Origin of the sequence: Nonomuraea gerenzanensis, from assembly GCF_020215645.1 — a bacterium.
Classification (GTDB): domain Bacteria; phylum Actinomycetota; class Actinomycetes; order Streptosporangiales; family Streptosporangiaceae; genus Nonomuraea; species Nonomuraea gerenzanensis.
Window position 1 is genome coordinate 6,617,696 of sequence record NZ_CP084058.1, and the last position, 57,671, is coordinate 6,675,366.

30 protein-coding genes (2 of these 30 running past the window's edge) are annotated in these 57,671 nt (G+C 72.6%); 14 read left to right on the forward strand and 16 right to left on the reverse strand.

Annotation, left to right across the window (positions count from 1 at the left end; translation table 11 throughout):
• Nucleotides 1-72: the final stretch of a methionyl-tRNA formyltransferase gene (locus LCN96_RS31065; RefSeq protein WP_225265972.1), read on the forward strand. The gene continues 876 nt to the left of window position 1, outside the view; 72 of the gene's 948 nt are visible here — the last part of the coding sequence; its start codon lies off the left edge, out of view; it ends in the stop codon at nucleotides 70-72.
• Here the strand turns inward: LCN96_RS31065 and LCN96_RS31070 are convergent.
• Nucleotides 69-1,172 (reverse strand): alpha/beta hydrolase-fold protein, encoded by a 1,104-nt coding sequence (locus LCN96_RS31070; RefSeq protein ID WP_225265973.1) that lies wholly within the window; start codon nucleotides 1,170-1,172, stop codon nucleotides 69-71. The two genes, LCN96_RS31065 and LCN96_RS31070, sit on opposite strands and share 4 nt — an antisense overlap.
• An 87-nt stretch (nucleotides 1,173-1,259) precedes the next feature.
• Between LCN96_RS31070 and LCN96_RS31075 the strand changes: the two genes are divergently transcribed.
• The 5 genes from LCN96_RS31075 (at nucleotide 1,260) to LCN96_RS31095 (ending at nucleotide 16,678) form a co-directional block, all read left to right on the forward strand.
• On the forward strand, nucleotides 1,260-1,493 hold the full coding sequence (locus LCN96_RS31075; protein ID WP_225265974.1) for a hypothetical protein: 234 nt from the start codon (nucleotides 1,260-1,262) through the stop codon (nucleotides 1,491-1,493).
• Nucleotides 1,494-1,640: 147 nt separating this feature from the next.
• On the forward strand, nucleotides 1,641-2,087 hold the full coding sequence (locus tag LCN96_RS31080; RefSeq protein ID WP_225265975.1) for a TroA family protein: 447 nt from the start codon (nucleotides 1,641-1,643) through the stop codon (nucleotides 2,085-2,087).
• Between the two features lie 46 nt (nucleotides 2,088-2,133).
• Entirely contained in the window at nucleotides 2,134-3,909 is a 1,776-nt protein-coding gene (locus tag LCN96_RS31085) for an ABC transporter ATP-binding protein (RefSeq protein ID WP_225265976.1), read from the forward strand.
• A gap of 42 nt (nucleotides 3,910-3,951) precedes the next feature.
• Nucleotides 3,952-14,991 (forward strand): non-ribosomal peptide synthetase, encoded by an 11,040-nt coding sequence (locus LCN96_RS31090; RefSeq protein ID WP_225265977.1) that lies wholly within the window; start codon nucleotides 3,952-3,954, stop codon nucleotides 14,989-14,991.
• Nucleotides 14,978-16,678: an ABC transporter ATP-binding protein gene (locus tag LCN96_RS31095; protein ID WP_225265979.1), complete on the forward strand. Its 1,701-nt coding sequence runs from the start codon at nucleotides 14,978-14,980 to the stop codon at nucleotides 16,676-16,678. Before LCN96_RS31090 ends, LCN96_RS31095 begins: the two co-directional genes overlap by 14 nt.
• A 59-nt stretch (nucleotides 16,679-16,737) precedes the next feature.
• On the opposite strand, the gene LCN96_RS31100 is transcribed toward LCN96_RS31095, so the two are convergent.
• From LCN96_RS31100 to LCN96_RS31155, 11 genes are all read right to left on the reverse strand, one after another.
• Complete coding sequence (locus LCN96_RS31100) at nucleotides 16,738-17,172, reverse strand: hypothetical protein (protein ID WP_225265980.1); 435 nt, start codon at nucleotides 17,170-17,172, stop codon at nucleotides 16,738-16,740.
• A gap of 98 nt (nucleotides 17,173-17,270) precedes the next feature.
• Complete coding sequence (locus LCN96_RS31105; RefSeq protein WP_225265981.1) at nucleotides 17,271-20,720, reverse strand: CHAT domain-containing protein; 3,450 nt, start codon at nucleotides 20,718-20,720, stop codon at nucleotides 17,271-17,273.
• Between the two features lie 15 nt (nucleotides 20,721-20,735).
• Entirely contained in the window at nucleotides 20,736-20,978 is a 243-nt protein-coding gene (locus LCN96_RS31110; RefSeq protein ID WP_225265982.1) for a helix-turn-helix domain-containing protein, read from the reverse strand.
• Between the two features lie 107 nt (nucleotides 20,979-21,085).
• A complete protein-coding gene (locus LCN96_RS31115) occupies nucleotides 21,086-21,310 on the reverse strand; it encodes a hypothetical protein (protein WP_225265983.1) in 225 nt (74 codons plus the stop codon).
• Between the two features lie 41 nt (nucleotides 21,311-21,351).
• The gene (locus LCN96_RS57175) at nucleotides 21,352-24,330 is read right to left on the reverse strand and encodes a helix-turn-helix transcriptional regulator (protein WP_311131959.1); all 2,979 of its coding nucleotides are present in this window, start codon (nucleotides 24,328-24,330) and stop codon (nucleotides 21,352-21,354) included.
• Nucleotides 24,331-24,392: 62 nt separating this feature from the next.
• Nucleotides 24,393-26,855, reverse strand: a complete 2,463-nt coding sequence (locus tag LCN96_RS31130; RefSeq protein WP_225265984.1) for a caspase family protein — start codon at nucleotides 26,853-26,855, stop codon at nucleotides 24,393-24,395.
• 35 nt (nucleotides 26,856-26,890) lie between these two features.
• Complete coding sequence (locus LCN96_RS31135; protein WP_225265985.1) at nucleotides 26,891-27,130, reverse strand: hypothetical protein; 240 nt, start codon at nucleotides 27,128-27,130, stop codon at nucleotides 26,891-26,893.
• 12 nt (nucleotides 27,131-27,142) lie between these two features.
• Entirely contained in the window at nucleotides 27,143-28,534 is a 1,392-nt protein-coding gene (locus tag LCN96_RS31140; RefSeq protein ID WP_225265986.1) for an Hsp70 family protein, read from the reverse strand.
• A gap of 27 nt (nucleotides 28,535-28,561) precedes the next feature.
• Entirely contained in the window at nucleotides 28,562-30,331 is a 1,770-nt protein-coding gene (locus LCN96_RS31145; RefSeq protein ID WP_225265987.1) for a dynamin family protein, read from the reverse strand.
• Nucleotides 30,328-30,762 carry a nucleotide exchange factor GrpE gene (locus LCN96_RS31150; RefSeq protein ID WP_225265988.1) on the reverse strand — a complete coding sequence of 145 codons (435 nt, stop codon included), beginning with the start codon at nucleotides 30,760-30,762 and terminating at the stop codon, nucleotides 30,328-30,330. Before LCN96_RS31150 ends, LCN96_RS31145 begins: the two co-directional genes overlap by 4 nt.
• Nucleotides 30,750-32,264: a dynamin family protein gene (locus tag LCN96_RS31155; RefSeq protein WP_225265989.1), complete on the reverse strand. Its 1,515-nt coding sequence runs from the start codon at nucleotides 32,262-32,264 to the stop codon at nucleotides 30,750-30,752. The genes LCN96_RS31150 and LCN96_RS31155 overlap by 13 nt, the downstream gene beginning before the upstream one ends.
• Before the next feature lie 129 nt (nucleotides 32,265-32,393).
• On the opposite strand from LCN96_RS31155, the gene LCN96_RS31160 reads away from it, so the two are divergent.
• From LCN96_RS31160 to LCN96_RS31190, 7 genes are all read left to right on the forward strand, one after another.
• On the forward strand, nucleotides 32,394-35,138 hold the full coding sequence (locus LCN96_RS31160; protein ID WP_225265990.1) for a BREX system ATP-binding domain-containing protein: 2,745 nt from the start codon (nucleotides 32,394-32,396) through the stop codon (nucleotides 35,136-35,138).
• A gap of 33 nt (nucleotides 35,139-35,171) precedes the next feature.
• A complete protein-coding gene (locus LCN96_RS31165) occupies nucleotides 35,172-37,712 on the forward strand; it encodes a caspase family protein (protein WP_225265991.1) in 2,541 nt (846 codons plus the stop codon).
• A gap of 100 nt (nucleotides 37,713-37,812) precedes the next feature.
• Nucleotides 37,813-42,489 carry a CHAT domain-containing tetratricopeptide repeat protein gene (locus LCN96_RS31170; protein WP_225265992.1) on the forward strand — a complete coding sequence of 1,559 codons (4,677 nt, stop codon included), beginning with the start codon at nucleotides 37,813-37,815 and terminating at the stop codon, nucleotides 42,487-42,489.
• Nucleotides 42,486-45,029, forward strand: coding sequence for a CHAT domain-containing protein (locus tag LCN96_RS31175; RefSeq protein WP_225265993.1), 2,544 nt, complete (start codon nucleotides 42,486-42,488; stop codon nucleotides 45,027-45,029). Before LCN96_RS31170 ends, LCN96_RS31175 begins: the two co-directional genes overlap by 4 nt.
• Complete coding sequence (locus LCN96_RS31180) at nucleotides 45,026-47,227, forward strand: hypothetical protein (protein WP_225265994.1); 2,202 nt, start codon at nucleotides 45,026-45,028, stop codon at nucleotides 47,225-47,227. Before LCN96_RS31175 ends, LCN96_RS31180 begins: the two co-directional genes overlap by 4 nt.
• A complete protein-coding gene (locus LCN96_RS31185; protein ID WP_225265995.1) occupies nucleotides 47,224-48,267 on the forward strand; it encodes a TRAFAC clade GTPase domain-containing protein in 1,044 nt (347 codons plus the stop codon). Before LCN96_RS31180 ends, LCN96_RS31185 begins: the two co-directional genes overlap by 4 nt.
• A gap of 16 nt (nucleotides 48,268-48,283) precedes the next feature.
• A complete protein-coding gene (locus LCN96_RS31190; RefSeq protein WP_225265996.1) occupies nucleotides 48,284-49,171 on the forward strand; it encodes a hypothetical protein in 888 nt (295 codons plus the stop codon).
• Between the two features lies 1 nt (nucleotide 49,172).
• Here the strand turns inward: LCN96_RS31190 and kstD are convergent, their stop codons facing one another.
• From kstD to LCN96_RS31205, 3 genes are all read right to left on the reverse strand, one after another.
• Entirely contained in the window at nucleotides 49,173-50,945 is a 1,773-nt protein-coding gene (kstD, locus tag LCN96_RS31195) for a 3-oxosteroid 1-dehydrogenase (protein ID WP_318528318.1), read from the reverse strand.
• Between the two features lie 161 nt (nucleotides 50,946-51,106).
• Nucleotides 51,107-52,540, reverse strand: coding sequence for an N-acetylmuramoyl-L-alanine amidase (locus LCN96_RS31200; protein ID WP_225265997.1), 1,434 nt, complete (start codon nucleotides 52,538-52,540; stop codon nucleotides 51,107-51,109).
• A gap of 41 nt (nucleotides 52,541-52,581) precedes the next feature.
• Nucleotides 52,582-53,571: a M23 family metallopeptidase gene (locus LCN96_RS31205; protein WP_225265998.1), complete on the reverse strand. Its 990-nt coding sequence runs from the start codon at nucleotides 53,569-53,571 to the stop codon at nucleotides 52,582-52,584.
• A gap of 191 nt (nucleotides 53,572-53,762) precedes the next feature.
• Between LCN96_RS31205 and LCN96_RS31210 the strand changes: the two genes are divergently transcribed.
• Nucleotides 53,763-56,945 (forward strand): AfsR/SARP family transcriptional regulator, encoded by a 3,183-nt coding sequence (locus LCN96_RS31210; protein ID WP_311131960.1) that lies wholly within the window; start codon nucleotides 53,763-53,765, stop codon nucleotides 56,943-56,945.
• A gap of 4 nt (nucleotides 56,946-56,949) precedes the next feature.
• On the opposite strand, the gene LCN96_RS31215 is transcribed toward LCN96_RS31210, so the two are convergent.
• A protein-coding gene (locus LCN96_RS31215) for a hypothetical protein (protein WP_225265999.1) crosses the window boundary here: on the reverse strand, nucleotides 56,950-57,671 show its 3' portion. The gene runs 223 nt beyond the window's last position; only the last 722 of its 945 coding nucleotides appear in the window; the start codon falls outside the window, past its right edge; it ends in the stop codon at nucleotides 56,950-56,952.

Consider the following 57,671-nt stretch of genomic DNA (forward strand, 5'->3'; position numbering starts at 1 on the left):
GAGGACGGCACAGAGCTGCCGGCCACCGAGGTGTTCAGGACCATGGGCGGCTACCTCACCCGCACCCCCTAGCGCCCGGCGGCGGGGACGTCGCCCGCGAGCACCCAGGCGACGTCCCTGAGCAGGGCGTGCCGCCAGGCCGCCCGATCGTGCCCCGAGGGCGAGCGCGAGACCCGCACCGTGGCGCCGGCCCGCTCCGTCAGGCTCTCGACCAGCTCGCAGTGCGGCAGCATGCCCTGCTCGTGCTCCCCCACGTCGAACGCGACGCGCAGCCCCGACAGGTCGGGCCGCTCGCGCAGGCGCGCGGCGATGGCGCCGCCGGCCGGGCCGCCCATGGGGTCGGCCAGGTCCGCGGCGCCCGGCGCCCACCAGAACGACCCCGACTGGCAGGCCAGCCCGGTCACCAGCCCGGGGAACTCCAGCGCCGCGTACATCGCGCTCAGCCCGCCGAGGCTCTGCCCGGCTACCACCATCCGCTCCGGGTCGGCGGGCACGCCGCTGCCCTCGACCAGCGGCAGCAGCTCGTCCCCGATCGCCTCCCACAGCTCCGGCCGGCAGGCGAACTCGGCCTCCCGGTCCCCGGCGGGCACGAAGACGAGCGTGACGGGAGGCAGCTCCCCCTTGGCGACGGCCGAGTCGAACGCGGTCATGGCCGGGTGCAGGTAGAGCCAGTCGTCCCCGTCGAGCAGCAGCACGACCGGCCCGCCGCCGCCCACCGGATGCACGCGCACGGTGCGCCGCCCGCCGAGCCGCGCGCTGGTCCAGCGCACGCGGGCCCGCGGCAGCGGCAGCACGTCGGCGGTGCCGACGGCGGGCCAGTGCGGCTGGGCCGGGGCGTCGGGGGCCGCGGCGATGGACCGGTCGCCGCCCGCTCCCGTCGGGTTGTGCGGGTCGGCGTGCGCCCCGTCCCCGGCGCGCACCTGGTAGGTCACCCGCAGCCGCGCGGGCATGGCCACCTCGGCGTACCAGCAGTCGGTCTCGCCCCAGCGGCGCAGCGGGACCGGCCGCGACCAGCTCTCGAAGTCGAGACTCGCGGGCGAGCCGCGCCACAGGAACAGCGCCGTCCAGCCGGCGTCGCCGCAGGGCGCCCACACGGGCGTCACCGCAGCGGCCCAGAACGCGTCGGTGCCCGGCTCGGCCGGAAAGCCGAACCTGGCGAAGGTGTCGTCCACGCGCAGCGCCTCCGTCCCTACCGTCGATCAGCGACTAAGGATAGCTTTACCTAAATTGTCGATCTAGGCAGCGGGATGAACATCTGCATGGACACGACTGCGGCAGGACGCCCCGCGTCCGCGCGGTTACGCCGTCGCCGGATGGCGGGGGCGGTCACGCTGGTGCCGCTCCTCGCGGTCATGGGGGCGGCGTCGCCGGCCGTGGAGGCGCGCACCGGGCAGCGGCCGCGCGCCCTGCCCGTCGGCGTGGTCACCGCCGCGTTCGGCGGCCCGTTCCTCGTCTACCTGCTGGTCCGGGCCAACCTCAGGAGGGACGCGTGAGGCGCGTACGCGAAAGCAAGGTTAGCCTTACCTAATATCGGCGTGTTACGGTGCTCGTGGTTCGGCGAGTGTGCAGCGGACAGCAGAGGACTGCGGATGCTTCTCCCAGCGACGACAGTGACGAAGAGCCTGCGACGGTCAGCGGTGGTGCCTTCCGCCGTGGCCCAGCTCGACGCGGCCCGCGCCGCGCACCCGGAGTTCGCCGGCCAGACCGCCGTCGTGGTGTCCTGGTACAAGAACGCGGTCGCGCCCTTCACCACCACCGACGTGCGCGGGCGGCTGGTGACGGGCATCGGCCTCAAGGGGCAGCCGGAGATCGACAAGATCGCGGGCGGTAGCTTCTACACCGTGTTGTCTCCAGAACGCATCGACCTCATCGACGTCGATCGCATCTCCGTCATCGCCGACCGGGCCGACCAGAGTGCGCTGAAGAACGTCGAGCTGTTCGCCAACCTGCCGGCGGTCAAGAACGGCAAGGTGTCGTACCTGCTCGACAGCGAGGGGCCGGCCATCGGCGCGGCCATCTCGCAGGGCACGCTGCTGTCGCTGCCGTACGCGATCGACGAGCTCGTCAAGTCGGTCGGCCAGGGGTGACGCCGGTGAACGCGCCCCACCGTCCCCGTCCTGTCACGGCGGGGATGTGAGCGGCTCCTCCTCCGCCATCCTGCGCACCGCGACCGGCCGCGAGGCCACCCGCTGGGTCGTCGCGGCCTGCCGTGAGGCGCCCTGGCTGACGGCCGCCGCCGCGCTGACCACGGTGGCCGGGGCGGCGCTGCAGGTGCTGCCCCTGCTGCTGCTCGGGCGGGTGGTCGACGGGGTGACGGCCGGTGAGCCGCAGTCGATCCTGGTCACGATCGGGGTGCTGCTGGTGGCCGCCGCGCTGCTCGGCGCCGCGGCCACCGGGGCGTCGGCGTACCTGATCGGGCGGCTGGGCGCCGAGTTGCTGGCGAAGCTGCGCGAGGGCGCCGTGCGGGCCGTGCTGGGCATGCCGAGCGCCCGGGTCGAGCAGGTCGGCCACGGCGACGTGCTGTCCAGGGTGGGTGACGACGTGGCCGTGGTGTCCAAGGGCATCCGGCAGGCCGTGCCGACGGTGCTCTCGTCGGGGGTGCTGGTCGCGGTCGCCACCGTGGGCATGTTCGGGCTGGACTGGCGGCTCGGGCTGGCGGGCGCCGGGGCGCTGCCCGCGTACGGGCTGGCGCTGCGCTGGTACCTGCCCCGCTCCGCGCCGCTCTACCGGACGCAGCGCGAGGCCCAGGCGGACCGCGCGCAGGCGCTGATCAGCGGGCTGAACGGGATCGACACCGTGCGGGCGTACCGGCTGGAGCCCCTCTTCCGCGAGCGGGTCGCCCGCGAGTCGTGGCGGGTGCGCGATCTCGGCATCGAGGTGTTCCGCTTCTTCGGCCGGTTCGTCGGCAGGGAGAACCGCGCCGAGTTCATCGGCCTGGTCCTGATCATCGTGACCGGGTACGTGCTGCTGGAGGCGGGCGCCGTCACCCTGGGCGAGGCGTCGGTGGCGCCGCTGCTGTTCCACCGGCTGTTCAACCCGCTGGGCTCCATCATGTTCACCTTCGACGAGGCGCAGAAGTCGGGGGCGAGCCTGACCCGGCTGGTCGGGGTGCTGGGCGAGGCCACGCAGGAGCGGCTGGTGGGCGGCGCGGCCGTCGAGCCGGCGGGCACCGGGCCGTACCCCGTGCGGGTGGCGGGGCTGACGTTCGCCTACCCCGGCTCCGAGCGGCCGGTGCTGCGGGAGGTGGACCTGGAGATCCCGGCGGGCGGCTCGCTCGCGCTGGTGGGGGCGACGGGCGCGGGCAAGTCCACGCTGGCGGCGCTGATCGCGGGCATCGGAACCCCGCAGGCCGGGTCGGTGCGCATCGGCTCCACCGACCTCGCCGACCTGGACGAGGCGGGGGCGCGGGTCCTGGCGAGCATCCTGACGCAGGAGACGCACGTGTTCTCCGGCTCGCTCGCCGACGATCTGCGGCTGGCCGCGCCGGAGGCGACGGACGCCGAGCTGTGGCAGGCACTGCGCACGGCCGGCGCGGGCCCGTGGGCCGAGGCGCTGCCCGACGGGCTGGACACCGTGGTGGGCGAGGGCGGCCAGCGCCTCGACGGCACCCGGGTCGCCCAGCTCGCGCTGGCCCGGCTGGTCCTGGGCCGGTCGCCGGTGGTGGTGCTGGACGAGTCCACCGCCGAGGCGGGCAGCCAGGGCGCCGCCGAGCTGGAGCGGGCCGTGCTGGCCGCGTGCCGGGGGCGTACCGCGCTGTTCGTGGCACACCGGCTGACCCAGGCGATGGCCGCCGACCGCATCGCCGTGCTGGACGCGGGCCGCGTGGTGGAGCAGGGAACACATGAGGAGCTCGTCGCCCTGGACGGCCGGTACGCCCGGCTGTGGCGGGCGTGGCGGGAAGCCGGCTAGGTGATCAGATGGAGGTTTCCGAAAGGGATGGCTGAGTCTGCGATGTTGGAACCAAGCGCTCGTCTCGTTTCGCTTTCTTCCGCACGGCTGGCCGGTCTGCGCCGGCGGATCGGCGACCATCCCGACGGGACCCTGGCCCGGGCGTGCGCCGTCGGGCTGGCGTACTGGGCGACGGGGCACGGCCCCGACGGCCTCGGCCTCGCCCCCGGCACGCCGTTCACCGACGTGCTCGGCTGGGACGGCGACCTGCCGGCCGGCTGGGCGGTCGCCGGGGACGGGCGGAGCATCGCCGTCCCCGAGGGCGTCGCGCCGGCGCAGGCGCAGCTCGCGCTGGACGACCTGGCCGACTTCCCCGACCGGCCGGTGGGCACCATCGGCCCGTCCAGCGTGGCGGAGCGGCTGCGGACCCTGGCCGGATGGAACGACACCGCGGCCGAACGGGTCCGGCCGACCATCGTGGAGCTGTTCCGCGAGCAGGTGCGGGCCAGGCCGGACGCCGTGGCCATCGTGGACGAGCGGCGGTCGCTGACCTATCGCGAGACCGCCGCGCTGGCGGGCCAGCTCGCCCGCCACCTGATCGACCGCGGGCTCAAAGCCGAGCAGGTCGTCGGCATCTCGCTGGAGCGCTCCGCCGACATGGTGATCGGGCTGCTGGGCGTGCTGATGGCCGGGTGCGCGTTCGTGCCGCTCGATCCGCGCTGGCCGGCCGCGCGGCGGGCGGTGGTCGTCGCCGACGCCCGGCTCGCGGTGCAGCTCAACCGCTCGGGCGAGCACGAGCCCGGCGAGCCGGAGGCCGTGGCCGTCGATCTCGGCGACTGGCGGTTCGGCTCGTATCCGGCCGAGGTGCCCGAGGTCGCCGTCCCGGGCGCCGCCCTGGCGTACGTGATCTTCACCTCGGGTTCGACCGGGCGGCCCAAGGGCGCGATGATCCGGCACGAGGCGATCAGCGAGCGGCTGCTGTGGCAGGTGCACGAGATCCTGCACTTCGGCCCCGGTGACGCATCGCTGTTCAAGGCGCCGCTGTCGTTCGACATCTCCATCAACGAGATCTTCCTGCCGCTGGTGTGCGGCGGCAGGCTGGTGGTCCTGCGGCCCGGCGGCGAGCGCGACCCGCACCACCTGCTGAGCGTGATCGCCGAGCAGCGGGTCACGTTCACGTACCTGGTCTCGTCCATGCTGGACGTGCTGCTGGAGATCGCGGGCGACTCCGGGCGGCTGGACAGCCTGCGGCACGTGTGGTGCGGCGGCGAGGTGCTGACGCCCGAGCTGTACGAGCGCTTCCGCACCCGGCTCGGCATCCCCCTCTACCACGGCTACGGCCCGGCGGAGACGACGATCGGCGTCTCGCACGTCATCTACCGGGGCGCGGCCGAGCGCCTGTCCACCTCGATCGGCAAGGCCAACCCCAACACTCAGCTGTACGTGCTGGACGATGAGCTGCGCCCCGTCCCGGTCGGGGTCGGCGGCGAGCTGTACGTGGGCGGCTTCCTCCTCGGCCGCGGCTACGTCAACGCGCCCGAGCTGACGGCCTCCCGGTTCGTGGCCAACCCGTTCGCCACCGACGGGTCACGGCTCTACCGGACCGGCGACCTGGCGCGCTTCACCCCGGACGGGTCGCTGGACTTCCTCGGCCGGGCCGACAACCAGATCAAGATCCGGGGCATGCGGCTGGAGCTGGAGGACGTCGAGGCCGGTCTCGCCGAGCACCCCGGCGTGCGGCACTCCTGCGTCGTGGCCAGGAAGAACGCCGCGGGCGGCACCTACCTGGTGGGCTACGTGATCCCGGCGGCCGGCAGCGAGGACCTGCGGCCGGAGGACGTCACGTCCTGGGCCGCCGGGAACATGGTGGACTACATGGTGCCCGCGCACGTCGTCGTGATGCGGGAGTTCCCGCTCACCGAGAACGGCAAGCTGGACCGGCGCGCGCTGCCCGAACCGGTCGCCGGGCCCGGCCCGATGGTCGCGCCCGCCACCGAGGCCGAGCGGGTGGTGTGCGCCGCGGTCGCGTCCGTGCTGGGCCTCGAAGAGGTCGGCGTGGACCGCAGCTTCTTCCAGCTCGGCGGCGACAGCCTGCTGGCGATCTCCCTGCTCGGTGCGCTGCGCGAGGCGGGCCTGCACGTCACGGCGACCGAGATCTTCACCAGCGCCACCGTGGGCGCGCTGGCGGCGGTGGCCAGGCGCGAGGACGCCCCCGCCGCCGACCACGAGGACATCGCGACCGGCCCTGTCACGGGCTCGCCCATCGTGCGCTGGCTGGGCGAGACCACGGACGCCGTCGGCGGCTTCGTGCAGTCCGTGGTGCTGAACAGCCCCGCCGGCCTGACCGCCGGCGCCCTCGGCGAGCTGCTCGCCGCCGTGGTGGAGCGGCACGACATGCTGCGGGCCAGGCTGGTGCGCGGCGAGCGCTGGGGCTTCGACGTCCCGGAGGCCGGCCGGGCGCAGGTCAGGTGGCAGGAGAGCGACCGGCCGCGCGACGCGTGCGTCGCGCTCGCCGCCGCGGCGCTGGATCCCGACGGGGGCGCGATGCTCGCCGCCGTCTGGCGGCGCGCGGCCGGGGAGCTGGTCGTGGCCGCCCACCACGTGGTGATCGACGGCGTGTCCTGGCGGATCCTGATGGAGGACCTGGCCACGGGGTGGCGGCAGCTCACGTCCGGCACGCCGATCGCCCTGCCGCCGGTGCGCACGTCGTTCCGGCGCTGGACGCAGTTGCTGGAGCGGACGGCGTTCGACGCGGACCTCGCCTACTACCGGCGCCCCCTGCCCGGGGCGGACGAGCCCGTGGGCAGGCGCGCGCTGTCCGAGGCCGACACGGTCGCGCGGGAGAAGGTGCGGGTCGTCGCGGCCGATCCCGGCGTCACCGCCGCGCTGCTCGGCGAGATCCCCGCCAGGTTCCACGCCGGCGTCAACGACGTGCTGCTGACCGCGCTGGCCGTCGCCCTCGCCCGGTGGCGCCGCGACCTGGGGCAGGACCAGACGTTCGCGCACATCGAGCTGGAGGGCCACGGCAGGGAGGCCCGGCACGTGGCGGACGCGGCCGGGTTCGAGCCGGACCTGTCGCGGACCGTGGGCTGGTTCACCACGCTGTTCCCGGTGGTCGTGGACCCGGGCGGCGCGGCCGACCTCACGGATCCCGGCTACCTGTCCGCCGCCCTCAAGGCGGTCAAGGAGGACCTCGCCAGGGTGCCGGGCAACGGCCTGTCCTACGGCGTGCTGCGGCACCTGCACGGCGCCGAGTTCGACGCGCCCGCGCCGCAGGTGCTCTTCAACTACCTGGGCCGCTTCGAGGCGGGCACGTCCGGGGAGTGGCGGCTCGCGGGCGCCACGGGGCAGCTCGGCGAGCGGCGCGACCCCGGGATGCGGCTGCCGCGCGCCCTGGAGTTCAACGCGATCGCCGAGCCCGGCCCCACCGGCGCGTACGAGCTGGTCACCACCATCTCGTGGCCGGAGGGCGTGTTCACCGACGGCGACGTGGCCACGATCGGCTCGTACTTCCTGGCCGCCCTCGCGGGCCTGGCCGCGCTCGACGGGGGCGGCCACTCCCCCAGCGACTTCCGGCCGCTGTCGCTGACGCAGGCCGACGTGGACGCCCTGGACGGCCCGGCGCTGCGCGACATCCTGCCGCTGACGCCGTTGCAGGAGGGCCTGTACTTCCACTCGGTCTTCGACGACGACTCGGCGGGCAGCTACGTCGAGCAGCAGGTGCTGACCCTGGAGGGCGAGGTGGACGCCGACCGGCTCGCCACCGCCGCCACCCGGCTGCTCACCGTCTACCCGAACCTGGCCGCCAGGTTCGTGGCGCTCGCCGACGGCCGGGTGGTCTCGGTGCTGGACGGCGGCCCCGGCAGTGGCGTGGTGGCGCCGTTCACCACGCTGGAACGGCCCGGCATGACCGACGAGGAGATCCGCGAGCTCGCGGAGCGGGACCGCCGCGCCGGGTTCGACCTGGCCACCGGCCCGCTGATGCGGTACACGCTCATCCGCGCGGGCGCCGGCCGCACCGTCCTGGTGCAGACCGTGCACCACATCGTCGCCGACGGCTGGTCGGTGCCGGCGATGCTGCGCGCGCTGCTGGCCGAGTACCACGCGCCGGGCAGCGTGCACCCGCTGGGCGGCTTCCCCGGCTACGTGCGCCGGCTCGCCGCGCTCGACGAGGAGGAGAGCGACCGGGTGTGGCGGGCGGAGCTCGCGGGCGTGCCCGGCCCCTCGCTGGTCGCCGAGGGGCACACCCCGTCCGGCCGGTACGCCGACACCGCCGTGGAGCCGGACGGCCTCGACCTCGACGCCGCCGCCCGGTCGGCGGGGGTGCCGCTGAGCGTCGCCGTGCACAGCGCGTGGGCGCTCACGCTGGGCGGCATCCTGCACCGCGACGACGTGGTGTTCGGATCCACGGTGTCCGGGCGGGACGCGGACGTGCCCGGGATCGAGGACATGGTGGGGCTGTTCATCAACACGATCCCCGTGCGCGCCCGCTGGGCCGGCGCGACCACCACGGCTCGCGAGCTGCTGGGCTCCGTGCGGGAGCACCAGAACGCGGTGCTGCCGCACCAGCACGTCTCGCTGGCCAGGATCGGGCGCCAGGCGGGGGGCGGGCCGTTGTTCGACACGCTGGTGGTGTTCGACGTGGCCACCGACGTGGACAGCCTGCGGCGGCCGGGTGACGAACTGGTCATCACCGGGGTCGTGAACGAGGGGGCGCCGCACTATCCGCTGACGCTGGTGGTGGAGCGCGGGGCGGGCGGGGGGAGCCGGTTCAACCTGATCTACGACGGTGAGCTGCTGCGGGAGGCGGGGGCGCGGGCGATCCTGGGCACGTTCACGCGGGCGCTGACCGGGCTGCTCACCCGGCCGGACGGGCTCGTCCGCGACCTGGCCTCCGGCACCACCCGGCGACCGGCCCCGAGCGCGCGCTCTACCGCGTCCGGCGAACCGCTCGGTCCCGCCGCGATCGACGCCGCGGCGACGCTCGGCGGGCTCTTCGACGCCGCCGCGCGCCGTGATCCGGCCGCCACCGCCGTCACCCAGTGCGCGCTGGACGGCGGCACCCGCTCCCTCACCTACGGCGAGCTGGCGGCGGCGAAGGACCGGCTGGCCGGGGCGCTGCGGGCGGCCGGGATCGGGCCGGGCGAGCGGGTCGCGGTCGCCCTGCCGCGCTCCGTCGAGCAGGTCGTCGCGCTGATCGCCGTCGTCACGGCGGGCGGCGCGTACGTCCCGCTGGACACGGCCTACCCGGACGAACGCCTGGAGTACGTCCTCACCGACGCCGCCCCAAGGGTCGTGCTCGTGGACCGCGACCAGCGGGACCGTCTTACGGCGCTGGCGGACAAGGCGGGCGTGCCGGCCCGCGTGCTCGTCGAAGGAGACGAGCCGCCCCCGGAAACCACCGCCGGACCAGGGCCGGAACCGCACGACCCGGCGTACGTCATCTACACCTCCGGCTCGACGGGCAGGCCCAAGGGCGTCGTCGTCCCGCACTCCAGCGTGGTGGCGCTGCTCGCGAACACCCAGCCCGACATGCACTTCGGCCCCGACGACGTGTGGGTGCAGTTCCACTCCGCCTCCTTCGACTTCGCCGTGTGGGAGCTGTGGGGCGCGCTCGCGCACGGCGGCGAGCTGCTGGTGCCGGAGTACGGGCTGACCCGCTCCCCCGTGGACTTCCACCGGCTGGTACGCGAGCGCGGCGTCACCGTGCTCAACCAGACACCCTCGGCCTTCTACCAGCTCATCGAGGCCGACCGGCACGCGGGCGAGCCGCTCACCGCGTTGCGCCGGATCATCTTCGGCGGCGAGGCGCTGGACCTGGCGCGGCTGCGCGGCTGGGTCGAGCGGTACGGCGCCGGCTCGCCCGAGCTGGTCAACATGTACGGCATCACGGAGACCACCGTCCACGTCACCCACCGGGTGCTGACCGGCGAGGACTTCGCGGCCGGCGGCGAGGCCAGCCCGATCGGCGGCCCCGTCCCCGGGCTGGTCACGTACCTGCTCGACGACCGGCTCAGGCCGGTGCCACCGGGCCGGGTGGGCGCCATCTACGTGGCCGGTGCGCAGGTGTCGCTGGGCTACCTGGGCCGGCCGGGGCTGACGGCGAGCCGGTTCGTGCCTGATCCGTTCGCGGCCGACGGCTCGCGCATGTACCACACGGGTGACCTGGCCTGGCGGACGCTCGGCGGCGAGCTGGTCTTCGCCGGGCGGGCCGACGATCAGGTGCAGCTCAAGGGGTTCCGGGTGGAGCCGGGCGAGGTGGAGAGCGCGCTCAGGGAGCTCGACGGGGTGGTGGACGCGGCCGTCACCGTGGCGGACAGCGGTGATCATCTGGTCGCGCACGTGGTGGGCGAGGCGGCCGGTGACGTCGCCGGGCTGCTGGCGGTGAAGCTGCCCGCGTACCTGGTGCCGGGGCGGGTGCTGACCGTGGACGCGCTGCCGCTGACGGTCAACGGCAAGCTGGACCGGGAGGCGCTGCGACGGCACGCGGCCCAGCACGAGGCCATGACACCAGCCGAGCCGGGCGCGCCCGCCCACGCCGGGCACGGCGCCCCGGCGCACGCCCCGCAGAGGGCCTCAGCGCTTGCTGCACAGGGCGCCACAGCGCACGCCCCGCAGGGCGCCCCGGCGCTCGACGCGCTGATCGGGATCTTCGCCGAGGCCCTGCCCGCCACCGACGTGGACGCCGACACCGACTTCTTCCGAGCCGGCGGCGACAGCATCATCGCCATCACCGTGGTGAACCGCGCCAGAGCCCTGGGCCTGCCGGTCTCCCCCCGCGAGGTCTTCCTGCACAAGACCCCCCGCGCCCTCGCCGAGCACCTGGACACGAGCACACCACAGCCCGCACCACCCGAGCCGCCCCGCCCGCAGGACGGCCCGCTGGCACCCACCCCGATCATCCTGCGCCAGCGCGAGCTGGGCGGCTCCCTCGCCCGCTTCGCCCAGGCCAGAGCACTCCAGGCCCCGGAGGGCACCGGACCGGCCGACGCGGAACGCGCCGCGAACGCCGTCGTCGCCGCCCACCCGGCACTGCGCCTGCGCCTGCGCGTCGAGCACGGGGTGTGGTCGCTGCGCACCGAGCCGTCCCGCCCCGTCACCGTCGTCCGTACGGACGCGACCGACCCGACGGCCGTGGCGAACGAGGCGGCGGGACGGCTCGACCCCGAGACCGGGGAGGTGATCGCGTTCTCGTGGCTGGAGGCGAGCGGCACCCTGGTGATCACCGCGCACCACCTGGCCGTGGACGCGGTGTCCTGGCTGATCCTGCTGGACGACCTGACCGCCGCCCTGCGCGGCGCGGCCCCGGCACCCACCACCACCTCCTACGCCGAGTACGCCGACGCGCTGGCGATCCGCTCCGCGCACGACGCCGAGGACCTCGGCCGCTGGCTGGAGACGCTCGCCGCGCCCCCGCTGCTGCCGGCGGTGGGCGGGCTGCGCCGGCTCACGGTGGAGATCGCGCCGGAGACGACCGCCCGGGTGACGCGGACGGCCCCCGCCGCGCTCGGCGTCGGTCTCACCGAGCTGCTGTGCGGCGCGTTGCGGGCCGCGCTGACGCACGTCCAGGGCTCGCCCGCCGACCTGGCGATCGAGCTGGAGCGGCACGGCCGGGTCCCGGCGCTGGAGCACCACGACTACACCCGCACGGTCGGCTGGTTCACCGCCATCGCGCCCGTGCGGCTCACCCCGCACACCGACCCGGTCGCGGCGGCCCGCGAGCTGGCCGGACGCCAGCCGGACGAGCGCGGGCACGCCGGCTACGGCCGGCTCAGGTACCTCAACCCGCAGACCGCGCCGCTGCTGACCGCACGCCCGCAGGTGCTGTTCAACTACCTCGGCGCGGGCAGCGAGTCGCGGGCGCTGCGGATCACCGGCGGCGACCAGGGCAGCCCGTACGCGGTCGAGGTCAACGCCTGGCTCGACACCGAGACCGGCACGCTGCGCGCTGACCTCATCCTCGCCGAGGGCGTCCCCGACGAGCTGGCCGGGCACTGGCGGCGCGCGCTGGAGCAGGTCGCGGACGCCTGCGCGACGGCCGAGCGCACGGCCCCGGTGACCCCGCTGCAACGGGGCCTGTACTTCCAGGCCCAGCTCACCGGCCCGGCCGGGCACTACGTCGCCCAGAGCTACTTCACCTTCGACCGGAGACTGGACGCCGGCGCCCTGGCCGAGGCGATGGCGTACGTGATCGCGCGGCACCCGGCCGTGGGGGCCGGTTTCGGCACTGACGCCGACGGCAACCCCGTCCAGGTGCTCGCGGCGGACCGGCGGGTCGTGGTGCGCACGGTCGAGCTGCCGGACGAGGTGGCGGCCGAGGAGCTGTGCGCCCGGGACCGCGACACGGGCTTCGACCCCGGCGAGCCGCCGCTGATCCGGCTGACCGTGGTGCGCCTGCCCGGCTTCGACGGCCTGCTGCTGAGCTACCACCTGCTGCTGTGGGACGGCTGGTCGCGCGAGATCGTGCTGCGGGAGCTGTTCGACGCCTACGCGGCCGTCGTCGCCGGGCAGCCGCTGGACCCGATGCCCGCCACGCCGAGCTTCGAGGAGCACGCCAGGGCGCTGGCCGCCAGGGACGTCTCGGCGGCGGAGCGCTTCTGGGCCGAGCACCTGGCGGGCCTGCCCGGCCCGACGCTGCTCGCCGGCCCGTCGCCGTCGCTGCCGGACGAGCTGCCGCCCGCGCTGGTGCACACGCTGACGCCCGCGCGGTCGCGGCTGCTGCGGGAGGCGGCCAGGACGCACGGCGTCACGCTGAACTCGGTGCTGACCGGCGCCTTCGGCCTGCTGCTCGGCGCGCACACGGGCCGCTGCGACGCCGTGTTCGGCGTGACCGTCTCCGGGCGGGAGGGCGCGGGCCTGTCCGGCATCGTCGGCGTGCTGCTCAACACCGTCCCGATGTGGACCAGGGCCCGGCCGGGCGACACGGTGCGGGAGTACCTGTCGGCCGTGCAGGCGGCCAGGGTCGCCGCGATGGAGCACGAGCACCTGGGGCTCGGCGAGATCCAGCGCGGCAGCGGGCACGACACCCTGTTCGACAACCTGTTCGTGCTGCAGAACTTCCTGGACCCGGACGCCTTCGCCGAGCGCGACGCCCGGCACGGCATCGTCGCGGAGCGGGCCGACGACTCCACGCACTACCCGTTCACCTGGGTCGTCACGCCCGGCGAGCAGCTCACGGTCAAGCTGGAGTACCGCGACCGCGACACCGCTCGCGCCCGCCGGCTGCTGGACGACTACCTGCGCGTGCTCGACGACCTGGCCCGGTGGACGGGGCCCGTGGGGGCGCTGCCCGGCCTGGGCCCCCTGCCCGTGCCGGGCGAGCGCACGGACATCGGCACGGACACCGTGGTGGACCGGTTCGACCGGGCGGCCGACCGCGACCCGGACCGGGTGGCGCTCGTCGCCCACGGCCGGAGCCTGACGTTCGCGCAGTTGCGGGATCGCAGCCGGGCGGTGGCCGGGGTGCTCGCCGGTCGCGGCCTCGGCCCGGACAGGACCGTGGGGCTGGCGATCCCGCGTTCGCTCGACTCGATCGTCGCGCTGTTCGCCGTGCTGCGGGTGGGCGCGGCGTACGTGCCGCTGGAGCTGGACCACCCGGACGAGCGGATCGCCGCGATCGTCGCGGACGCCCGCCCTGACGTGATCCTCACCGTCGGCTCCGTCTCCCCCCGGCTCAGCGGCGAGCTGATCGAGCTGGACCGGCCGCTCCCCGAGGCCGAGCCGTTCGTCACGTTCGCGCCCGGCGACCCCGACCGCCTGCGGCACCCCGCGTACACGATCTACACCTCCGGCTCGACCGGCAAGCCCAAGGGCGTGGTCACCGAGTACGCCGGGCTGACGAACATGCTGATCAACCACCAGCGGCGGATCTTCGAGCCGGTGCTGGCGGAGCACGGCCACCGGGTCTTCCGGATCGCGCACACCGTGTCGTTCGCGTTCGACATGTCGTGGGAGGAGCTGCTGTGGCTCGCGGACGGGCACGAGGTGCACATCTGTGACGAGGAGCTGCGGCGCGACGCGCCGCGCCTGGTCGAGTACTGCCTCGACCACCGGATCGACGTCATCAACGTGACCCCCACCTACGCGCAGCAACTGGTGGCGGAGGGCCTGCTCGACGACCCGGCGCGGCGGCCCCCGCTGGTGCTGCTGGGCGGCGAGGCGGTCACGCCGGCGCTGTGGCAGCGGCTCGCCGGGACCGAGGGGACCGTCGGCTACAACCTGTACGGGCCCACCGAGTACACGATCAACACCCTCGGCGTCGGCACGTTCGAGTGCCAGGACCCGGTGGTGGGCGTGCCCATCGACAACACCGACGTGTACGTGCTGGACTCCTGGCTGCGGCCGGTGCCGGACGGCGTGCCCGGCGAGCTGTACGTCTCGGGGATCGGCATCGCCCGCGGCTATCTCGGGCAGCCGGGCCAGAGCGCGCACCGGTTCGTCGCGTGCCCGTTCGGCGAGCCGGGCGAGCGCATGTACCGGACGGGCGACCTCGTGCTGCGGCGCCCCGACGGTAACCTGATGTACCTGGGCCGCACCGACCAGCAGGTCAAGATCCGGGGGCACCGGGTCGAGCTCGGCGAGGTCGAGGCGGCGTTCGCGGCGCATCCGGCGGTGCGTTTCGTCGCGGCCGTCGCCCAGTCCGATCCGCAGGTCGACGGCGCGTACCGGCTGGCGGCCTACCTCGTGCTGGGCGAGGCGGATCTGGCGACGGTGGCGGCCGAGGTCGGCGCCGGGCTGCCCGACTACCTGCGGCCCACCCACTACGCGCAGGTGGACGCCATCCCGCTGACCGTCAACGGGAAGGCCGACACCAAGGCGCTGCCGGAGGCCAAGCCGCTCGGCGCGCTGACCACGTCGGCCGAGCGCGGCCCGGCGACCGAGACCGAGAGGACGGTGTGCGAGCTGTTCGCCGAGGCACTGGACCTGGATGACGACGAGGTGAGCGCGGTGAGCGACTTCGTGTCCCTCGGGGGGCACTCCATGCTGGCGGTGCGGCTGGTGGGGCTGCTCCGCCGCGAGTACGGCCCGGTGATCACCATCCGCGACCTGTTCGCGCTGCTCACCCCCGAAGCGATCGCCCGGCACCTCGATGAGCGCCGCTGACCGGCGGGAGCCCCGCACGGGCTCCGAGATCCTCCGGACGGCGCTGCGGCGCAACGCGGGCGCCATGGCGGGCGGCACCGTGCTCATGGGCCTGTACCAGGCGGGCGAGACGGCCTTCCCCATCGCGCTCGGCCTGATCGTCGAGCACGCGCTGCAGGAGCGCAGCCTCGGCTCGCTCGGCTGGTCGATCGTCGCCCTGGCGGTGATCATCACGACCGTTTCGCTGTCGTGGCGGTTCGGGATGCGCATCCTGCAGAAGGCCAACACGACGGAGGCGCACCGCTGGCGGGTGCGGGTCGCCGACTGCGGGCTGCAGCCGGTGGCCAGGGACACCGGCCTGAAGTCCGGCGAGGTGCTGACCGTCGCCACGGAGGACGCCGACCAGACCGCCGACATCATCGAGGTGGTGCCGCTGCTGATCAGCTCGCTGGTCGCGGTGCTGATCACGGCGGTCGCGCTGGGCGTGGCCGACCTCTGGCTGGGGGTGCTGGTGATCGTGGGCACCATCGCGATCCTGACCATCCTCAGCGTGCTGTCCAAGCGGATCGGCGAGGCCACCCGCGAGCAGCAGGCGCGGGTGGCGCGGGCGGGCGCGAAGGTGGCCGACCTGATCAGCGGCCTGCGCCCGCTGCACGGGTTCGGCGGCAACCAGGCGGCGTTCCTGTCGTACAGGAAGGTGAGCGCGCAGGCGCGGGACCAGGCGGTCGGCGTCGCCAGGATCAACGGCGCGTACGCCGGGGCCGCGCTGGCGCTCAACGCGATCCTCGCCGCCGCGGTGACCCTGGCGGCCGGCTGGCTGGCGCTGAGCGGCCGGATCAGCATCGGGCAGCTCGTCATGGCCGTGGGGCTGGCGCAGTTCATCATCGAGCCGCTCAAGCTGTTCTCCGAGATGCCGAAGTACGTGATGATCGCGCGGGCGTCGGCGGACCGGATGGCGCTGGTGCTGGCCGCTCCCCCGGTGATGGATCCGGGCACGGAGCGCCCGTCGCCGGGCGGCGGCCTGGAGGTGGACAGCGTAAGTCACGGGTCCCTGCGGGAGCTGAAGTTCCACGTGGCGGCGGGCGAGTTCGTGGCCGTGGCCGCCTACCAGGCGCGCGAGGCGGCCGACCTGGCCGCGATCCTGGCCGTGCACGTCCCGCCCGGCGCCTACGAGGGCGTGGTGCGGGTCGGCGGGCGGGAGCTGCAGGACCTGTCGGTCGAGGCGCTGCGCGAGCACCTGCTGGTCAACCCGTACCACGCGGAGATCTTCGCGGGCACCCTGCGCACGAACCTCGACCCGTCGGGGACGGGCCGCCCCGTCGAGGCGGCCGTCGAGGCGTCCATGCTGACCGACGTCGTCGCCCTCCACCCGGAGGGCCTCGACCACGAGGTCCGCGACCGCGGCGCGAACCTGTCGGGCGGCCAGCGCCAGCGTCTCTCCCTGGCCCGCGCCCTGGCCGCCGACCCCGGCATCCTGGTCCTGCACGACCCGACGACGGCGGTGGACGCGGTCACCGAGCAGCTCATCGCGCGCAACGTGGCGGAGCTGCGGCGGGGGCGCACGATGATCGTGATCACCAGCAGCCCCGCGCTGCTCGACGCGGCCGACCGCGTGCTCGTCCTGGACGGTGGGGTCGTCACCGCCGAGGACACCCATCGCCACCTGTTGCACACCGACGAGACCTATCGTCAGGCGGTGGCCAGATGACGATCGCGGCCTGAGGCAGACTCCGGGGCGGACGAAGCGCCGCCCCGGGTCTCGCCGGTTCAGACCAGCAGGAAGGACGGGGTTCTGGCGAGCTCGACCACTTGGAAGCCGGAGCTGACGAAGTCCACGTTGTAGTGGAATCGTCCCGTCACCCCGCTCGGCACGGTGATCGAGTACCGCAGCACCCCGGGGCTGGAGCCGGAGCGCACGAAGTCGTTCCCGCTCGGCGTCCAGGCCGGCGCCTTGAACTCCTCCTTGAAGGGATTCCCCGTCGGCACGAGGCTGGCCACCGGAAGGCCGGTGTTCTCGTTGATGGCGACGATGTTCAGCGTGTAATCGCCGCCGCTCTGACCGAGTACGTTCCCCGCCTCCAGCTGCAGGACGAGATCGAAGGTCGGCGACCTGGGCGGACCCGCGTTGGGCGTGTCGTCGGCGACGGTGCCGTTGGGCGCCGTGGTGTAGGCAGCCGCTATTCTCGCGTCGCTGGAATTCATGTGACCTCCCGAACAGGAATGGCGAAAGCATTTCCCCCGCCATTTCCATGATGGCCGCGATTTCCAGGTCCCGGAATTCGTGAAATTACGTATCCGATTCACACGCCATAATGCACGAACGAGCCCCAGAAATAAGGTGATCCGATCTCTGGCCCGGGCGCGGGCCCTTCGGGTCGCAGGTCCCGCGCCCCGGAGGCCCCGCCTGTGCCGACGTCGCGCCGCAGGGTCTCGTACGCGACATCCCGTGCGTCCTCGTCGAGCGTGCGCACCCAGCGCCGGACCGAGGTGAGAGCTCGCGTGACGCCGTCGCCCGCTGCCAGGCGCCGATACATCCCCGTCATGAGCAGGGCGGCGGCCTGATCGTCGGCCGGCCACAGCGATACCACCACGTGCCGCGCGCCGGCCGTCACCGCGGCACGGACCAGCCCCACGATGTCCCCGCCCGCGGTGGCGGTGCCCTTGCCCGTATGGCACGCCGACAGCACCACGAGGTCGGCGCCGAGGTCGAGCCCCATCAGGTCCCCCACGGTGAGCCGGCCGTCGCCGGCGAGCGCGAGGTAGCTGCGGTGCGGCGCCAGTTCGTCGACGAGGCCGTGCGTGGCGAGGTGCAGGATGCGGCACCCCGGCGCCCGTGTCCTGACGGCCTGCTCGGTGGCGTCGTCGCCTGTCAGGACCTCCGCGTCGCCGAGCAGACCGGCGATCGCCGCCACTTCGGTGGCGCTGCCTCCCAGTGGGTGGAGGCCGCGCTGCGGGCTGTACGCCGGGTTGCCCACCAGCAGCGCCGGCCCGTTGAGGTCCGGTACGCGTGCGGCCCCCGGGCGGGCGAGCAGCGCCGCCGACGGCAGGTGGGAGACGTGGTTGCGCTCTCCCAGGACCTTGTCGCGCCAGGGCAGGGCGTGGAAGGGAAGCAGAGCCAGCGATCGGTGCGGCACGACGATCACGTGACTGTCGTCCGGGATCATGGACTCGACCGGTCCGAGCAGCAGCCCCGTGAGCCGTTCGCCGAGTCGCCGGTCGTACCAGCCGGTGGCGCACGATTGGTGGAACGCCCTGACGTCGGCGGCCAGGTCACGCTCGCGGATCCGTACGCGGTAGTGGCGCAGGCCGTCCGGGTCGGCGGCCCAGACCACCAGGTCCTGTCCGAACGCCTCGTAGTAGAGCAGGACACGATCGCCGGTCAGTCCGGCGCGTACCTCGTCCCAGTTCGCGCCGGGCCGTCTCTCCCGCCACCCGGTGAGCACCTGCGGCGCGAGCTCGGCGACCGCCGACTCCGCCGCTTCGAGCTCGTCCTCGACGGCCAGGATCCGGCGCTGGACCTCCTCCGGCGCGGGTGGATCCGCCGATGCCCCCGCCACCTGCCTGGCCAAGCCCTCGTAGGCCGCCGCCCAGGCGGAGCCTGCCCTCAGCCAGTGGCCGACGGCGTCCCGAGGCGCGCCGTCGGGCAGCTCGTCAAGCGCACGCAGGAGATCGACGACGAGCCCGCGGCAGCGGTCGGCGAGCTGGAAGGCGTCGCGGACGGCACGGTCGGCCTCCGCCGGGGAGCCGGCCTGGCCGGCCAGCCCGAGGTGGGCCATGACGGCGAAGTGGTACATGGCAGCGACGTTGACGTCGTCCGTCATCGAGGTACGCAGTACCTCCCTGACGAGCCCGGCCGACCTGTTCTCGAAGTCCTCGATGGCACGGGCACCGTGCGTGACTGCCTCGTCGAAACGACCGAGCGCGGCGGCCAGCTCCGCGCGGCGCGCGGGGCCGAGCCAGGGCCGCCTGGCCGGTGGTGGCCAGCCCTGCTGGTCGAGGACCTGCAACGCGAGTTGCGCCGTCTCCGGGTCCTCGAGGATGAGGAAGAGCGACACGGCGAAGTCCAGGTGCAGCCTCCCGGCTTTCAGCAGCGTCATGGTGATCTCATGCGCCTCGTCCCGCCGGCCCAGCTCCGCCAGCAGGACGATGCGCAGGAGGACGTCGTCGTCGCGCAACGCGTCCAGCGCCTCCTGGAGGTGCATCCGGGATTCCCTGCGGCGTCCGGCCTGTTCGTCTCGCCGTCCCTCGTAGCGCAGGATCAGCGGGCGCGCCTGCCGAGCGGCCTCGCGTGTGGCGGCGAGGGCCTGCTCGACCCCGGCGGGGCGCTCCCGGATGCGATCCGCGGCGTCCACGACCGCGTTCAGGTACGCGGCCGCGACTCTCTTGAGATCCGGATCGGCGCTGCTCTCCGCCACGTTGTCCAGTTCGTTCACCACGTCGGCGGCCCGCGTCCACGCCAGGGCGTCGACGGAGCCGGTGCCCAGCCCCGCCACGTGCTGCGCGGCCTCACCCGCGAGCAGCACAATCGAGGCGAAGCGGAAGTTGGCCTCGCTGACCAGGTCGATCAGGTCGCGGCCGGCCAGCGCCCGTTCCTGGGGGGCGTCGGCGAGGGTGGCGAGCCGCCTGGCCAGCCGCATCGCCCGCATGGCGGGCAGGGACGGCCCGCTCTCCCGTAGCTGGCGGGCCCTGGCCAGCAGCAGCCGAACGATGCCCTGCGCGAACCCGTCGCCGCCCTCGGCCCGGCTCCACGCCGCCAGGGCGTCCATCTCGTCGAGGGGCACGTCCTCACCGGCGTCGAGCCGGTCGAGAAGCAGGTGCGTCTCTATAAGGCGGCGCATGGACCGCCGCCCTGAGCCGGCCGCCGCCTCGGCGGCCTGCCGCAGCAGGGGCACCGGGTCGCCGGCGGCGTCCTCGCGCATCAGGCAGGCCAGCCGCAGCGTGACCGCCGCGCGTCCGGCGGTGGCTCCCGCGCTCGCGTACAGCTCTCCGGCCCGCAGGTAGTGCCCGCGGGCCGACGTGAGGTCGGCGGCGGGCAGCGCCACCTCGACGGGGAGCCGGGTCAGCGACAGGGACAGGATGTCCGGATGTGCGGCCGGGGCCAGGGCCCAGTCCCCTTCGGTGAGCGCGAGGTGCGCGTTCATCAGCGGATCGTCGCCCGCCAGCCGATGGGCCTCGGCGAGAGGGGCCGCCACTCCCTGCATGCTGCCCGCACGCCTGGCCACGTCGGCCTGCGCCAGCAGCAGATAGCAGAGCGCGTCCCGCGAGGTCAGCCGTTCACCGAGCTCCTGGAACTCCTTGTACACGGCGGACATGCCCTCGTCGACGCCCGCGAGCGCGCTCTCGGCCACCGCCCTCGACCACGCAACGAGCGGGATCATGCGTGCCGCGACCTGGACGACGAGGTCGGCTCCCGGGTCCGCCGGCGCCGAAACGGACCCGGCATCGAGCAGCGTGTCCTGAGGCGCCCCTCCGCCCGGATAGAGGTGGATGTCGGCCGTCCGGGCGGCCACCCGCAGCGCCGCCGCCACCTCCAGCACCTCGACGGACCCCCGCAGGCCGTCGAGGGCGCGCAGGGCGCGCTTGGGCTCTCCGGCGGTGATCGCCGCGGCCGCGGCGACCAGCGGGCGCTCGGCTTCCGGGATCGTGGCCAGGGCGGTTGATCGGCCCTCCTCTCCCAGGAGGGGTGTGAGGTCGTCACCGTGACGTTCCGTCAGGAGCAGCGATACGAGCAGATCGGTCGAGTGCAACATGTGGCCTCCCGCGGCTCAGTCATGGCGCGCGGTGATCGGGAATGAGAGCAAGCCGAGCGCGTACCCCCTCAGCACGGCCGTGAGCCGGTCGGAGGTGCTGAGCTTGCGGTAGAGGTTCTCCTGGTGCTTGCCGACGGTGCGCGGCGAGACGCCGAGCCGCCGGGCCATCTCCTTGGCCGTCAGCCCTTCGGCGAGTAGCCGGAGCACACTGTGCTCGCGTGGAGTCAGCCGCGGCCGGGTCTGTGGTGTGGTCGTCACCTGGTCACCGTCTCGTCCCGGGGCGTGCGCGTCATGGGGAGAAAGGAGCGAACGTGCCGTACGGCAACCCTTAGGCCCGGCCCGTCCGCCCCTTAGCCGCCCGGGTCTCAGCCGGAGTGGAACCCGATGATCGCCCCGTTGAGGTCCATGGTGACGAAGTCGAGCCGCTCGCCGTTCAGGATGATGGTGAGCGGGTTCCCGTGGTAGACGACCCCGATGGACAGCGGCTTCTTCAGGTCCATCGCCTTGAGTATGTCCTCGGTGAGCGCGTTGGGATCGGCGCCTTCCTGCAGTTCGAACGACTTCCCGTACAGGTGGATCTTGCTTGCCATGGTGCTTTCCTCTCTGGTGATCCGATGAGTTGAAAGGAGGATCAGGGATCGACGAGGCCGTGCCGGCGCGCCGTGACCGCGGCCACACCGCGGGTGGCGGCGCCGAGCTTGGTCATGATGTGCGACACGTGCACGCTCGCCGTCTTCTCGGTGATGAACAGGGCGCGTGCGATCTGCCGATTGCTCTGTCCCTGCGCCAGGTGCCTGAGCACCTCGCGCTCGCGCCGGGTCAGCCCGAACGGGTCGGGCACCTGTTGCGGCGGCGGCCGGTGGCCTGCGTCCACGCTCACCCGGGCCGCCACGGCCATGGCCATGACCTCGGCGCGCAGCGGCTCCGCGCCGATCCGTCCAGCGATGCGGGCGGCCTCGCCCAGGGGCTCCGCGGCGGCCAGGCGGTCGCCGAGCTCGATCGCCGCCTCGCCCTGCCGCCATCGCGCGTACGCGGCCGGGTACGGACGCCGTAGCGACAGCCAGGACTCCGCGACCGCCTCCCATGCATCCACGTCGTGACGGCCGGCCAGCCGGGCACTCTCCGCCCGGCACAGCGCCAAGGTCGCCGACATCTCGGGCAGCGGGGTCTCCTCCGCGCCGAGCGCCGCGGCCTCGGCCTGGGACAGGAGCCGGGCGCCCACCTCCACGACCTGGTCGATCTCCGCCTGGTCAGGCCTGGGTAGGGAGCGCAACCGCCGCGCCTCGTCAGCTGTCACCCGCAGTCCCATGGCGCACAGTCGCAGCGCGAAGCCACCGTGATCGCCGTGTGCCGTAGCGGCGAGCCCGTTGTCCACGCAACCTAGTGCCCGCGCGTGCTGCCCACGCCAAAGCGCCAGCTCGGCCCACAGCACGTGCAGCGGTCCCGCGAACTGCGGCTCGTCGAGCCGAGCGGCGACCGAGCCCGCCTCGTTCAGCCGCTCCTCGGCCGCGGCGAAGGCACCCCGTCCAATCTCGATCTCGGAGCGGACGATCTGCAGGTAGAAGTCAAAGCCGGGCGGCAGGTCCCGCGCGCTCGCCGCGCCGGCCACCTCCTCAGCCTCGTTCCACCTGCCCAGCAGCACCAGCACCGAGGCCGCGTTGGCCACCAGCGCGCCGCCTCCGGTCAGCTCGAGCCCCAGGTCGCGGCCCCGGTCCACGCCCCGCCGTGCCACGTCGAGCGCCTCTTCGAGCTCGCCGGTGACCTCCAGGACGTAGGCCAGGTTCGCGTACGCCCGGAAGACGTCCTCCAGCGCGCCCAGCTCATCGGCGATGTCCGTGGCGGTGCGCAGCGCGGCGGTGCCGGCCTCCGGCGCTCCCGTCAGGGTGAGGGCGACACCCATGGTGTTCAGTGCCCGCCCCTCCTCCGCCCGGGCTCCCACGAGGCGGGCGATCCGCAGGGCCTCCTCGCTCTGGCCGATGGCGGCGCGATAGTGTCCTGCCTGCATGAGCGCGGTCGCGTACCCGGCCCGGGTCCAGGCCACCTCGGCCGAGGGCGGCTCGCCGGACAGGACCCTGGTGGCCTCCTCGTACGCCCGTAGCGACTCCTCGCCCCGGCCCAGCTCCCACAGGTAGCGACCCTTGCGTTCGAGCAGGGTTCCGGCCCGCGCGGCCTCGCCGTCGTGACCGAGCTTGGCCAGGATCTCGTCGAGCAGTCCCACCGCCTCGGAGATCCGGCCCGACCAGCGGTAGGCGTCGGCGGCCCGGACGAGCAGGTCCTCGCGGGCCAGCCCGGCTCGGTCCTCGGCGTCCGGCACGCGGGTCCACAGCCGTAGCGCACGGTCGTACTGCCGGGCCGCCTCGGCGTAGGCGAAGACGGACACCGCCGCCGCGGCGCCGCGTACGGACTCCGCCAGCGCCTGGGGGACGTTGTGCGCCTGCTCCCAGTGGTGTGCCAGCTCGGCCGCCAGGTTGAGGCTGTCGGTCTGTGACAGGGCCGGGTCCTCGGTAAGCGCTTCGGCGATCGCGCCGTGCAACCAGCTGCGGTCGCCGGGCAGCAGCTCGGCGTAGACGGCCTCTCGCGCCAACTCGTGACGGTAGCCGTAGGTCTGCCGGGACGGCTCGACGACGAGGATCTGCCGTCCCACGCATTCCTGCAACGTCCGCCTCAGCTCGCGCTCTCGCAGGTCGCAGACCCTTGCCAGCAACGGGTGCGTGACCTGCCGGCCCGCTGTCGCCACTACCCGCAGCACCTCCTGCGCGGGCTCGCTGAGCGCCTCGATCCTGGCCAGCACGACGTCGCGGACCGCGATCGGGACGCCCTGCTCGCCGAGGTCCCGCGCGGCGATCAGCTCCTCGGTGAAGAACGGGTTGCCGTCCGAACGGTCGAACACCCGATCGGCGAGGTCGCCTGGAGGGTCGCCCCCCAGAATGGCCGCCACCAGTTCCCGGTGCCGATCGCGGTCGAGCCGCGCCAGCTCGCAGCGGCGGCAGCGACCGCTGAGCTCGATGTCGGCCAGCGTGCCTCTGAGCATGTGGCCGGGCAGCAGGTCGTCGGTCCGGTAGGTGAGAACCACCAGCACTCGCTCTTCCTGGAGCGTGCGGATGAGGAACACCAGGAGGTCCAGCGTGGAGCGGTCGGCCCACTGCAGGTTCTCCACGGCGAACAACACGGGCCCCGTCTCGCCGAGCTCGTCGAGCAGGTGCAGGACCGCCTCGAACAGGCGGCGCTGGGTCCCTTCGCGGGACGGCTCCTGCTGATCCTCCTCCATCAGGACGGGGAGAAGCAGCCCGAGCTCTCGCCAGTTGCGCCCGGCCAGCCTGCGCACGGCGGGCGCCCCGAGCTCACGCACCAGTCTGCGCAGCGCCTCGGTCAGCGGCGCGTAGGCCATGTCGCCGGCGCTGAGGTTCAGGCAACCGCCGGCCAGGACCCGGGCTCCGTGACCGGAGACCCAGGCGGTGAAGTCGCGCAGCAGCCTGGTCTTGCCCGACCCGGCCTCGCCGCCGACCACGAAGGCGACCGGAGCACCGCCGCTCGCCGCGCCGAAGGCGTCCCGCAGCATGGCGAGTTGGTCCTCGCGGCCTACCATCCGGTCGGCTGACAAGAGTGTCACGGCTCGCTCCGTTCACGTGGGTACGAAGGCTCGGCGGGGCCGGGCGGCGTGCCGTGCTCTCGTCAGTGCGGGAGAACCTCGAAGGCGAGAGAGACGCCAGGCATGCTCACCGTCTCCATGCCGGTGACGGTGCCGAAGGCCTCGCCGGAGAGCAGGCATGTGCGGTAGAGCGCGACGACGTTCGCCTCCTGCTCGGCGAGGAGCCCGTGCGCCAGGTCGACGAACTTCGCGGTGGCGGTCATGGCGGCGATCGCCGGGTCCACGGCGGCCGGTGGCGTGATCACCTGGCCGGCCAGCAGATCGGCCAGCGGCCGCTGGCCCGCCTTGGCGGGAGACAGCCAGATCGCCAGGTCGAGATGGTCGCGCACCGGGCCGTCGAAGAGCATCTGCGGAACGTCGTCCGCCCCGGCCGGGCCGGTGAAGGCGTGGTAGGCGACGTGACCGCCGTTTCCGCCGGGTGCGCCGGTCACCACGAGCGCGTGCACGCGCAGGGGCGCATCGCCCGCGATCGGTTCGGACACCGACAGCTCCGTCAGGCGGAGCGTCACCCCGGCCGGTGGCGGTGTCGCCGGCTGAGCAGGCAGCACACGCAGGGATCGGTCGGGCAGATCCGCGAACCGGAATCGCGTGACCTCCTCCTCGGGTGGCGGAGCCGGATGCACCATGATCGGGAACTGGCGGACCGCGTAGCGGATGCTGTACTGCTGTTCCGACTCCGACTCCTTGAGCTCGCGCCCACCGCCGAGCGCGACCTGGGCCACCACGTGCCACAGCGGCGACTCGTCGCCTCTGATCGCCTTCTGTACTCCCTCCTGCTGCAGGACGCTCAGGTCCTCGGCCCGGTGAGTGACGATCACGATGATCGTCTCCAGCCTCGGCGTCGTGCCGGCGAACCCCTCCGGCCACTCCAGCTCCAGGCCGGCGAGCTCCCGGGTCGCGGGGCTGCGGCCCACCCACCATTCCTCGTCTCTGTCGAGTGCGAGGCCTTCGGGGTTGGTGTTGGTGCTGAGACTGATCCTCCGGCTGACGCCGACGTCGAACATGAAGAAGAACAGCCTGCTGGGGCTGGTGTTGCGCATCCGCACGTACACATGTTCCTGGCAGAAGAGCATGCTGCCCGGAGCGATGATCGGCACGGGCCGCCCGTCGACGACCCGCCCGAACTCCACCTCGAACGACGCGCCGAGCGTGGACGTGCCCGTGCCTGAGGTCAGCTCCTCAAGCGTCAGTGCCCGCGCGTACCTGTTGAGATCGCGGACCGTGCGCACGACGCCGGTCATCGCCGTGGCGTCCCGCGGCAGGGTCAGCGCTCCCTGGGGATCGCGCAACTCCACGGTCCCCCCGCTGACGTGCGCGCTGACGGGGACGTCTGCCTCGGCAGGTTCCGCCACCCGCACGTGGCTCGCCTCGGCGACGGCGGCGCGCACGGTTTCGGCCTCCGGGCCGGTTCCCACGACGGCCACCGGCCTCCTGCGCATCGACAGCTCCACCGGATGGGCCCGCGCGTTGCGCGGCAACTCGGTGGCACCGCCCAGAAAGACCAGCTCAACCACGGCATCGGTGGAGGAGACCTGGGTGACCGTCGCCCTGGCGAGGCTGGTCTCCAGCGACTTGAAGGGAGCCCCTGCGGGCTGTACAGCGTAGACGTCGCCCCGCGCCACCCCCGCGATCCGGCCGGCGGGCAGCCTCACCTGCCCGTCGAGATCCACCTCGACGGGCAGGACTCCGGTGAGGTCGGGGACGTCCGTGGTGAAGGGCAACCGATCGTAGGGTCCCTCGGCCCCCGGCCACTGGTTCGGGAACAGGCGCCGTACGCGGTAACGGACCCGGCGGATGATCTCCGCCCAGGTGAGCCCGGCATCGCCGACCTCCTCCAGAGTGTCGCTGAGCGCCTCGGTGAACGCACCGACCACGATGCCGTCGCGGTTCTCGTACTCGTAGGCCGACTCCTCAGGGCCGCAGGCCACCAGCCGGACCGCCCACGGGTTCCCTGCTGCGTCGCGCCTGCTGCGGACCTGGTCGAGGACTCCCCGCCTGATCAGGTGCGCCTCGACGTCGGCCCATTGCGCGCGGGGCAGGGCACGGGACACGACGCCCGCGTCCCTGGACATCCGCGAGGAGTAGCAGGAATCCCAGATAGTCGTGACGTTCCGCGTCTTCCCGGTGAGCTCCCACTGCAGGAGCGAGAGCTCGGTCGCGGTGATCCCGCGCAAGTCGTCCGGGGTGGACTCAGGAAAGTCCGTGGGCACCCATAACCGGTGGTCGAGGGCCGGCGAGTCGCCCGGCCCCGCTTGGGCCCGGACACCGTGACCGGACGCGTAGACCACCACGCAGTGGTCGGAGGTGGCGTCCCCGATCAACTCGCGGTAGGCCGCCACGACCGCGTCCCTGGTCGCCGTCTTCTCCTGATGCCGGCGGATCTCGAACCCCCTGGACTCGAGCAGGCTCTGCATGATGTCGAGGTCATGGTGCGGGCCTCTGAGATTGAGGATCTCCGACGCGATCAGCAACGCGACTTTCTCCACGGCCACCATCTCCTCCGTCGTGGAATCCCGAAGATTCAGAACTTCATGTTCTCGATGACCTGCATCGCCGCACGGTGCTGCGCCGCGGACGCGTCGCTGAGGCTCTTGGCGAGCTCCCCGCTGTCGACAGGCTCGGGAGCCGATTCCTGACCGGTATCCTCCGTGGACTCCGGAAGGGCATCCATGGGGACTTCCTCGACAGTTATGTAACCCACGAGCGTCATCTCGTCGGTTTCGACGGACACCTCGTAGAGCTCAGGGAATTCCTCGGACATGGTCGTCTCCTTTCAGTACTGGTAGGGGTCGCTGAGCATCGCGCCGAGATAGAACAGGGCCACGAGAACGCCCAGCCCGACCGATACCCAGGTCCACGTCTTGGCCTTCTTCAGCGAGTCCTGGGCGCCCGCGATGTCTCCCGCGCTCTGCTTGCCTCTCACCTGCGCGGCGTGGACGATCGCCACGACGCCTGTCGGCACACAGCAGAGAATCGTCGAGATGATGGCCGGGACGAGGAAGTTCGGCATGGGCGGCAGCACCACCGGTCCGGGGCCGGAGTGAACGGTCCCGTTCACCGGGGGCGGGGGTGGGAGTGGGGGCGGCGTGTCGGCGCGGGCCGGCGTCAGGGCGCGGATGGCGCCGAGCGCCACGACGCTCTTCGGGTCTCCCCTCGTGGCGGGCATCTGCCGCAGCTGCTCGTGCACCAGGCCCGCGGCCAGAGGGATGCGGCTGGAACCTCCGGTGAGGTAAATCGCCGCCAGGTCCTCCGGGGCGCGGCCCGCCGAACGCACCGTGCGCAGGAGCTCCGCCACGCTGCCCGCCAGATCCACGCGGATGAGGTCCTCGAACTCGTCCCGCGTGACCAGCAGGTCGCGGTCGTACGCGCTGACATACAAGGTCGCGTCGACCCGGTCGGACAATTGTTCCTTGGCCGTGCGCACCTGGGTCAGGAAGTCCGCGTGCGCGCGGGCCCAGCGCCGGTCCGGCGGCGCGGACAGCGCCTCCCAACGGGGGCCGTCGACCTCTGCCAGTTGCCGGCCGAGCAGGTTCAGCAGCCGCTCGTCGAACACCTCGCCGCCGAGATGCGGGTCGCCGCCGGGCGCCGCCGCGACGACGAACCCCTGCCGCTCGCGGCGGAGCACGGCCGTGTCGAAGGTGCCGCCGCCGAGGTCGTAGACGGCGACGTGGTCACCGTGGCTCAGATGCACCTCGGTGTAGGCCATGGCCGCGGCCACCGGCTCGGGCACCATGTACGCGGCGGGCAGGCCCGCGGCGACGGCGGCGGCCTTGAGGCACTCCAGCGGAGCCTCGGTCCACCGCGCGGGATGCGTCAGCGCCAGCCGCTCGGGATAGGTGCCGTTGTGGCGCCTGCACGCTTCCACGACCACGCGTTCGAGCACTGCCGCCACCGCGTCCGTCACGGGCACCAGCTCGCCGCCCAGCGGAAGGTGCTCGGTGACACCGATGTACCGCTTCGGCGTCCGCTCCACCCGTTCCGGGTAGCGTCCAGCCTCGTTCACGGCGGCGCGACCGGCCAGCAGCCGACCCTCGGGATGCAGCATGACCAGGGACGGCATGCGGTTGTACCCGTCGACCTCCAGCACCTCCGGCGGCCCGTCGTCGGTTGACACGGCGGCCACCGTGTACGTGGTTCCGAAGTCGACGGAGAGTTGCCATGACATGACTTGCTCCAATCAGCGGTTATCGCTTCAGCCGAGCGCGGCCTTCAGCTGCCCGGCACGTGCGGCGAGCTGGCGGGTGCATTCGCGCAGCTCCTCCGTGGCGGCCGCGTCCGGTCTCGCGGAGGCCGACTCCAGGTCGGCCTGGAGTCGGCGCCTGCGGCTGTCCAGACGGGTGGCGATCTCGCCTTCGAGGCGGCGGCGCAGATCGATCACGTGCTTGCTGAGCTGAGCTGTCATCTCCCGCCTGATCAGCTCAAGCCTCTCCTTGGCGAACAGGCGGGCCTCGCGCTGCGTGCGCACGCGTGTCAGCTCGTTGTACCGGTGCCGCAACATCGCCGAACTCACCACGAGCGCGGCTGCGGGCCCGAGCGGCCCCAGCACGGACGACAGCAGCGTGCTGCTCGCCATGAACACGCCCAGGGCGGGCCAGCCGGCGGACAGAAGGTCGCCGAAGCCGTCCTCGCCCGGTGGCTGTGGCTCATCGGCCGCCACCAGCGGTAGCGCGCGCAGCCGCCCCGGCATCGGCAGGTCGTCGATGTCGATCCGGGCGTCCTCGCGCAGCAGAATCTCGGCCACGACCTCCTCGGCGCTGGTCCTGACGAAGGCGTTGAGATCGGCCCACCGTCCGTCCACGGCGTCACCGAGCTCCCGCGGCATGGTCTCCAGCAGCTCCGGCGCTGCCTGCACGATGATCCGCTCACAGCGGCCCGACAGCTCCTGCAGGTGCCGGGCGATCTCACTCTGCAGATCCACACCGATCTTCTGGAAGCCCGCCGCCAGGTCCTGGCGCCAGCGGGCGGACAGCCTGGTGAGCTCTTCGTAACGTCGCCGCTCCGCCCCGAGACCACCCGACGGGTCACCGGCGGCCGCGGCCAGCCGGGCCGACAGCGTGTGGTCGATCCGATCCAGCACGGTCAGGACCAGCCGGGTCAGGTTGACCGCCCGTAGCCGCTCGGCCCGGCCGATGACGTCGTCGGCCAGCAGGCGTTCGAGCCGGTCGAAGCCGCTCTCGTGGTGGAGCTGCTCGGCGATGTCCACCTCACCCTCGGCCCTGGCCAGGTCAGCCTCGGCCTTGAGGCGGCTCGACACCGGTATGACGGGGGCGGCGGCGAAGCGGGGCGCGTGCAGGCGCAGCAGCTCCCGGTTGGCCTCGGCCACGCTCGCCCACCCGGGATGGACGTCCGTCTTGGTGAGCACGACGGAGACGTACTCGACCCGTTCCGTCGCGCGGGCGAGGAACCGCAGCTCGGCCGCCGTCAGAGGCGCGGACGCGTCCACGACCAGGAGCAACGCGTCCGCCATGGCCAGCGCGGCAAGGGTGATCTCCGTGTGGCCCGCCTCCAGACCGGCGACCCCCGGGGTGTCCACCAGGTCCAGGCCGCGGCCGAGCAGGGCGGCGTCCAGTCCGACCGTGACGGAGCGTACGCCCTTGGCGTTGCCCGGGTTCCCTTCGGCCGAGGCGTAGGCGGGAATCCCGGCCACCCCGATGTCCAGCGGCTCGGACCCGTCCACCAGGTGAGCCAGGGCGCCGTCCTCAGGGGCGTGACGGACCGTGATGTGCACCGCGGTGGCGATGTCCGCCTCCACCGGCAGCAGGCCGGGCCGCCCGACCAGCGCGTTGATCAGTGAGCTCTTGCCTCGCTTGGTCTCGCCCACGACCACCACCGTGGCGGCCGGCGGGCCGTCGACGTCCCGCTCGGCGCACAGCCGCTTGGCGGCCTCCGGCAACCCGGCCTGCTCGGACAGGGCCGCGACAGACGTCGTCAGTTCCCTGAGGCGAGCGATCGGATCGTTCATGACCGGTTCTCCTCGTTCGTACGTGTGTGGTCGAAGACGGTGACTTCGGCCTCGCGGAGCACTTCAGGCCCGCTCTCGTAGCCGGGCCGCACCACCGCGGCGACCAGGCCGTGACGGCCGGGATCGTCGGTGGGCTCCCGGTCGACCGCCCGATGGCGGAGCGTGGAGAACGGCTCGCCGCAGGCCGCGATCACCTGGACGCCGGCGTCGGCCAGCGCCCGGTGCACCTGGGCGCGCAGGGCCTCGCTGGTGAGCTGGTCGGCCAGCTCGATGCAGGCCAGGACGAGCCGGTCGTCCCTGGAGCGGGACACGGTGTGCGGCACGCAGTCCGCGGCCCAGCGATGCTGCCTGAGCAGCCCGCCCAGGCAGAGCCCGGCCGCGAATGCCGTCACGGCGAGCAGGAGCCACAGCCCGGTGATCAGGAACGACACGGGATCGCCTCCCCGGCATGGCCGCACGCGCCGGCCTGGGCGTACAGATGCAGGTAGGAGAGCTTCACGGTCCTGGCCACCCGCGCGGTGGCCCTGCTGGTCCCCGGCCGGTTCTCGGCGGCCTGCCAGCGACTCGCTCCCGCGAGGGCCGCCTCGCGCACCGATGGCGCGCCACCGCCGGCGGTGAGACCCAGCCGGGTGGCGGGATCGGTTCCGGTCATCACGCGCAGCGCTTCCTCTTCCAGCTCCGCCGGCAGGCGTGCCGTGCCGGTCGCGATGAGCCGCATCGCGTCCATCTCCTCGAGCTGGTGCATGTCCGGGGTGAGGCGGATGCGCTCCAGCTCTCCTCGCAGTCCGGCGAGGTCCCCGTAGGCCAGTGACTCCAGCGTCCTGATGGCGGTGACCGCCTTCATGGGGTCGGCTCTGCGGGTCAGCGACCGTCCGATGAACGTGTCCACCTCCCGGACCCCGGAGAGCTCGTAGAGCACGCGGACGAGCTGGGCCGCCGATCCGGCACCTGAGTCGATCTGTCCGAGTGCTTGCCGGAGCCCGTACAGACCGAGGAGGGACAGCAGGTGCCGGCGCCGCGCCGCGGGAACGGGTGCGGTGCCCTCGCGGACGAAAAGATCCGCGCTGAGCAGCAGCCGCCGGCGCGTTCCCGCGCTGAGCGCGGCCAGGGCGCGCAGGTCGCTCGCGTCGCGCTCGGTGAGCAGTCCCGCCCCGGCGGCCTCGCCGAGCAGCCCCACGACCGGCAGCACGTCGGCCACGAGCATGCGGAAGCGGTGACCGTACTTGGTGGCGATCCTCCTGGCATCCGGCCACGGGTCAGGAACGTGTCCTGCCAGCGTGTCCACCCGGCTCAGCACGCCGAGCGCGTTGAGCGCGGACATCCCGGCGAGCGCGTCCCGGAAGTCCTCGAGCCGCAGCATGTCGTCGCTGCGCGGCTGCTGGAACAGGTAGATGAGCGCATCCGCCTGGCTGATCGCTCTGGTGGAGGCGCCGTCCAGGGCGAGCAGCCGGTGGGTGCGCGCGCTCAGCCGGGCGTCGGACGACTCCAGCCCGGGCGTGTCGACAATTGTCACGCTCCTCAGCCGCTCGTGCGAGAGGTATACCGTCATGTGGGAGATGCGCGAGTGCTCAAGGCCGATCTCCTCGTTGGCGGGCAACCGCCCTCCGTGCAGCGGCAGCACGATCGACGGCCCCTCATAGGGCTGGACATCGACGTGCTCGTGATGGTGGTAGCGGTACCAGGTCACGACCTTGGTACAGGTCCCGACCGCGGTAGGCGCCACCCGCCGCCCGAGCAACGCGTTCACCAGCGTCGACTTGCCGGCCTTCTCCCGCCCGCCGATCGCCACGCGCAGCGGCTCGCACAAGCGGTCGCGGACGCCGGTCACCGTCGCCCGTTGATCGGGCTGCGTGAGCGAGCCGAGCAACCGGTCGCACAGCCCCAGCAGCCGCCGGGCGAGCGGCCCAAGGTCGTCATCTCGAAGAAGGTTCACGGGACCAGCGTCTGATGACACCGCCCGAAATCGATACCGGGAAATCCCTATTCCTGCGAAATACCGGGTAGTACGCATTGATACGTACAAAAGCTAGATTTAGATCATGAATGCGCTCATGCTTGAGCCGTGTTGTACGGGCGGGAATCCGAGACGGGCGCCATACTGGACGCCCTAGATCGCGCACAGCGCGGCCATGGCGCAGCACTGTTGATCCACGGCGAGCCAGGGATCGGCAAAACAGCGTTGCTGCGGTATGCCCGCGATCACGCGCAGGACATGCGCATACTCCTCGCCGACTGCTCCCCTACCGAGGCGACCGTTCCGTTGGGAGCCCTGTCCCTATTGATCCGGCTCCTGAAGAACGATGTTGGAGATTTGCCGGACTTTCAACGAAATGCCTTGATTGAGGCTTTGTCGTTACGGCTGACGACGGACAAGAACCACTATCCGATTTATGCCGCTTTCCTGGCATTGTTGTCGGCCGCAAGCCGGCCTCTGCTCGTGTGCGTGGACAACTCCCAATGGCTCGACAGCTGCTCGGCCGAGGCGCTGATGTTCGCGGCCCGGCGTCTGCGGACGGAAGGCGTCGCGATGCTGGTGGCCGGGCGGCCGCAGGAGGTACCCCGCAACGATCAGGAGAGCGGCCTGCCCGTCCTGCGGTTGCGTCCGCTCGGCAGGGACGCCTCCCTGCGGTTGATCGCCGCCGCGGCGCGGGACCGCGAGACGCACGCCGCCGTGGCCGTCGAGATCGCCCGCCAGGCAGCCGGTCATCCTGACGCCCTCGCCGAGATCGTCCACGGTCTCGACGACAGCCAGCTCGCCGGGCGCGGCCCGCTACCGGACCCGCTGCCGTCGGCCGCCGCGGCGGGCCGGCTCTTCGGCCCGCGCATCACCTCGCTCGACGCGGCGGCCCGCCGGGCGATGCTCGTCACAGCGGTCCACGGTGAGGGTGAGCTCGGCCCCGCGCTCGCGGCGCTGCGGCTGGCCCGCGTCCCCGACTCGGCGCTCGAAACGCTGGAGAACGCGGATCTGGTCTCCCTTCGCGGGCACGGGATCACCTTCAGCCATCCCCTGGTGCGGTCCGCCGCCATGGACCTCGCCCGGCCCTGCGAGCTCCGCGAAGCACACCGCCTGGTCGCCGAAACCCTGCTGGAACCGCGCTTGGCCGAACGCAGGGCCTGGCACCTGGCCGAAGCCTGCCTGGCGGCCGACGAGCAGGTGTCCAGCATGCTGGAGGAGACCGCGGAGTTCGCCCGGCGGCGGGGCGGGCACGCGGCCGCCGCCCAGCGGCTGGACCGCGCCGCGGAGCTGAGCCCGGACGCGGGACACCGGTCCAGGCGCTGGCATCTGGCCGCCGACCACGCCAGGCGCGCAGGCCGCCCGGGGTACGCCGCGCTGCTCCTGGACAAGGCCCGAGCGAACGGTCCCCAGGAGACGACCACCTACGCCGACCGCACGCGGGGCCGCTTCCACCTGTTCACCGGTGGCGATCCGGACCAGGCCGCCGCCCTCCTGCGCGCCGCTGCGGACTCTCTCGCCGTGCACAAGTCCCCGGCCGCGGCCCCGGCCTACGCCGATGCGGCCATGGCCGCCTTCCTGGCGGGAGACCCCGTAAGCGCCAGCGATCACGCCTTCGCCGCCATGGCGCCGGAGCTGGCCGCCCCGGCGGGGATCAGCATGATCAGCGGTCTGATCGTCGGGATGGCATGCCTGCAGACCGGTCATGTGGTGGACGGCCTGCGCATGCTCCGCGAGGCCGTCGCCGCCGTCCACGAACGCGGCGTCTCCACCGACGACCTGGAATACGCCGTGTTCCTGGCCCTCGCCCACGTATGGGTGGGCAATCTGCCCGCTGCCCGGACTCTCACCACCACGCTGGTCGACGAGCTGCGCGTCCGAGCGGCATTCGGGACGTTACCCCTGGCCCTGTACGGTTCCGCGTACGCCCACCTCGCGTCCGGCCGCTTCACCATGGCCCGCGACCAGGCATGTGAGGCGGTCGAGCTGGCCGGCGACACAGGCAACCCTCTGTGGTCGTACTTCGCGCTGAGCTGCCTGTCCCTGGTGGAGGCCCACCAAGGTGACGAACGAGGCTGCCGCGAGCACGCCGCGGCTGCCTCGGCACTGCGGGACTCCTCCGACCTGCGGTTCCCGCGTGACTCGCACAACGCCCTCGGGTTGCAGGAGCTCAGTCTCGGCAGGCCGAAGGCGGCTCTGACGCATCTGGAGGCCGCCCATCGCAACCCCCGGCCGGGCAGCCCGGTCGTCTTCCACGGCCCGTCCGGCGCCGATCTGGTCGAGGCCTACGTGCGCGCGCTCGGCGCCGTTCCCGGCGAGCTGGCCGAGCAGGTGATCCACCAGTCGGGACACCTGGACCCCGGTGGCGACGCGGCACTGGCCTGGCGGTGCAGGGGCCTCATGGCCGACGACGAGATGTTCACCGAGTTCTTCGAGCACGCGCTCGCTCTGCACAGTGACGCCGGCTCGCGCTACGACAAGGCGCGAACGGAGTTCTGTTTCGGGGAACGGCTTCGCCGCACCGGTCGGCGCCGTGATGCGCGCCGGCATCTGCGACAGGCCTACGAGGCGTTCCTGGCACTCGGCTCCCCGCTGTGGGCGCAGCGCAGCGCCGGTGAGCTACGGGCGACAGGCGAGCAGGTGCGGCCCGTCCCGGACGGTGGCCAAGAAGCACTGACGCCTCAGGAGCACCGGGTCGCGGCGGTCGTCGCCACGGGTGCCACCAACAACGAGGCCGCCGAGACGTTGTTCCTCAGCCCCAAGACCATCGAGGCTCACCTCTGCCGGATCTACCGCAAGCTGGGCATCCGCTCGCGCGCGCAGCTTGCCGTCCGGTTTCGGCCCGGCTCATAGAGAACCGTGGCTCACCCAAGACTGGAGGAAGGCATGAGACGTCTAGCGCTGTTGGCCGGAGCCCAGACCGAGGGCCTCACGGGCGTGGGGACCGACGTGGCGGCGATGGCGGATCTGCTCGGCCGCCGGGGGTTCGAGATCCGCCGGTGCGAGGGCGACACGGCCACGCGGGAGGGGATCATCGGGGCGTACGAGCGGCTGATCCGCGACGTACGCGAGCAGGACGCCGTCGTCTTCTACTTCAGCGGCCACGGCATGTACGCCGCCACGGCCGAGGCCGGCCTGCCCGACGTCCAGTTCATCGTCCCCTGGGGCTACGGCACCGCCGGCAACGGGTTCGACGGCATCACCGACGTCGAGCTGTCTGTGTTGCAGGCCCGGCTGACCTCCGTCACGCCCAACGTCACCGCCATCATCGACTCCTGCCACGCCGCCCGCATGTCCAGGGATCCGCGGCTGCGGCCCAAGGCGCTGGCCCATCCGGTACCTGCCGAGGTCGTCGCCGAGCACCTGCACCGGCTGAGCGCCGAGGGGTGGGACCTCGGACAGCGGCACGCCGACGCCAATCCCCTCGCCGTGCGCCTGGCCGCGTGCCGGCGCTGGCAGACGGCCTTCGAGTACACCAACGCGCAAGGCGTCACCACGGGCGTCTTCACCGAATCCCTGTGCCTCGCCCTGCAGGAGGCAGAGGAGGCCGAGGCAGCCGGCACGAGGGCGAGCTGGCAGCGGATCATGAAACGGGCCGAGGAGCGCGTGCTCGCCCTGGCTCCCGGCCAGCGCGCGCACGTCGAGGGCAACCCGTGGCGGCTGCCCTTCGAGCTCGGGGAGGAGACGCACGAAGACCTGCTCGACGCCGAGCGACTGCCGGACGGCCGGATCCGGCTCCTCGGGGGGCACCTCCTCGGCGTCGAGCCCGGTGACGGCTATGCCCTCATCACCGACCAGGACTCCGTGCTCACCGACGTGACCGTGAGCACCGTGACCGGCGCCACCTCCGTCGCCGCCGTGACCTCCGGCTCGCCACCCGCCGGCCTTCCGCAGCGCATGCGAGCCCGTCTGGTCCGCCGTGAGCTGCCACGGCACGCCGTCAGGGTGCACGGGTCAGGTCCCGCGGCGGACGACATGCGTGCGGCGCTCGACGCCGCACCGCACGTCCGCCTCGCCACGGCCGAGGCCCCCGCGGTCCTGTGCACGGTCGAGGTCTCGCAGGAGCCGGGCCGGATCCGGCTGCGGGACGAGGTCGGTGATCTGGTCGGCCCCAAGGCCGCCTCCCCTGAGGGCATCGCCGCCACAGTCGGCAACGTGGCCAAGCTGGCGCGCAGCGCGACTCTGCGCACCCTGCCCAGCGGTGCGGGCGATTGCGAGCTGCTCGTCCCGTACACGGTGGAATGGGGACGGGTGAGCGAGGGCGCACCGGAGCGGCTGCCCGACGGCGGCGCCGTCTGCTACACCGGCGAGCCGATCTACGTCCGACTCCGCAACGACGGTGACAGGCCCCTGTACTTCTGGCTCTTCGACCTGGGCATCACCGGGGGTGTCACGCACATCACGAATGCCGATCCGTACGGGCTGCCGCTCGCCGGCGGCAGCGAGTACACCGTCGGGCACTCGCCCGACACGGGACTGACCGGTCTGCGGCTGTCCTGGGCAGAGGACGTGCCGGCGGACGCACCCCGCCCGGAGTCGTTGCTCGTCGTCGTGGCCGACCGGGAGCAGGACCTCGCCGCCTTGCAGCAGACGGCCGCCCGTGGCGCGAAGGGCCAGGCCGCCGTCCGCGCGAGCCTGACGCCCACCTCATCGGTGCTCGAGAGCATGCTGCATCGGACCATGGCCGGCATGAGTAGGGAACTGCCCGCCGAGCAGCACGCCCGTCCGGTTCGTTACGCGGTCGAGCACCTCGATTTCCTCCTCCACCCGGCCCCGGCGGTATCCCGTGAGACCGCCTCGTTTCTCATCGATCAACGGCCCGACCGCTCACTGCGCATCCCGCACAAGGGGCGGGCACGCGGCGGCCCCGTCCCGGTCGCGCTACGGCTCGGGGAGCTCGTCGTCCATCGCAACCGGGCGCTGCGCGGCGGGGACGTGCGGATCGACGCGTTGGTGCTCACCGGGGCCGATGGAGAGCTGCCCGCGTACCGCGCCGAGACCGTCCGGTTCTCCGGCGTACGCGACGGTGACCGCCTCCCGCTGGACGACCTCCTCCTTTACCACGGGCCTGCCGTCGACTACCTCGACCTGGCGCTCTGGGTGTCCCGCGACCGGCAGGACAGCCTCCACCTCAGCGACATGCTGAGCGAACGCCTGGGATCGATGGACTTCAAGCAGGCGGCCGTCGACGTGGCGGGGCTGGCGATGGCCGCACCGCAGGTCCTGGCAGCGGTCACCGCGCTCGGCGCCACCGCCACCATCGTCAACATCGCCTATCAGCTGCTGTCGGCAGCGGTCGGCGACAGCATCGGCCTCTATCGCACGTCGCTGCTGCAGGCGGAGGGTTTCTGCCTGGGCCACCACCCGTCCACCGGCCTCATGCGGGCCCAGGATTTCTCCTTCAGGTACGAGGTGCTCAAGGTGTGATCGTTACGTAGCGGCCGGATTTCTGCCTGGCAATACGCAAGAAAACGCATTTTCCCGCAGAAAATGCCGTCGCATTATGGCGACAAAAGGGGGGAAACACATGAACGTTTCCGACGAAGAGCGTTTCGCCGAATGTCTCACGGCGTTCGCGGCCCGGGACTACCGACGCTGCGCCACAGCCGCCAAACGCGACGACCCCCATTGGGAGCCGCCGGGCCACCTCGTCTTCCGGCAGCTGCTGCCGATCTGCGTCTACCGCCTGGGCCAAGGAGCCGACCTCGATCCACAGCGGCTCCCGATCCTGTACTCCCTTCCCGACCACTGGGAGAGGGCGCTGCTGCGGCTCACGTTCGGCATGGCCGATCTGGAGACGGTCTGGCGGTCCGCGACGGACGACGAGCGGCGTTGCCAGGCGCTCTACTACGCCGGCGCCAGGCTTCTCACGGTCGGCGACTTCGCCACGGCCAGGGAACGCCTGCTCGACTGCCTGAGCCAGGGCGTGGACTGCGCGGAGGCCCGACTCGCCGAGATCGACCTGGCCGCACTCGACCTCGACGATCAGCCGGAACTGGCCGGGCAACGGGCTGACATCTACCTCGATCGCGCGCAGACGTCGATCCTCGAGGGCCGGTTCGACGCGGCGGTCGACGAGGCCGGGCAGGCGTCCCAGCACGCGGGCGAGGACGCCGTCCGCCGCACACGCGCGCTGCGCCTGCGACTGCATGCGCTCGCCGAGGCCGACCGGCTCGCCGAAGCGATGGAGCTGATGCCCACAGCGCTCGAGACCGGATCCGCTCACTTGCGGGAGGACGATCCTGAGCTGGCGCGACTCCTGATCATCGGCGCCCACCTCCACAACAGGATCGGCGACCTCGACGAGGCGAACCGGCTCTACCGGACGGCGGCCGACAGCCTGGACCGGGCGCCAGGACATCGGGCGGAGCAGGCCGCCGCCCTGCACGGACTGGCCCGGATCGCATCGCGGCGACGACGTCTCGAAGAGGCAGAGCTCCTGTTCCAGCAGGTTTTCGACAGAGTCGAGGACCTGGATGACGACGCCGGGCTCGGCGCCACCGCGCTCGTCGATCTGGCGAACGTCCGCGGCGCACGAGGCGATCACGAGGCTGAGGAGCGTCTGCACCTGCGCGCCCTGGACCGGCAGCGCGAGCGATTCGGGGCGGATCATCACCTGTTCGCCCAGGTGCTGAGTGACCTCGGCCGCCTGCGCCTGGCACAGGGCCGCTTCGCCGAGGCGGAGCGGCTCCTCACCCGCGCCGCCGACATCCAGTCACGCGTGCTGGGCCGTCTCCACCCGGACACACTCGCCACGTTCGCCGCGCTGCTCGAGATGTACGAGGCGACTGGTCAGCACAAGGCCGTCGAAGACCTGCCGCACCGCATTCTGACCGGCGCGGAGCCGTCATGGGGAGACGACATTCCCGCTCCGCACCCGCTTCCCGAGCTGACACCGATGTTCCAGGTCCTCGAGTCGCTCCTGCCGGAGACGGCGAGGCGCCCGGAAGCCGTCGGCGGTGCGCCCGGCCAGTGGTCGCCCGACGATCAACGACTGTTCGGCACCGTCGCCGCCGACTTCGCCGAGGGTGACCACGGCGCGTGCGTGCTGGACGCGATCCAGCTCAACGCCCGTCAGGCGACACACGAGGCCCTGCAACTGTTCCTGATGTGCCAGACGCTGGGCACCGCCTCCGGCGACATGGAGGCGCTGATCTCCCAGCCCGTCTTCACGGAGCTGCCCACGCAGATCGCCGACCCGTGGTACTCGGCGCTCGTCGCCTTGACACTCGGCCAGAGCGGTCCTGACGAGGTCGCGCGGCTGGCCGATGACGACGAGAAGGCCTGTCAACTGCTCTTCTACACCGCGCAGCGGCGGATGAGCCAGGGGCACGTCCAGGAGGCGCTGCACGGTCTGCTCGACTGTGCAGGCACCGGCGTGCCGTGCTTCGAGACGTGGATGGCGGATCGGCTGCTGCGGGCCGCGCCGCGCGCGTCCGACCGCGCCCTGGCCGCCCAGGTGCGAGAGCTCAACCGGACGACGGTACGCCTGCTCGGCCGGGCGGACTTCGCGGCGGCGCTGGGCTCGGCGCAGGCCGCCTGGCGGCTGGCGGACGGCTTGGAGGTGAACTCGCCCGAGCGGACCTCGAGCCACTACCACCTGGCCGTGGCCGTCTACAGGACAGGCGACCGTGACCGCGCGGGGGCGCTGCTGCGCGACCTGGTGACGCAGGCGAGACAGGCACCAGGCCGTGACCACGTCGCCGTGGCCAGGGCGCTCGGCGTGCTGGGCGTGATCCACATCGACCTCGCCCGGTATCCGCAGGCGATCTCCGCTCTGCGTGACGCGCTCGAGGAGATCCAGCTCGCCGAACGGCCGGACGACGCTGTGCGCGCGCAGATACTAGCCGATCTCGCCGAGGTCCATCGGGAGATGAGGGACCTTCCCACCGCGATCCGGCTCGGCCAGGAGGCGGTGGAGACCCAGCGGGCGGCTCTGGGAGGACGGCATCCCGACCATGCCCGCACGCTGGGCAATCTCGGCCTCATGTACGAGGAGACCGGCGACTCTCAGCGCGCCGAGGCGTTGCTCACCGAGTCGGGCGAGATCCTCAGGAACGAGTTGCCGTCCCACCATCCCGACATCACGGCCAACGCCCGGGCTCTCGCCGCGGTGTACGCGCGCCAAGGCCGGCTCGACGAGGCGGAGCGGGTGCTGCAGCAGGTGTCGCACGGTGATGAGAGCGCCACCCACGAGGACGCGCTGTGCCTCGCCGGCTTGGGCAACGTGGCCGCCCTTCGCGGCGATCTCGGCGAGGCACGCCGCGCCTTCGAGCAGAGCCGATCGATCCTCGAACGGGCCGCCGGCCCTCTGCATCCGGACTCTGTCACCGTCACGCTCTGCCTGGCGATCCTGACCGCGTGGGCAGACGACCCGCGTGGCGCCCTCGACCTGGTTCAGCAGTCCGAGGAGGGAACCTCTCGCCTGCTGCTCGACGTGTTCACGATCGCCGCCGAGCGGCAGCGGCTGCAGCTGCTGGAGAACGTGCACGCGCGCCTGTCCGTCCTGCTGTCCCTGGTCGGTGCCGCGGGAATGCCGGACCAGGCGGTCGCGGACGCCTTCGACCTGGTCCTGCGCCGCAAGGGCATCGACGGCGAGGTGCAACGCGCCTGGCGCGCGAGCATGGACGACGAAGACCACCCGGACCTGCGGCCGAAGATGGAGCAGCTACGCTCGTTGCAGGCGAAGGTCGCCGGCGCGACGCTGAGCGGGCCCGGCCCCGAGGGCCGCAAGGCTCACAGCGAGGTTCTCGCCGGCTGGCGCCAGGACAAGGAGCGGCTGGAGGCAGAGCTGGCCGGCGCCGTTCCTCACCTGCGCCTGGGACAGCGGCTGGCGAGCGTGAGCGGGCAGCAGGTCGTGGCGCTGCTTGCGGAGGGCTCAGCGCTGGTGGAGTTCGTCCGCTTCCAGGTGCTCCCCGACACCGCGCCCGAGACGGGCGCATCCCGGCGCCCGGCCCGGCACCGCTACTGGGCGTTCGTGCTGCGGCCGCAGGCGGGTCTCAGGCTGGTCGACCTCGGCGACGCCGACGAGATCGACCGCCTCGTGGCGACCTACCGGCAGGCGATCATCACGGCCGCCGGCACCGGAGAGGTTCCGGCTGTCCCTCCGTCCGACCAAGCGCGTGACGTCCCGCCCCTGGTGGCGGCACCGGCGCCGCAGAGCGAGCTCGACGCGGGTCTGAGGCTGCGATCCGCAGTCTTCGATCCGTTGCGCACGGCACTCGGAGACGACCGGACCCTGTTCCTCTGCCCGGACGGCGATCTGTCCCGTCTCCCCTGGGAGGTGCTCCCCCTCGGCCCGGACCGGCGCCTCACCGACGAGTACGCGATCAGCTACCTCGGCACGGCACGCGACCTGGTCCGGCTCTCGGCACCGGCGGCACAGGAGCCCACGGCGCCGCTGGTCGTCGCGGACCCGGACTTCTGGTGGCAGACCACCGCCGCCCCGGCCCAGGAACAGGCGGCGGACCGGGGATCACGGGCCGCTCACGACCTACGGTGGCTGAACGTGCAGTTCGCGGCGCTGCCGGGCGCGGCAGCGGAAGGCGAGGAGGTCGCGAAGCTGCTGGGCGTCAAGGCCGTCACAGGCAGGGACGCCACCGAAGGGACCGTCAGATCGTGCCGGCGCCCGGCGATCCTGCACCTGGCCACGCACGGCTTCTCCCTGCCCGGCCCCGAAGGTCAGAACCGGCCGGAGCCGGTGCTGACGGACGAGCTCGCCGAGCTGCTGACAGGGCTCGGCCGGCTGTCGAACGCGAGCGCGAGCCCGTTCCTGCGCTCCGGGCTCGCACTGGCCGGGGCCAACACCTGGCTTGCCGGCGGCGTGCTGCCGGCCGAGGCGGACGACGGCATCCTCACGGCTGAGGAAGTCTCGGGGATGGATCTGGACGGAACCAGGCTGGTCGTCCTGTCCGCCTGCAAGACCGCCCTGGGCGCGCAACATCCCGTCGAAGGAGTGCTGGGCCTGCGCCGCGCGTTCACCCTCGCCGGTGCGCGCACAGTGGTGACGAGCCTGTGGCAGGTGCCCGACACGGAGACCCGGTACTTGATGGAGATCTTCTACAAGCAGCTGATGGCGGGGCGCAGCCCGGCGGACGCGCTGCGTGCGGCTCAGTCGAAGCTGCGCGGCAGCCATCCGGAGCCCTTCTTCTGGGGCGCGTTCGTCTGCCACGGCGATCCGGGCACCCCGGGAGGACCATCGTGACGTCCGCCGGGAACTACGACGTGCTGAGAGCCCTCGCCGATGACGCGCCGGCCGGGGCGGACACCGCCGAAGCCGTGCAGGCGACGGCAGAAGCCCTGGCCTGGTGCCGGGAACGCCTGCCTGCCGGTGATCCCGGGCTCGTGCCGGCCCTGGTGCGTCATGCCCGGGCCGTGTCGATGGCGGGGCAGATCGGATCCGCGACCGAGTTCGCGTACGAGCTGCTCTTCGACGAGGCGCTCGCCATCCTCCGCGCGGGTCGGGGAGGGCAGGACGAGCTGGTGGCCGCGGTCCTGTGGACGTACGCCCAATGCCTGCGCCGCCTCCGTCCCGCCAAGTGCGTGACGACCCTCGAGGAGTGGCTGGGGCTCCTGCGGAAGCTGCGCGGGCCGTCCCATCCCGACGTGGCGGCGGCCGAGTGCCGGCTCGCGGGAGAGCTGCGGCAGCAGCGAAGACACCAGGAGGCCTTGACTCACTACCAGGAGTCGCTGCGCATCTGGTCGCTGCATCCGCCTGACACATGGGGGCTGATGGCCGCGGAGGGGGTGGGATACCTGGCGGAGCTGACCGGTGATCTCGGCACGGCCGCCGACGCCTACGCCCAGGCCGTGCTGACCGCCCAGGCGCTGGGGGACGATTCGGTCGGCACCTACCTGGTGGCCTGCGCCCGAGTGGCGGCCGGACGCGGCGAAGACGCCCTGCCGCAGTTCGAGAAGGCGCTGGCGGAGCAGCGAGCGGCGCTGGGAGACGCCCATCCCGACGTGGCGGCCACCTGGATGTCCATCAGCCTGGCCACGAGCGGCGAGCGCGCTCTGCACGCCACGCGCGAAGCCTTGCGCGCCGCCGGTGCATGGCTCGAGTCGGGCGGGGCCACGACGGTGGGCGACCAGCGCCGCCGCGACTTGATCACGGTCTTCGCCCGGTACGCCGAACATCACCTGTCATGGTGGACGGCGAGCCGGTCAACCCCGGCGGAGGCCCCGATGGCAGAGGCCCTGGAGGTGGCGGCCTGGCGGCGCCGGCTACCCCAGCTGCTGTGGTCCCCCTGGCGGTTACCTGGCCGGCGTCATCCCGGCGAGGCCGAGCTCAACGCCGTGATGGCGCGGATCGCTCACCGCCTGCAGGATCGGTACCAGGCCGCGGGCAGGCGGCCGGGCGCGGCGGCAGCCGAGCCGGCCTGGATGGAGCACGTCACCGAACTGCCGGTCCTGGAGAGCAGGCAGGCCGAGCTGGAGACGCGCCTGTGGCAGGAGTGCCGGCCCGGCGTGCTGGCCCGGCCGCTGGCGTCCACCGCCATGGCCGCCGCTCGCCGGGCGCTGGCCGCCGACGAGCGCCTGGTGGACATCATGGGCGTCGAAGGACGGTACGCGGCGTTCGTGGTGGGACCGCTCGACGAGCAGAGCGCCGTCGTCGACCTGGGACCAGCGGCACGGATCGAGCAGGAGGCGCTGCGCGCGAGAGTCACGCTCGAAGGACCGGACCGGGCGGCGGCCTTCCGCGATCTGACGCCCGTGCGGGCCGCCTCCGCCGGTGATCTCCGGCCCCTGGCTCAGCTGCTGGTGGCGCCTCTGCTGCCCGCTCTGGCGGGCTGCCGGCGCGTCCGGATGGTTCTGGACGGGCCGTTGCTGCACGTGCCTTTCGGCGTCCTGCCGGTGGACGCCGCTGGAAGCCCGCTGCTGACCATGTTCGCCCTCGACTACCTGGTCACAGCCGACGATCTGGCGGCGGACACCGGTCCCGGTGCGGAGCCGGGGCCGGAGCTGGTCATGGCCGCCCCCGACTTCGACCTCGGCAGTGTGGAGCCCGGGCAGACGGGTTTCCTCTTCGGGTCGCTCGACGGCACCGCCGGAGAGGCCGAGGGCATCGCCGGGCTGCTCGGGCCGCGAGCCGTCGTCCTGCGCGGCGACCAGGCGTTGAAGGGGCGGCTGCGCGAGACGCGATCTCCCCGGCTGCTGCACCTGGCGACGCACGGCTACGTGCTGTCCGGCATGAGCGAGGCGGCGGTGCGGGAGACGGATCGCCGCCTGCGTGGCACCACGAGTGAGCTGGCAGGGCGCTTCGCGAACCTGCGCCGCCACCCCAGCCTGCGCAGCGGCCTCGCGCTCGCCGGCGCGAACAGGTGGCTGGCGCACGGCGTTCCCGGCCCCGGGGCGGAGACGGGAATCTTCACCGTGGCGGATGTCAGCGCTCTGGACCTGTCAGGCACCGCGCTGGTGGTGCTGTCGGCGTGCGACACCGGTGTCGGGGATCTCGACGCGGTGGACGGTCACGTCAGTCTCAGGGCAGCATTCCTGCGATCCGGGGCCGGAGCGGTGGTGGCGAGCCTGTGGAAGGTGCCGGACCTGCCCACCCGCGACCTCATGATCCGTTTCTACGAGTTGCTGGGCCGGGGGCATCCACCGGCTGACGCCTTGCGCACCGCCCAGCTGGAACGTCACGCGGCCGTAGAGCCGGTACTGAACTGGGGCGCGTTCGTGTGCTACCTCGGCGCCCGACGACAAGAGGGCCAGGGGATCCGAGCTCAGAACTGGGGGAGATCATGACAAGGGCTGCGAAGATCGCCGCCATTCAGGCGCAACGCGCGACGAGTGCGGCAACGGCGGAGGGCATGGAGCGGCGGCTGGCTGCCCTGGCCGAAGGGCTCTCCCGCCTGGAGGCCATCAGAGCCGACCTGGTCACGCGGGTCGAGGACGACGCGAGGGACCAGTTGAGCGCACTCGCGGAGCCGCTGAAGGATCTCATGCTGGGTGTGCGCAGGGAACGGGCCGAACTCGAGCGCGTCCTGGCCAGGCTCCGCCGGACCACCTTGAACATCGGTGTCGTGGGCCGGGCCGGCCAGGGCAAGAGCAGGCTTCTGCAGAGCCTCACCGGTCTGACGACCAGGGAGATCCCCGACGGTAGCGGCGGGTTCTGCACGGGCGTGCCAAGTGTCGTCAGGCACGCGCCTGGGACCACCACGTACGCGGACGTGTTCTTCCACACCGAGCAGTCCTTCCTGCACGAGGTTGTGACGCCCTACTTCGAGCGCCTCCGCCTCGGCCGCTCCCCGACGTCGCTGGAGGACTTCGCCGGCCCGCTGCCACCGCTGGAACGGGAGGGACAGGAGGACATCGCGCGCAAGGAGAGCGCCTACGCCCATCTGTCGTCCTTCCGTACCACGCTGACCGAATACCGGCGATGGCTGGGCACGACATCCCCGCATCGCATCACCGCGGACCAGATCCGCGAGTTCGTCGCCCAGGACGATCCAGACGGGAACCGTCGTTACCACGCCTTCCGCGCGGTGCGCCGCGTCCACATCACCACCTCCTTCCCCCACGACGACCTCGGTGGCATCGGCACCATCGACCTGCCGGGACTCGGCGACACCAACCTCGGCGACTCCCGCCTGCTGTTGAGCGCGCTCAGCGACGACGTGGACGTGGTGCTGTTCGTACGGCGGCCCGCCCCCGAGCGGGACGCCATCCAGGACACCGACATCGATCTGTACGACCTGGCACAGAGCGCGCTGCCGGACATTCCCATGGAGAAACGCTCGTTCCTGCTGCTCAACCATCGGCGCAGCCTCGATCAGGACAACCTGAACAACGCCAGGTTGTTCCGCGACCAGATCCCCGGCTCGGCGATCAAAGTGGCCGGCACCGACATCGTGGACTGCTCCGACGCCGAGGCCGTCGCTACGGCGTTCGAGCCCGTGGTCGACTACCTGCTCACGCACGTCGGCGAGCTCGACCGCATGCTGCTGCGGGCGCGCAGGCAGACCATGGCGGAGCTGGGCCGCCAGATCACCCTCCTGATCAGCCAGGCGCGCCGGCTCGACGCGCTCGCCCAGCCGGCGAGCATGTGGTTCCCCACCTTCCAGTCCCTGTTCAAGCAGGCGCACACCAGCCTGTCGGCCGAGCTTGACCAGTTGGTCGACCGGCTGAGGGAAGAGCGCGGGCTGCGTGACACGGCTTTCAGCCAGAGCGTACGAGCCGTCCTCGCCCTGGCCCGCAGTGACGACGGCATTCCCGCGCCGGAGGACATCAGGACCCGGTTCGCCGTGGAGGGCACCCGGCAAGCCGCCTACAGTCACCTGCTCGACGAGACGCGTGCCCATCTGTCCAGGCACTTCCTCGGCCTGCACGACGGGTTGCGCGAATGCGTCGGGCAGATGCACGAGGACGTGGCGGCCCTGCTCGCGCGTGCGGGCGGCCTGGCCCCGCTGAGCGGCAGGCAGGGCAGGCTCTTCCTGCTGGACGTGGCGGAGCGGATCCCGCCGACCCTGCGGCAGGGCCGGCCGAGCGAGATCCAGTACGCGCTCACCATGCTGACGGAATTCGAGCTGAACTACCGCGGCTTCGTTCAGCACCGCATCCGGCCGTGCCTGGACGGCCTGCACGGCGACTCACCGGCCATGGCACTGCCGTCGGACGGCACCCTGGTGGATGAGAAGACCATGCGGGAGATGCTGCGGATCTCCTACGAGGAGGCACTGGACCGCTGTGACACGGCCCTCGACGGGCTGACCACGGAGCCGAACGGCGCGGTGTTCGCCATCGTCGAGGAGTTCCGCGACCGCGTGCTGCGCGCGGAGGGCAGCACGGACGAATGGCGTGCCTTCTACCAGGACATCAGGGCAGAGCTGTGGAGCGACACCTTCTCCGCCCTGGCAGAGCAGGCAGGCCATCTGAGAGTGTGGGACGAGGCCGTACAGGCTCTGGCCTCGCTCCTCGACCAGGGTCACGAGGAGGAGAAGTGAGCGAGAAGCCAGCCAGGCGGCAGCGCCTCGGCAACGCCCCTTGGCGGAAGATCACCGGCCGGTACGGCGAGGACGCGATCATCGACGTCACCATGCTGGGCTCGGTCGGGGTGGGCAAGACCACGTTGCTGGCCTCGATGTACGAACGGTTCGGGCAGGTGATCGGCGCCACCGACCTTCAGGTGACACCCACTGACCGTAAGACCTCGGTGAGCCTGCAGGGCTACATCGAGGACCTCCGGCGCATCGCGGACGGCCTGCGGGTGCAGGGCGGCATTCAAGGCACCGGCGAGCTGCGGGACTACGCCTTCGACGTCGGTCGCAAGGGCCGTGCCCCGCTCTTCAAACTGCGATTTACTGACTATCCCGGCAAATATCTTCTTAATCCGGATAATTCAGACGACGAAAAGCTTCAGCGCGCGCTCGAACGGGCTCATGTCATCCTGGTGGCGATCGACTCCGCCGCGCTCATCGAACGCAACGGCCGTTATCACAACCTCATCAACATTCCTCAGATCGTCACCGACGAGATCAAGCGCATGCTGCAGGCGAGAATGGATCGGCTGATCATTCTGGCCCCACTCAAATGTGAGACCTACGTGGAGAAACCACCCGGCGCACAGGAGCTCAGGGCCAAAATAGTCGAAGAGTATCGGACGCTGCTCGACTACATCGGATCCGGAGAGCTCCGCGAGCGTGTGGGGTGCGTGATCACCCCCGTGCAGACGGTGGGCGCGGTGGTGTTCCACCGGCTGGAGGAGGACCCGCAACACCGCAACCCCGTCTTCGAATTCCGGGTGAAGGCCGTCGGCGCGCGGTACGCGCCGCTCCACACCGACCAACTCCTGCGGTACGCGCTGCGGTTCGTGGTGAACAAGTATCGCGACAGCGACCACCGCGGCGTCATGCGGGCGTGGTGGGAACGTGCCATGGGGACGGACGCGGCCATGGTCGAGGCCGCACGGGAGTTCGCCGCCGGCTGCAAGAGCGACGACGGCTTCGGCGTCCTGCAGAGCCATCCCTACCTGGACGGGCAATGACATGGGTGCCCGCTGGTTGGTGCAGACGCGCGGGCCGGGCGCCACGGAGGACTACCGGTGGCTGCCCGTCGGGCACGAAAACCTGAAGGCGCTGCGGCTCCTCGAGAAAGGGTGGCGGAAGGGCTCGTCGTTCCTCACCCTGCTCGACGACGAGAGACCTGGGCTCCTGCTGTACCGGTTCCGGAGCGAAGGACTGCTCCTGCTGATCACAGGCCTCATCCCGGCCGGTCGCCCGGTCGACTCACGCAAACGCGCCATCAGGGTCAACGTGCTCGGCTGTACCCACGACAGCTCAGACCGGCTTCCCGGCGGGACCGATGACGGCAGCGGCGCCATCCTCGCCGTCGCCTGCGCGGCCCTGCGCGGCGACCTCTCCGACCGGCTGCCAGTGATCTACGGCTCGGACGGCGGGACCGGCTTCACGCTGGAGCCGGAGGATTGGAACGACATGCTGGAGGACGTCAAGGGCGGGTACACGTCACCCGATACGCCGCTCACGCGCAGACCCCGCATCGACGATGACACGGAGACGGCGCGCGAGCGGGTGGCCGGCGAACTCGCGGCACTCCACAGCCAAGGGACGCTGGACCGGCTGTCCGGCACGCTGCTGGTCCTGCGCACACGCGTCCTCAGCCGACGTCAGTCCGAGGCACTGGGAGCATGGCGGGTGCTGGTCGACATCCTGCCCGACGAGCGGGGGCCTGCGGAGCAGAGCCTCTTCAGCCAGCTCAGGGATCTCAGGAACCGGCTCGGCATCTCTCTGTTCCTCGGTCTGGTCGCGTTGGCGATGGTCGTCGCCGCGATCGTGGTGAACCTGCCGAGGTGGGACCCGCCGCCGCCGAACCCGACCACCAGCCCGACGGCGAGCACGCCCCGGAGCCCGCCCTCGACCACCGGCAGGTAGCTCAACCGGTGTCGGCGAGGTCGTTGGCGGCCACGTAGCCGAACGTCATGGCGGGCCCGATGGTCGAGCCTGACCCGGCGTAACTGTGCCCCATGACGGCCCCGCTGGCGTTGCCGGCAGCGTACAGGCCGGGGATGACGGAGCCGTCCGCGCGCAGCACCCGCGCGCGGGCGTCCGTCCGCATCCCGCCCTTGGTGCCGAGGTCGCCGGGCACGATGCGGAACGCGTAGAAGGGCGGCAGCCACAGCGGGGCCAGGCACGGGTTCGGCCTGACCAGGGGGTCGGCGTAGTAGCGGTCGTAGGCGCTGTCGCCGCGCCTGAAGTCCAGGTCCCTGCCGGTGGCCGCGAACCCGTTGAACCGGCTGACCGTGCCGCGCAGCGCGGCCTGGGGCACGCCGATCTGCTGCGCGAGCTGCTCGATGGACCAGGCCTTGTAGGCGGCGCCGCCGGCGAACCAGGAGGCGGGCAGCGGCAGCAGCGGCGCGACGTCGCGGAAGAGGTACTTGTTGCGGTAGTGCTGGTCGACGATCAGCCAGGCGGGGATGTGCGGGGCGGTGGCGCTGTTGCGGTCGTACATGACGTGGACGACGTCGCTGTAGGGGGCGCCCTCGTTGACGAAGCGCACGCCGTTGCCGTTGACCAGGATGCAGCCGGGCAGGGTGCGCTCGGCCAGGCAGAAGTACGGCTCGCCGGGCAGCGGGATGGACGGGCCCCACCAGGCGTCGTCCATCAGGTCGAGCGCGGCGCCGGCCCGCTCGCCGGCCGCGATGCCGTCGCCGGTGTTCGCCTCGGCGCCCACGGTCCAGCTCGTGCCGATGGGCTGGCGCTGGAAGCGGGCGCGCATGGCCGCGTTGTGCTCGAACCCGCCCGATCCGATGATCACGCCGCGCCTGGCACTGACGGGGCCGGAGGGGGTGCTGACGCCGGTGACGCGGCCGGACTCCACGATCAGGTCGAGCATGGGGGTGTTCAGCAGCACGGGGACGCCGGCGGCCAGCAGCCCGGCGCGCAGGCCGGCGGCCAGCGACTGGCCCATGGTCAGCGGCTTCTCGCCGCGCAGCGCGGCCTCGGTGCCCCGCAGCAGGCACGCGGCGCTCACCTCCAGGCCCTTGGGGTTGACGGCGGCCAGCGTGAGCCACTTGTAGTCGGCGCTGTGGACCACCATGCCGGCGGGGGTGGGGATGTACGGGCCGTTCAGCCGGGCCAGCTCGGCGCCGAGCAGGTTGCCGTCGAGCTGCGCGGGCTCGATGGAGCGGCCGTTCGGCATGCCGCCGGGCAGCTCCGGATAGTAGTCGGAGTAGCCGTCCATGAAGCGGAAGCGCAGGGGGCTGTTGCGCATCACGAACGACAGCATCGCCGGTCCGGCGGCCAGGAACGCCTGCTGGCGCTCGATCGGCACGGTGCCGCCGACGACGCGGGCCAGGTAGGCGGCGGCCTTGGCCGGGGTGTCAGGAACCCCGGCGGCGAGGATGACCTCGTTGTTCGGGATCCAGATGCCGGCGCCGGACCGGGCGGCGGACCCGCCGAACGTGGGCGCCTTCTCGATCACGACGGTGCGCAGCCCGCGCCTGGCCGCCGTCAGCGCCGCGGTCATCCCGGCCGCACCGGCGCCGATCACCACCACGTCGTACTCGATCGCGGCGCGCGCCGGGACGCTGCCCAGCGCGGCGCCCGCCACCAGCGCGCCACCGGTCACGGCGGCCCCGCGCAGCACAGCGCGGCGGCTGGGGCCCTGAGGGCTCGAACTGCTCGTCGATCTCGTCAAGTCAGCCACGAGGCCAAGCATGCGCTTGGTTGTTTATCTCGTCAATGGACGGCTGCGGGCGCGGGCCTGCCGGCCGTCCTGCCGCGCCCTGGGAGGCCGCCGCACGGTGAGCACGCCGCGACGGGCGGGCCGGGCTCCCGCGCCCGGACCCGCCCGCCGCCCTTCCTCGCCTAGCCGCAGTGCTCGAACGGGCTGTCGTAGACGGCCGTGCCCGCCTTGCCGCCCCACTTCACGCACTGCCCCGCCGCCGCGGCCCGCACCGGGCCCGCGTAGTAGGCGAAGCTCCCGCTGTCGGTGATCCGGGTCTTGCCCTGCACCTCCAGGTACGCGCTGGTGGCGGTGGCCTGGCCGATCGAGGTCTTCTTGATCGTGGCCACGCAGTTGTTGCCGTTGGCCGAGTTGTAGAGCAGGAAGACCGTGCCGGCCGTGCCGAGCGCGGCGCTGTCGATCACCTTGTAGCCGGTGCCGCAGACCGACTCGGGGGTGTGCGGGTTGGTGGTGCCGCCGCCTCCCGTGACGTAGTTCATGAACGTGGTCCAGTTCCAGTAGCCACCCGGGTCGGTGTGGTCGGTGCCGGGGACCTGGCTGTGGCCGACGATGTGCGTGCGGTCCTTGGGGATGCCGTACCGGTCGGCGATGTTGCGGGTCAGCGCGGCCGACGAGCGGTACATGGCGTCGGTGAACCAGGTGGCGTCGTTGACGAAGCCCTCGTGCTCGATGCCGACCGAGCGCCGGTTGTAGTCGCCGGCGTGGAAGGCGCGGTCCTTCTCCCTGACCATCTGGGTGACGGCGCCGTCGGAGGAGCGCACGACGTAGTGGGAGCTGACCTTCGCGGCCGGGTTCTGGAACCAGGAGATCGTCCCGGCGTAGGAGCCCTGGGCCACGTGGATGACGATGCGGTCGATCGCGTCGCTGGTGGGGCGGCTGGAGACGGCGTAGTTGGCGCTGTTGGCCGGCACCCAGGCGGCCTGCGGGTAGTCCACCGCGGCGGCCAGCGTGCTGGGGCCGTCCAGGTCCTCGGCCTTGCCGTACGCGCCGCGGTCCGGCTCGACGGCGCGCGGCTTGACCGTGACGCTCTCGCCGCCCGTGGTGGTGGCGCGCACGCCCCCCGCCATCAGGTCGTAGACGGTGTCGGCGTACAGGCGGGCCACGTCGGGGGAACTCGCGCCGCCGTACCGGGCGATGGCCGTGTACCAGCGGGCCGGGTCCTTGCGGGCGGCGGCGTCCAGGCCCGCCTCGTCGGCGTAGGCGCGCAGCACGGCGGCGCCGCCCGCGATGTTGGCGGCGTCGTCGCTCTTCAGGTCCGCGACGGGCTCGCCGGTGAGCGTGGCCGCGCGCTCCAGGGTGCGGGAGGCGACCAGGTGCATCACGCCGTAGCCGCCGCTGGCGCTGGGCTCGCCGTCGTGGCCGTCCAGGTGGGTCTCGGCGTAGGCGAGCGAGACCAGCAGGTCGCGCGGCACCTCGTAGGTGCCGGCCGCCTCGGCGAACGCCCCCGCCACGGGGCCGTCGGCGGACGCCGCGGCTGCCGGGCCGCTCATCAGCAGCGTGGCGGGCATCAGCACGCCGGCCAGCAGCGCGGCCGAGCGGCACAGTTGGGCACGCACAGTGTTTCTCTCCTCAGCAGTCTCTGTTCGGGGGACGCGCTCTAGCCGCAGTGCTCGAACGGGCTGTCGTAGACGGCCGTGCCCGCCTTGCCGCCCCACTTGACGCACTTGCCTGCGGCGGCGGCCCGCACCGGGCCCGCGTAGTAGGCGAAGCTCCCGCTGTCGGTGGCCCGGGTCCTGCCCTGGACCTCCAGGTACGCGCTGGTGGCGGTGGCCTTGCCCAGCGAGGTCTTCTTGATCGTGGCCACGCAGTTGTTGCCGTTGGCCGAGTTGTAGAGCAGGTAGGCGGTGCCCGCCGTGCCCAGGGCGGCCGAGTCGATCACCTTGTAGCCGGTGCCGCAGACCGAAGCGGCGGTGTGCGGGTTGGTGCTGCCGCCGCCTCCGCACTTGTTCTTCGAGGTCAGCGTCTGGTTCGGGTAGCCGAAGGTGGTGCCGTTGAAGACGGCCTTGCGGATGTTGCCCGGGTAGCTGGTGCCCTGGCGGACCTCGTAGTGCAGGTGCGGGCTGATGTTGTTGCCGGGCTTGCTGGTGTTGCCGAGCGTGCCGATCTTCTGCCCCTGGGCGACCTGCGCGCCGGCGGCGACCGAACGCGCGTTCAGGTGCGCGTAGTACGACGTCCAGCCACCACCGTGGTCGATCTTGACCAGGTTGCCGTAGCCGTTCGCGGAGCCCTGGTGGGCGGAGATGACCACGGTGCCGGCCGCCGCGGCCACGACGGTGTCGCCGAGGTCGGCGTTGGCGGTGCTGCCGCGGTTGAAGTCGATCTCGTACGAGCGGTGGGCGCTGCTGTTGCTGGAGTTGCCCGTCCAGCTCTGGCCGCAGGGGAAGGGCAGCTGGAAGCTCGGCGCGGCCAGGGTCGAGACCTCGGGGACCTCGACCTGGTTCGGCGGATCGTTCGGATCAGGCGCGGGCGTCGTCGTCGCCGTCGTGGTGGGCGTGGGGGCCGGGGTCGGGGCGGCGGAGGCCACCTGGCCGGCCGCGAGCCCGCACACCAGGACGAAACCCATCGTGAGCACCCTGCTGGGTCGCATAAGGATCCTTTCCGTACGGCCCCGGGACGGGAACCGCCCCGGCGCCGATCATGATCAAGTGGATCTCTCGACGTGCGCTTGCTGGGGCTCAAGATTGCGAGTACGGCGTACAAAGAACATCCAGGATCGATATAAAGGCTCAACCGGGCAATGGTTGCAATACCTCCAGCTAAGGAGTAGGTGCGGTCATAGTGGTTGATCAACCAGCCTTCGGCGTCCTCGGGCCGTTGCAGGTCCTGGCCGCGGACCGGAGCCTGCGCGTCGGCGGCACCAAGCCCCGGCTGCTCCTGGCCACCCTGCTCCTCGACGCGAACCAGGTGGTCGGCTCGGACACGCTCATCGAGGTCCTGTGGGCCGGGAACCCGCCCTCGTCCGCCACCGCCAACCTGCGCACCTACGTCAGCTCCTTACGCGGGGTCCTCGGCACGGCCGGGGCCCGCATCGCCGCCCATCCCTCCGGTTACGCGATCGAGGTGGCGGTGGAGCGGCTGGACCTGCTGCTGTTCGAGGACCTGGTGGCGCGGGCGCGGGCGGGCGGGCGTACCGCTCAGGGCGCCGCGCATCTGCGCGAGGCGCTGGCGCTGTGGCGCGGCGAGCCGCTCAGCGATCTGCCCGCCAGTCCCGCGTGGGACGGGCGGCTGCGCGCGCTCACGCAGGCGCGGCTGGGCGCGGCCGAGGAGCTGGTCGCGACGAAGCTCGCCGGCGGGGAGCATGCCTCCGCGATCGAGGATCTGCGCGGGCTGATCGATGAGCATCCCTACCGTGAGGATCTGTGGCAGCAGCTCATCGTGGCGCTGCACCGGGGCGGGCGGCGGGCCGAGGCGCTGCACGCCTACACCGTCGTGCGGCGGCAGCTCGTGGATGAGCTGGGCATCGAGCCGGGGCAGGAGCTGCGGGAGGCGCACGCGCGCGTCCTGGCCGACGACCACGAGCGACCCGGCCCGATCCGCGCGGGCGCGCGTCCGGACGGCGGCGGGCACCAGCGCGCGGGCCTCAGCGGCGCCACGAGCGGCAGCACGGACACGGGCGGCGCAGGCGGCGGAGGAGGAGGCGGAGGCGGAAACGCGACTGCAGGCACAGGCGCGAGCGCAGGCGTGGGCAGTGGCGCGAGCGCAGGCGTGGGCAGTGGCGCGGGCCTGGGCAGTGGCGCGGGCCTGGGCAGTGGCGCGGGCCTGGGCGCGAGCGGTCGCGCAGGCGGTGGCGCGGGCAGTGGCGGAGGCGGTGGCGCGGGCATGGGCGCGGGCATGGGGGCGCCGGCGCCGTTCCAGCTGCCGGCCGACATCGCCGACTTCACCGGCCGGGCCGCCGCCGTCACCGCCCTGACGAACGCCCTGGCCGCCGAGGACAGGCAACCGGACGGGCCACCGTCGCTGGCCGTGGTGGTCGGCCCACCGGGCATCGGCAAGACGGCCCTGGCCGTGCACTGCGCCCACGCCGTCCGATCCGGCTACCCCGCAGGACAGCTGCACCTGTGCCTGGGCGGCACCGACGCCACCCCCACCGACCCCGCAGAGCTGCTGGCGGAGGCGCTGCGCGCGCTGGGCGTCGGTGACGCGGCCCTGCCGCCCACCGTGCGCGAGCGCTCCGCCCTCTACCGCTCCCTGCTGGCCGACCGCCCCATGCTCGTCCTCCTCGACGACGCCGCCGACGCCGCCCAGGTGCGCGCGCTGCTTCCGGGCAACGGCTGCGCGGTCCTGGTCACCAGCCGCCGGCGCATCACCGAGCTGCCGGGCGCGTTCCTGCTGGAGCTGGACGTGCTGCCACCGGGCGAGGGCGAGCAGTTGCTCGGCCGCATCATCGGCGAGCGGCGGCTGGCCGCCGACCGGGAGGCGGCGCTGGCCATCCTGGACGCCTGCGGCCACCTGCCCCTGGCCATCCGGATCGCGGGCGCCCGCCTGGCGGGCCGGCCCGACTGGCCGCTCGCCGTGTTCCAGCGGCGCCTGTCCGACGAGGCAAGCAGGCTCGACGAGCTGCGCGCCGGCGACCTGGAGGTGCGCGAGTCCTTCGAACGCAGCACCCGCCGCCTGACCGGCGAGGCGGCCACCGCCTTCCGCGCGCTGGGCCTGCTCGGCCCGGTCTCCCTGCCCGGCTGGGTGGCCGACGCCGTTCTGGGCCGCCCCCGTACGGAGGCCGTCGTGGACTCCCTCGTGGACGTCAGCCTCCTGCGCCTGGCCGGCACCGACGCCCTCGGCCAGCCCCGCTACCTGCTGCACGACCTCATGCGCTGCCAGGCCAGGCAGCACGCGGGCGGCGAGGCGGAGCGGCGGGCGCTGGCCCGGGTGCTGGACGGCTGGACGAGCGCCGCCGGGCACGCCACGACCCGCCTGCCCACCACCCTGTTCAGCCTGACGCCGGAGGAGCCCGCCTCCTGGAGACTGCCGGACGACACGCTGGCCCAGCTCACCGCCGACCCGCTGTCGTGGTTCGAGGCCGAGCGGGAGTCGCTGGTGGAGGCCGTGCGGCTGGCCGCGGGCACGGGGCTGGCCGCCTCCGCGTGGAGCCTGGCCGCCGCCCTGGTGCCCTACTTCGACCTGCACTGCCGCCTGGACGAGTGGCAGCTCACGCACCGCCTGGCCCTCGACAGCGCCCGCGCGGCAGGCGACCGCCGCGGTGAGGCCGCCATGCTGCGCGGCCTCGGCCAGGTGTGCCTGTACCAGGACCGCTACGCCGAGGCGGACGGCATGCTGCGGCGCGCCTGCGCGCTCTTCCGCGAGCTGGGTGACACGCGGGGCGAGGCGATCTCGATCTGCGGGCTGGGCGCGGTCAGCCAGTTCTCCGGCGAGCATCTGCGGGCGCTGGGCTCCTTCCGCCGGGCCCTGGCCATGTTCCTGACGATCGGCGACCGCGGCGGCGAGGCGTACGCGCGGCAGGCGATCGGCCGCATCCACCTGTCACTGGGTGACCTCCGCCAGGCGTCCGGGTGGCTGACGCAGGCCCTGCGGCTGGCCAGGGATCTGGGCGACACCCACCGGGAGGGGTGCGTGTCCATGCAGCTGGGCCGCCTGCACGACATGAAGGCCGAGGCCGGGGAGGCGATGCGGTTCCAGGGGTGGGCCCTGGACATCTTCGAGGGCCTCGGCGACCGGCACTGCGGCGCGTACGCGATGCAGAGCCTCGGCGGGCTGCAGGCGGCCAACGGCGAGCGCGCCGAGGGCTCCGACCGCCTCCAGGCGTCCCTGGCGATCTTCCAGCAGCTCGGCGACCGCAGCGGCGAGGCGGCCACGTTCCAGACGCTGGGCGAGCTGTACCGCTCGGCCGGGCGGACCGCGCTGGCCGCGCACTACCTGCATCGGGCCGTCGAGCTGCGGCGGGAGCTGCACGACGACCGATCGGCGGGCTGCACGGTCCCGGGACCGCGCAGCCCGAGGGGCTGAGCCGTCAGGGCACGATGTCGAGGGCGTCGATCGAGACGGCCGGGTCGATGGTCAGGAAGGGCCGCTCGTCGCCGTCGTCGAGGTCGGTGGTGACGATCCGCCCGGGCTCGGCGCCGGGGCGGACGACGCGGCCGGCGCTGATGGCGAGGTAGCCGTCGAAGGTGCGCCGGGTGAAGCGGCGCTCGCCGCCCGTCCGCACGTCGATCAGGATCAGCGGGCTCTCGTCGTCGGGCTCGGGGTAGACGACCAGCTCATGCGCGGAGGCCCAGACGGAGTGCGGGCCGGGCAGGGCGACGCGTTCGGCGTAGGCGGCGAGCTCCTTGCCGGTGGGGTCGAGGACGACGGTGGTCAGCACGTCGTCCGGCGTGAGGTACGTCGCGGCGAGCAGCAGCCCGTCAGGCGACCAGCTGATCGAGGCCTCCTCCCAGTAGCCCTCGGCCTGCCAGATCCGCTGCCGGGTGCCGGTGCCGGTGCCGGTGCCGGTGCCGGTGCCGGTGCCGGTGCCGGTGCCGGTGCCGGTGGCGGTGGCGATCAGCTCGATGCCGGCCAGCTCGTCGCCGACGCCGGGGATGCCGGGGCCGTCGGACAGGTCGGCCAGGACGGCCAGGCGGGTGCCGTCCGGCGAGAGCGCGGCGCGCAGGTAGTCGTCGGAGGCGAACTCCTGGCGGGCCCCGGTGGCGAGCGTGTGCAGCACGACGCGCGGCGGGCCGGCGCCGTCGTCCTGGC

Bases quoted from the DNA above. Each gene is read 5' to 3' on its own strand.
- LCN96_RS31135 (WP_225265985.1), bottom strand. From the start codon at position 27,130: ATGTCCGAGGAATTCCCTGAGCTCTACGAGGTGTCCGTCGAAACCGAC.
- LCN96_RS31075 (WP_225265974.1), top strand. From the start codon at position 1,260: ATGGACACGACTGCGGCAGGACGCCCCGCGTCCGCGCGGTTACGCCGT.
- LCN96_RS31100 (WP_225265980.1), bottom strand. From the start codon at position 17,172: ATGAATTCCAGCGACGCGAGAATAGCGGCTGCCTACACCACGGCGCCC.
- LCN96_RS31170 (WP_225265992.1), top strand. From the start codon at position 37,813: ATGAACGTTTCCGACGAAGAGCGTTTCGCCGAATGTCTCACGGCGTTC.
- LCN96_RS31145 (WP_225265987.1), bottom strand. From the start codon at position 30,331: ATGAACGATCCGATCGCTCGCCTCAGGGAACTGACGACGTCTGTCGCG.
- LCN96_RS31140 (WP_225265986.1), bottom strand. From the start codon at position 28,534: ATGTCATGGCAACTCTCCGTCGACTTCGGAACCACGTACACGGTGGCC.
- LCN96_RS31165 (WP_225265991.1), top strand. From the start codon at position 35,172: ATGAGACGTCTAGCGCTGTTGGCCGGAGCCCAGACCGAGGGCCTCACG.
- LCN96_RS31180 (WP_225265994.1), top strand. From the start codon at position 45,026: ATGACAAGGGCTGCGAAGATCGCCGCCATTCAGGCGCAACGCGCGACG.
- LCN96_RS31090 (WP_225265977.1), top strand. From the start codon at position 3,952: ATGTTGGAACCAAGCGCTCGTCTCGTTTCGCTTTCTTCCGCACGGCTG.
- LCN96_RS31095 (WP_225265979.1), top strand. From the start codon at position 14,978: ATGAGCGCCGCTGACCGGCGGGAGCCCCGCACGGGCTCCGAGATCCTC.
- LCN96_RS31205 (WP_225265998.1), bottom strand. From the start codon at position 53,571: ATGCGACCCAGCAGGGTGCTCACGATGGGTTTCGTCCTGGTGTGCGGG.
- LCN96_RS31105 (WP_225265981.1), bottom strand. From the start codon at position 20,720: ATGTTGCACTCGACCGATCTGCTCGTATCGCTGCTCCTGACGGAACGT.
- LCN96_RS31115 (WP_225265983.1), bottom strand. From the start codon at position 21,310: ATGGCAAGCAAGATCCACCTGTACGGGAAGTCGTTCGAACTGCAGGAA.